This is a genomic window from Pseudarthrobacter sp. As-47, assembly GCF_058215595.1.
Map to the genome: position 1 here is coordinate 1,122,090 of NZ_CM177088.1, position 57,671 is coordinate 1,179,760.

46 protein-coding genes, 1 tRNA gene and 4 pseudogenes (2 of these 51 cut by a window edge) are annotated in these 57,671 nt (G+C 63.7%); 21 read left to right on the forward strand and 30 right to left on the reverse strand.

All coding sequences use genetic code 11. From position 1 onward, the window contains the following. From AC4BCK_RS05250 to AC4BCK_RS05260, 3 genes and pseudogenes are all read right to left on the reverse strand, one after another. A protein-coding gene (locus AC4BCK_RS05250) for an MBL fold metallo-hydrolase RNA specificity domain-containing protein (RefSeq protein WP_490566678.1) crosses the window boundary here: on the reverse strand, window positions 1-1,036 show its 5' portion. Its footprint begins 548 nt before the window's first position; 1,036 of the gene's 1,584 nt are visible here — the first part of the coding sequence; it begins with the start codon at window positions 1,034-1,036; its stop codon lies beyond the left edge, outside the window. A 13-nt stretch (window positions 1,037-1,049) separates the two neighbouring features. Then, window positions 1,050-1,289, reverse strand: a complete 240-nt coding sequence (locus AC4BCK_RS05255; protein ID WP_490566679.1) for a PEP-utilizing enzyme — start codon at window positions 1,287-1,289, stop codon at window positions 1,050-1,052. Window positions 1,290-1,620: 331 nt separating this feature from the next. Next, window positions 1,621-3,531: pseudogene (locus AC4BCK_RS05260) on the reverse strand (PEP/pyruvate-binding domain-containing protein); the annotation flags it as partial. Window positions 3,532-3,704: 173 nt separating this feature from the next. Between AC4BCK_RS05260 and AC4BCK_RS05265 the strand changes: the two are divergent. From AC4BCK_RS05265 to AC4BCK_RS05275, 3 genes are all read left to right on the forward strand, one after another. After that, window positions 3,705-4,928 carry a virginiamycin B lyase family protein gene (locus AC4BCK_RS05265; protein WP_490566680.1) on the forward strand — a complete coding sequence of 408 codons (1,224 nt, stop codon included), beginning with the start codon at window positions 3,705-3,707 and terminating at the stop codon, window positions 4,926-4,928. Between the two features lie 132 nt (window positions 4,929-5,060). Next, window positions 5,061-6,455 (forward strand): OFA family MFS transporter, encoded by a 1,395-nt coding sequence (locus AC4BCK_RS05270; protein WP_174175773.1) that lies wholly within the window; start codon window positions 5,061-5,063, stop codon window positions 6,453-6,455. A gap of 1 nt (window position 6,456) precedes the next feature. Further along, entirely contained in the window at window positions 6,457-6,600 is a 144-nt protein-coding gene (locus tag AC4BCK_RS05275) for an MFS transporter small subunit (protein WP_174175771.1), read from the forward strand. Between the two features lie 12 nt (window positions 6,601-6,612). Here AC4BCK_RS05275 and AC4BCK_RS05280 read toward each other — a convergent pair whose 3' ends face one another. The 5 genes from AC4BCK_RS05280 to AC4BCK_RS05300 all read right to left on the reverse strand — a co-directional run bounded on the left by AC4BCK_RS05280 (window position 6,613) and on the right by AC4BCK_RS05300 (window position 12,784). Beyond that, the gene (locus AC4BCK_RS05280; protein WP_490566681.1) at window positions 6,613-8,304 is read right to left on the reverse strand and encodes a SulP family inorganic anion transporter; all 1,692 of its coding nucleotides are present in this window, start codon (window positions 8,302-8,304) and stop codon (window positions 6,613-6,615) included. Continuing rightward, window positions 8,301-11,054: a PEP/pyruvate-binding domain-containing protein gene (locus AC4BCK_RS05285; RefSeq protein ID WP_490566682.1), complete on the reverse strand. Its 2,754-nt coding sequence runs from the start codon at window positions 11,052-11,054 to the stop codon at window positions 8,301-8,303. The genes AC4BCK_RS05280 and AC4BCK_RS05285 overlap by 4 nt, the downstream gene beginning before the upstream one ends. 8 nt (window positions 11,055-11,062) lie before the next feature. Next, a complete protein-coding gene (locus AC4BCK_RS05290) occupies window positions 11,063-11,380 on the reverse strand; it encodes a hypothetical protein (RefSeq protein WP_310112404.1) in 318 nt (105 codons plus the stop codon). 129 nt (window positions 11,381-11,509) lie between these two features. Continuing rightward, entirely contained in the window at window positions 11,510-12,079 is a 570-nt protein-coding gene (locus AC4BCK_RS05295; RefSeq protein WP_490566683.1) for a DM13 domain-containing protein, read from the reverse strand. 6 nt (window positions 12,080-12,085) lie between these two features. After that, window positions 12,086-12,784 carry a DUF998 domain-containing protein gene (locus tag AC4BCK_RS05300; RefSeq protein WP_490566684.1) on the reverse strand — a complete coding sequence of 233 codons (699 nt, stop codon included), beginning with the start codon at window positions 12,782-12,784 and terminating at the stop codon, window positions 12,086-12,088. A gap of 314 nt (window positions 12,785-13,098) precedes the next feature. Here AC4BCK_RS05300 and AC4BCK_RS05305 point away from each other — a divergent pair, with 314 nt between their 5' ends. Continuing rightward, window positions 13,099-13,419 (forward strand): GYD domain-containing protein, encoded by a 321-nt coding sequence (locus AC4BCK_RS05305; RefSeq protein ID WP_104186321.1) that lies wholly within the window; start codon window positions 13,099-13,101, stop codon window positions 13,417-13,419. A gap of 55 nt (window positions 13,420-13,474) precedes the next feature. On the opposite strand, the gene AC4BCK_RS05310 is transcribed toward AC4BCK_RS05305, so the two are convergent. Both AC4BCK_RS05310 and AC4BCK_RS05315 read right to left on the reverse strand, forming a co-directional pair. Beyond that, window positions 13,475-13,957: a hypothetical protein gene (locus tag AC4BCK_RS05310; RefSeq protein ID WP_400639329.1), complete on the reverse strand. Its 483-nt coding sequence runs from the start codon at window positions 13,955-13,957 to the stop codon at window positions 13,475-13,477. A 120-nt stretch (window positions 13,958-14,077) separates the two neighbouring features. Beyond that, window positions 14,078-15,007 carry an NADP-dependent oxidoreductase gene (locus AC4BCK_RS05315; RefSeq protein WP_364271962.1) on the reverse strand — a complete coding sequence of 310 codons (930 nt, stop codon included), beginning with the start codon at window positions 15,005-15,007 and terminating at the stop codon, window positions 14,078-14,080. Window positions 15,008-15,191: 184 nt separating this feature from the next. On the opposite strand from AC4BCK_RS05315, the gene AC4BCK_RS05320 reads away from it, so the two are divergent. From AC4BCK_RS05320 to AC4BCK_RS05330, 3 genes and pseudogenes are all read left to right on the forward strand, one after another. Continuing rightward, a complete protein-coding gene (locus AC4BCK_RS05320; RefSeq protein ID WP_490566685.1) occupies window positions 15,192-15,977 on the forward strand; it encodes a hypothetical protein in 786 nt (261 codons plus the stop codon). A gap of 64 nt (window positions 15,978-16,041) precedes the next feature. Beyond that, window positions 16,042-16,812: pseudogene (locus AC4BCK_RS05325) on the forward strand (type 1 glutamine amidotransferase domain-containing protein). 95 nt (window positions 16,813-16,907) lie between these two features. Further along, window positions 16,908-17,033, forward strand: a complete 126-nt coding sequence (locus AC4BCK_RS05330) for a hypothetical protein (protein WP_400575544.1) — start codon at window positions 16,908-16,910, stop codon at window positions 17,031-17,033. Window positions 17,034-17,119: 86 nt separating this feature from the next. On the opposite strand, the gene AC4BCK_RS05335 is transcribed toward AC4BCK_RS05330, so the two are convergent. Continuing rightward, window positions 17,120-17,338: a helix-hairpin-helix domain-containing protein gene (locus AC4BCK_RS05335; protein WP_490566686.1), complete on the reverse strand. Its 219-nt coding sequence runs from the start codon at window positions 17,336-17,338 to the stop codon at window positions 17,120-17,122. Between the two features lie 117 nt (window positions 17,339-17,455). Here AC4BCK_RS05335 and AC4BCK_RS05340 point away from each other — a divergent pair, with 117 nt between their 5' ends. Then, window positions 17,456-18,115, forward strand: coding sequence for a dihydrofolate reductase family protein (locus AC4BCK_RS05340; RefSeq protein WP_490566687.1), 660 nt, complete (start codon window positions 17,456-17,458; stop codon window positions 18,113-18,115). Between the two features lie 54 nt (window positions 18,116-18,169). Here the strand turns inward: AC4BCK_RS05340 and AC4BCK_RS05345 are convergent, their stop codons facing one another. From AC4BCK_RS05345 to AC4BCK_RS05355, 3 genes are all read right to left on the reverse strand, one after another. Further along, a complete protein-coding gene (locus AC4BCK_RS05345; protein ID WP_490566688.1) occupies window positions 18,170-18,883 on the reverse strand; it encodes a hypothetical protein in 714 nt (237 codons plus the stop codon). A gap of 77 nt (window positions 18,884-18,960) precedes the next feature. Beyond that, window positions 18,961-20,619 (reverse strand): thiamine pyrophosphate-binding protein, encoded by a 1,659-nt coding sequence (locus AC4BCK_RS05350; RefSeq protein ID WP_490566689.1) that lies wholly within the window; start codon window positions 20,617-20,619, stop codon window positions 18,961-18,963. A gap of 119 nt (window positions 20,620-20,738) precedes the next feature. Beyond that, a complete protein-coding gene (locus tag AC4BCK_RS05355; RefSeq protein ID WP_188813887.1) occupies window positions 20,739-21,242 on the reverse strand; it encodes an Lrp/AsnC family transcriptional regulator in 504 nt (167 codons plus the stop codon). Window positions 21,243-21,335: 93 nt separating this feature from the next. On the opposite strand from AC4BCK_RS05355, the gene hisC reads away from it, so the two are divergent. From hisC to AC4BCK_RS05370, 3 genes are all read left to right on the forward strand, one after another. Then, window positions 21,336-22,433: a histidinol-phosphate transaminase gene (gene hisC / locus AC4BCK_RS05360; RefSeq protein WP_490566690.1), complete on the forward strand. Its 1,098-nt coding sequence runs from the start codon at window positions 21,336-21,338 to the stop codon at window positions 22,431-22,433. Between the two features lie 42 nt (window positions 22,434-22,475). Beyond that, a complete protein-coding gene (locus AC4BCK_RS05365; RefSeq protein ID WP_490566691.1) occupies window positions 22,476-23,888 on the forward strand; it encodes an amino acid permease in 1,413 nt (470 codons plus the stop codon). A gap of 609 nt (window positions 23,889-24,497) precedes the next feature. Further along, on the forward strand, window positions 24,498-24,950 hold the full coding sequence (locus AC4BCK_RS05370) for an Ltp family lipoprotein (protein WP_049786040.1): 453 nt from the start codon (window positions 24,498-24,500) through the stop codon (window positions 24,948-24,950). 205 nt (window positions 24,951-25,155) lie between these two features. Here AC4BCK_RS05370 and AC4BCK_RS05375 read toward each other — a convergent pair whose 3' ends face one another. The 3 genes from AC4BCK_RS05375 to AC4BCK_RS05385 all read right to left on the reverse strand — a co-directional run bounded on the left by AC4BCK_RS05375 (window position 25,156) and on the right by AC4BCK_RS05385 (window position 27,674). Then, on the reverse strand, window positions 25,156-25,929 hold the full coding sequence (locus AC4BCK_RS05375; protein WP_081459819.1) for a DUF4839 domain-containing protein: 774 nt from the start codon (window positions 25,927-25,929) through the stop codon (window positions 25,156-25,158). Window positions 25,930-26,194: 265 nt separating this feature from the next. Next, on the reverse strand, window positions 26,195-26,740 hold the full coding sequence (locus tag AC4BCK_RS05380) for a hypothetical protein (RefSeq protein ID WP_148258077.1): 546 nt from the start codon (window positions 26,738-26,740) through the stop codon (window positions 26,195-26,197). A 169-nt stretch (window positions 26,741-26,909) separates the two neighbouring features. Beyond that, window positions 26,910-27,674 (reverse strand): FadR/GntR family transcriptional regulator, encoded by a 765-nt coding sequence (locus tag AC4BCK_RS05385; protein ID WP_013600129.1) that lies wholly within the window; start codon window positions 27,672-27,674, stop codon window positions 26,910-26,912. Between the two features lie 95 nt (window positions 27,675-27,769). Here AC4BCK_RS05385 and AC4BCK_RS05390 point away from each other — a divergent pair, with 95 nt between their 5' ends. From AC4BCK_RS05390 to AC4BCK_RS05410, 5 genes and pseudogenes are all read left to right on the forward strand, one after another. Then, entirely contained in the window at window positions 27,770-28,648 is an 879-nt protein-coding gene (locus AC4BCK_RS05390; RefSeq protein ID WP_490566692.1) for a carbon-nitrogen hydrolase family protein, read from the forward strand. 9 nt (window positions 28,649-28,657) lie between these two features. After that, window positions 28,658-29,140, forward strand: a pseudogene (locus AC4BCK_RS05395) (APC family permease); the annotation flags it as partial. A 49-nt stretch (window positions 29,141-29,189) separates the two neighbouring features. After that, window positions 29,190-30,008 (forward strand): APC family permease, encoded by an 819-nt coding sequence (locus tag AC4BCK_RS05400; protein WP_490566897.1) that lies wholly within the window; start codon window positions 29,190-29,192, stop codon window positions 30,006-30,008. A gap of 46 nt (window positions 30,009-30,054) precedes the next feature. Next, entirely contained in the window at window positions 30,055-30,834 is a 780-nt protein-coding gene (locus AC4BCK_RS05405) for a carbon-nitrogen hydrolase family protein (protein ID WP_490566693.1), read from the forward strand. Between the two features lie 188 nt (window positions 30,835-31,022). Continuing rightward, window positions 31,023-32,591, forward strand: coding sequence for an RNA-directed DNA polymerase (locus AC4BCK_RS05410; protein WP_490566694.1), 1,569 nt, complete (start codon window positions 31,023-31,025; stop codon window positions 32,589-32,591). A gap of 452 nt (window positions 32,592-33,043) precedes the next feature. On the opposite strand, the gene AC4BCK_RS05415 is transcribed toward AC4BCK_RS05410, so the two are convergent. From AC4BCK_RS05415 to AC4BCK_RS05425, 3 genes are all read right to left on the reverse strand, one after another. Continuing rightward, a complete protein-coding gene (locus AC4BCK_RS05415) occupies window positions 33,044-34,333 on the reverse strand; it encodes an ISL3 family transposase (protein WP_310258686.1) in 1,290 nt (429 codons plus the stop codon). Between the two features lie 438 nt (window positions 34,334-34,771). Beyond that, window positions 34,772-35,752 carry a hypothetical protein gene (locus tag AC4BCK_RS05420; RefSeq protein WP_490566695.1) on the reverse strand — a complete coding sequence of 327 codons (981 nt, stop codon included), beginning with the start codon at window positions 35,750-35,752 and terminating at the stop codon, window positions 34,772-34,774. 350 nt (window positions 35,753-36,102) lie between these two features. Beyond that, entirely contained in the window at window positions 36,103-38,049 is a 1,947-nt protein-coding gene (locus AC4BCK_RS05425; RefSeq protein ID WP_490566696.1) for an AAA family ATPase, read from the reverse strand. 196 nt (window positions 38,050-38,245) lie between these two features. Between AC4BCK_RS05425 and AC4BCK_RS05430 the strand changes: the two genes are divergently transcribed. Beyond that, on the forward strand, window positions 38,246-41,404 hold the full coding sequence (locus tag AC4BCK_RS05430; RefSeq protein ID WP_490566697.1) for a DEAD/DEAH box helicase: 3,159 nt from the start codon (window positions 38,246-38,248) through the stop codon (window positions 41,402-41,404). A gap of 715 nt (window positions 41,405-42,119) precedes the next feature. Next, window positions 42,120-42,374: a helix-turn-helix domain-containing protein gene (locus tag AC4BCK_RS05435; protein ID WP_490566698.1), complete on the forward strand. Its 255-nt coding sequence runs from the start codon at window positions 42,120-42,122 to the stop codon at window positions 42,372-42,374. Window positions 42,375-42,625: 251 nt separating this feature from the next. Here AC4BCK_RS05435 and AC4BCK_RS05440 read toward each other — a convergent pair. The 7 genes and pseudogenes from AC4BCK_RS05440 to AC4BCK_RS05470 all read right to left on the reverse strand — a co-directional run. After that, window positions 42,626-42,768, reverse strand: a pseudogene (locus AC4BCK_RS05440) (IS982 family transposase); the annotation flags it as partial. Window positions 42,769-42,899: 131 nt separating this feature from the next. Continuing rightward, window positions 42,900-42,987: transfer RNA gene (locus AC4BCK_RS05445), tRNA-Ser, on the reverse strand. A 96-nt stretch (window positions 42,988-43,083) separates the two neighbouring features. Next, window positions 43,084-44,373 carry an ISL3 family transposase gene (locus AC4BCK_RS05450; RefSeq protein WP_490566699.1) on the reverse strand — a complete coding sequence of 430 codons (1,290 nt, stop codon included), beginning with the start codon at window positions 44,371-44,373 and terminating at the stop codon, window positions 43,084-43,086. A 310-nt stretch (window positions 44,374-44,683) separates the two neighbouring features. Beyond that, window positions 44,684-47,722, reverse strand: coding sequence for a type I restriction endonuclease subunit R (locus tag AC4BCK_RS05455; RefSeq protein WP_490566700.1), 3,039 nt, complete (start codon window positions 47,720-47,722; stop codon window positions 44,684-44,686). Next, window positions 47,719-48,915 carry a restriction endonuclease subunit S gene (locus tag AC4BCK_RS05460; RefSeq protein WP_490566701.1) on the reverse strand — a complete coding sequence of 399 codons (1,197 nt, stop codon included), beginning with the start codon at window positions 48,913-48,915 and terminating at the stop codon, window positions 47,719-47,721. The genes AC4BCK_RS05455 and AC4BCK_RS05460 overlap by 4 nt, the downstream gene beginning before the upstream one ends. A gap of 4 nt (window positions 48,916-48,919) precedes the next feature. Beyond that, entirely contained in the window at window positions 48,920-49,723 is an 804-nt protein-coding gene (locus AC4BCK_RS05465; protein ID WP_490566702.1) for a hypothetical protein, read from the reverse strand. Further along, on the reverse strand, window positions 49,710-51,290 hold the full coding sequence (locus tag AC4BCK_RS05470; RefSeq protein WP_490566703.1) for a type I restriction-modification system subunit M: 1,581 nt from the start codon (window positions 51,288-51,290) through the stop codon (window positions 49,710-49,712). The genes AC4BCK_RS05465 and AC4BCK_RS05470 overlap by 14 nt, the downstream gene beginning before the upstream one ends. Before the next feature lie 401 nt (window positions 51,291-51,691). Between AC4BCK_RS05470 and AC4BCK_RS05475 the strand changes: the two genes are divergently transcribed. After that, window positions 51,692-52,294 carry a DUF4230 domain-containing protein gene (locus tag AC4BCK_RS05475; protein WP_490566704.1) on the forward strand — a complete coding sequence of 201 codons (603 nt, stop codon included), beginning with the start codon at window positions 51,692-51,694 and terminating at the stop codon, window positions 52,292-52,294. A gap of 224 nt (window positions 52,295-52,518) precedes the next feature. On the opposite strand, the gene AC4BCK_RS05480 is transcribed toward AC4BCK_RS05475, so the two are convergent. Further along, window positions 52,519-53,388 carry a ribokinase gene (locus AC4BCK_RS05480; RefSeq protein WP_490566705.1) on the reverse strand — a complete coding sequence of 290 codons (870 nt, stop codon included), beginning with the start codon at window positions 53,386-53,388 and terminating at the stop codon, window positions 52,519-52,521. A 141-nt stretch (window positions 53,389-53,529) separates the two neighbouring features. On the opposite strand from AC4BCK_RS05480, the gene AC4BCK_RS05485 reads away from it, so the two are divergent. After that, window positions 53,530-54,969, forward strand: a complete 1,440-nt coding sequence (locus AC4BCK_RS05485; protein ID WP_490566706.1) for an MFS transporter — start codon at window positions 53,530-53,532, stop codon at window positions 54,967-54,969. A 35-nt stretch (window positions 54,970-55,004) separates the two neighbouring features. Beyond that, entirely contained in the window at window positions 55,005-56,009 is a 1,005-nt protein-coding gene (locus AC4BCK_RS05490) for a nucleoside hydrolase (RefSeq protein ID WP_490566707.1), read from the forward strand. 67 nt (window positions 56,010-56,076) lie between these two features. Here AC4BCK_RS05490 and AC4BCK_RS05495 read toward each other — a convergent pair whose 3' ends face one another. Together AC4BCK_RS05495 and AC4BCK_RS05500 are read right to left on the reverse strand one after the other, a co-directional pair. Then, window positions 56,077-57,300 (reverse strand): MFS transporter, encoded by a 1,224-nt coding sequence (locus AC4BCK_RS05495; protein ID WP_490566708.1) that lies wholly within the window; start codon window positions 57,298-57,300, stop codon window positions 56,077-56,079. A 231-nt stretch (window positions 57,301-57,531) separates the two neighbouring features. After that, on the reverse strand, window positions 57,532-57,671 hold the 3' portion of the coding sequence (locus tag AC4BCK_RS05500; protein ID WP_490566898.1) for a GntR family transcriptional regulator. 643 nt of this gene lie beyond the right edge of the window; the window shows 140 of its 783 coding nt (coding positions 644-783); its start codon lies beyond the right edge, outside the window — the gene reads right to left on this strand; its stop codon occupies window positions 57,532-57,534.

The following is a 57,671-nucleotide window of genomic DNA, read 5'->3' on the forward strand; positions in this document are numbered from 1 at the left end:
GGTGGTGGAGGATCCTGCCGCCGGTGAGCATGCCGCTGGCGGAGATGATGATCATGGGCCCGCCGCGGAGGTTGAGCAGCTTGGAATCGTCAGGGCTGCGGACCGGGACGGCCACTTTGTACATGGCCTCGAATTCTTGGTCTTTGAGCCGGTGTTCCTCGCGGTGCCGCTGGTACATGCCGGACGCGTCGATGGCCATAGGGCTGTTCAGGTAGACGGGGACCGGCGGAATGGCGCCCTTGGCCAGGAGGCGTGAGAGGTGCAGCAGCACCGTCTCTGCCCGGCCCACCGCAAACGCTGCGATCATGATGACCCCCTGCCGCTTGGCCACCCGCGTGATGACCTCGCCCAGTTCGGCCTCCGGATTCCCCGCCGGGTGTTCGCGGTTGCCGTAGGTTGACTCGGCGACCAGCACGTTGACCGGTTCCAGCGCCCGGGGCGGGTACATCAGGGGGTCGTGGGCACGGCCCAGATCCCCGGTGAAGTGGACGGTACGGCCGCCCACTCTGAGGTGCACCTGTGCCGCGCCGAGGATGTGGCCGGCGGGCAGGAACGTTGCCTCGATGCCTCCGGGCAGCTGGACCGGCGCGTCAAAGTCGCGGGTGATGAAACTGTCGAGGGACCGGACGGCGTCGGCTGCCGTGTAGAGGGGCACGGGAGGGTGGTGCGACGTGGATCCGGTGTGGTCGGCGTAGCGGGCCTCCTCTTCCTGGAGGTATCCGCTGTCCGGAAGCAGCAGCTTGCACAGCTCGGTGGTGCCGGCCGTTGCGTACACGGGGCCGCGGAAACCGTCCCGGACCAGCGCGGGGATGTACCCGGTGTGGTCCAGGTGCGCATGCGTCAGGACAACGGCGTCGATGTTTGCGGGATTGACCGGGAAAGGCACGCGGTTGCGGTCGCGGAGGCGTTTGTATCCCTGGAAGAGCCCGCAGTCCACCAGGACGTGCCGGCCCTGGGACCGGACCAGGTACCGGGATCCGGTTACGGTGTCCGTTGCCCCCAGGAAACGCAGGGTCGGAGGATGCTGCTCCCTCATGCCGGCTCCTTACTCATGGGTGCTCGATAGTGACCGTGCCGGCGTCGCCATCAACTGTGACCTGCTGGCCGGTGGCAAGCCGCTGCGTGGCCGCGCCGGTGCCCAGGACGGCGGGGATGCCGTACTCGCGGGCCACGATGGAGCTGTGGCTCAGCGGGCCGCCCACGTCGGTGACGATGGCGGAGGCCATGGCGAACAGCGGGGTCCAGGCGGGCGTGGTGATCCGTGCAACGAGGACATCCCCGGGCTCCATCCGGCCGAAGTCCCGGGGCCCGCTCAGGACGCGGGCCGGAGCGGTGACCCGCCCCGAACTGGCACCGGACGGGGCGGTCCGCTCCGGTGATGGCGGCGTGCGCCCCGGGGGCGGCGAGGCCGAACTCGACGGCGGTCCGCACCTCCTGGAAGCGCAGCCAGAACACGTCGGCGGGCTCCGCGATGACGCCGGATGCCACCAGCCGGCGCCCGAGTTCCAGCAGCATCTGCCGCAGCAGCGGCCAGGCGAGCCCGACGTCGGCCAGCGCGTCCTCGCGGACCGGCGCGGTGTCCTGGGCCCACCGGAGCAGCCGGAGGAAGGCGGCCCGGCGGCGCGGCCCCAGCCGGGCGGCCACTTGTTCAGTCAGCTCCTCCCGGCGCCTGGTCAACAGCCGCTGCCGCTCGTGCGGGTCGGTGCCCTGCCCCCGCAGGTAGAACTTCACCGTCGCCAGGAGGGTGGACGGATCATCCGTGGCCACCGGGGTGGCGAAGTCCAGGTTGTAGACCGCGTGGCCGTAGAGGTCCAGGTGCTCCCGGAAGGCGAAACGCCACTCCTGCCACAGGGCGTCGTCCACCCCTGCGGGCGGCGATCCGGTGCGCTGGCACTCGGTGAGCTCCGCCGTCGGCCGTTCCAGCAGCACTGATGCCAGCCCGGGGTCACTGCGGGCCCAGGCGGCCAGGTCCCAGAGCGACTTCTCCGCCCGGATGGGTTCGCTGTCGTACCCCAGGAGGAACGTCTGGGCCGGCGGGTCCCCGGCGCGACGGACCAGCTTGTCGTAGAAGGTGCGGAAGGCGAGCTCGCTGCTGGTGGCCAGCGGGATGATGGACTGCACGGCCGTGTAGTAGACGGTACCGGCGTCCAGCAGCGCCTGCGCGCCCGCCAGCAGTTCCCCGCCGGTGAACTGGGCCGGCGGCTTTTCCTGCCAGTCCTTGATGGCCTGCTTGTAGCGCGGGTGGGAGAACTCACGCCAGCCGGCGATCCCCATGTGCGCCTTGCCGCGGGCCAGCGCACCCACCGCCGTCAGCAGTCTGCCCATCATCCGCCACATGCCCGAGCCGCGGTAATAGTAGTAGGCGTAGCCGTTGACGGTGGGCAGCCCGACGTCCCCTTCGCGGATAACGTTCTTGCCCAGGGCCTCCGTCATCAGGGCCTGCAGCGACCTTGCCACGGAGCCGTCCACCAGGTCGGCGAACAGCGGCGAAAGCGGGTCCGGAAGCTGTTCCACGATGCTCGCCCGGAAGTAGAGCCCGTTCGGGTACGGCACGGGCCAGGCCTCCGGGGTGTCCGCCGTCGGTTCGGGCAGCGCGGTGATGGGGCGGGACTGCAGGATGAAGAATTTGCCGCCGGCCCGCGCCCACTCGATGTCCTGCGGGGCGCCGAAGTGCGCGGCGGCCCGCCGGCCGTGGCCGGCAAGTTCCGCCGCCTCCCGGTCATCGAGCACGGGTTGGCGACGGCGGGCTGCCGCCACCGGCTGCTCCCGGGTGCCGTTCTCCGCATAGACGGTCATCACGTCCTTGTCCGCTGTCCGCCGCGACAGCACGGAACCGGTCCCGGCGTCCACCACCACGTCATCGGTGGTGACCGTCCCGCTGACCACCGACTCGCCCAGGCCCCACGCGGCACTGATGACCGTCTGGTCCCGCCGGCCGTTGGCGGGGTTGGCGGTGAACATGACCCCGGCGGCGTCGGCCTCCACCATCTGCTGGATGACGACGGCAAGGCGCACCTGGCCGGGTTCCACGCCTTCGCGCGCGCGGTAGGACATGGCGCGCGCCGTCCAGAGCGAGGCCCAGCAGCCGATCACGGCCGTGGACAGTTCCACCATGCCGCGGACGTTCAGGGAGGTTTCCTGCTGCCCCGCGAAACTGGCCGAGGCGAGGTCCTCGGCCGTGGCGGAGGAGCGGACTGCCACGGGTGTTCCGTTGCCGAGGCGCCCGTAGGCGGCACCGAGTTCCGCGGCGATCCCGGCGGGCATGGTGCCGGTGGTGAACAGGGCGCCGATCCGCCTGGAGGCATCCTCATACGCCTGCGGCTCCGCGTCCGGTGGCAGGGCGGCAAGTTCCTGGATGCCGGCAGCGAGGTTGTTGGCGTCCACGAACCCTGAGTACGCGGCGGTGGTAAGCACGAACCCGGGCGGGACCGGCAGCCCGGCCCGGAGGAGGCCGCCCAGGCCCACAGCCTTGCCGCCCGCCACGGCGACGTCGCCTGGCCCCACGTCGCTGAGGTCCCTGATATAGGTCATGGCCGTGCGTCCTTGCTGCCCGGCTGGGGCGCCTGGGGGTGAACCTGATGCTCACATACTGGCACTGCAGGCGGCGGCTGGCCATGGGTCCAAAGTCAGGTTCCGAACCCGGCGGCCGGCGGTAGGATCGGAGGGTTGCCGCGGGGGTCGGCAGCAGTTTTGGGGGAAACACCGTGCTTCACAAGCTGTTCCGCCGTGCCGCCGGCATGGTCTCTTCCGTCCGGACGGCGCTGCTGGCCGGCGCCGCAATCTTGCTCGCATCCGCCGTCGTAGCCGTTCCGGCGTCCGCCGCCGATGCCACGGTGATTGACGCCGTCGGGCAGCCGTTGGGCATTGCGTACGGTCCCGACGGGGCGCTGTACGTCAGCGACTACAACTGGGTGGGCGGCGTCAGCGTCCACCAGCCTGGCGAGGCCCAGGCCCCCCGTCACATCACGGTGGGCCACTTTTCAACGTCCCTGGCCGTCACTGCCGGCGGAACGGTCTACGTGCTCCAGCACACCGAGTCCCAGCAGACGGAGCTGGGAGTCGTGGCGCCCGGTGCCAGCGGGGTGTCCGCGACCATTCCGTTGACGCAGGGCAACCATTGGCTGGCGGCAGCACCGGACGGGTCGCTGTATGTGGCCAGTCCCTCCGAGGGGACCGTTTCGGTGGTGCCGCCGGGTGGAACCCGGGTGAAGCGCGTCCTGGACGCCGGCCCCTTCCCGGTGGAGGTGGCGGTGGCCAGGGACGGCACAGCCTACGCTGCCAACCAGCACGCCGGGACCGTCACCGTGATTCCCGCCGGTGCCGCAGGCCCCTCGCACACCATTGACGTGGGCAGGACGTCCAGCCCGCACGGCATCGCCGTCGCGCCGGATGGAACTGTCTACGTGGCGAACGTCCTCTCCGGCGACGTCGCCGTCATCGAGCCCGCCGGCACCACCGTGTCGCAACGGATCAGGGTGGGCCGCGGACCGCAGGAGGTGGCGGCCGGTCCGGACGGAACGGTGTACGTGACCAACAGTGTGGACAACACAGTCTCGGTGATCCCGCCCGGCGCTGATGCAGTGGCCCAAACGCTTCCCACGGGCAGGGACCCCGGCCGCCTGGCGATTGCGGCCGATGGTTCGGTGGCCGTGGTCAACAGGGGAAGCAAGACAGTCACCGTGTTCGACGGCGGACCGGACGGTTCCGCCGCTGCGGCCGCCGCGGGCACGGGAGACCCGGAGGCGGCCACCGCCACTAATTCAGCGCCTCCATCCGAGGGCGCTGTCGTCGCCAGGGGTTCCCTCGATATCGGGCTTCCTGCCGTCGCCGCCGGTGCTGGTGCGCTGGTGCTGGCTGGAGCCGCCTTCCTTGTCGCCGCGCTCCGGCGGCGCCGTTCGTCGCGGATTACCTACCGCCCACCGCATTAAAGATACGTTTGCTTACTATCTGCCCCATGATTGCCGGAGGCCGCAGCGGCGTAAGAGGGACTTTCTCCTCTGGAGGGGTATGCGCTGCGGCAGCTACAGGACACTGACGTCTTTGACGAGCAAGGGAGCACCATGGGCTGGCTGGACCGAGAACGAACCGTTGCCCCGCCGGGATTCAACCGCTGGCTGGTGCCGCCCGCGGCGCTCGCCGTCCACCTCTGCATCGGCCAGGCCTATGCCACGAGCGTGTACAAGACGGCACTGGTCAAGCACTTCGGCGCCAGCCTGACCGAGATCGGCGTGATCTTCTCCATCGCCATCGTGATGCTGGGCCTGTCCGCCGCCATCATGGGCACCTGGGTGGACCGGAACGGCCCGCGCAAGGCCATGTTCACGTCCGCCATGTTCTGGGCGGGCGGCTTCCTGATCGGTTCGCTCGGCATCTTCACGCAGCAGCTCTGGCTCGTATACCTCGGCTACGGCGTGGTGGGCGGCATCGGCCTGGGCATCGGATACATCTCGCCGGTGTCCACCCTGATCAAGTGGTTCCCGGACCGCCCGGGCCTGGCCACCGGCATGGCCATCATGGGCTTCGGCGGCGGCGCGCTGATCGCCAGCCCCGTCTCCACGGCGCTGCTCAAAATGTACGATCCCAACTCCGGCGCCAAGGACTGGGTGGCCAGCGGCGATGCCGTGGGCAGGCTCTTCCTGACGCTCGCCGTCGTCTACCTCGCCTACATGCTGTTCGGCGCCTTCACCATCAAAGTCCCCGCGGACGGCTGGAAACCGGCCGGGTTCGACCCCGCCAAGGTCAAGGCCGCCAAACTGGTCACCACCGAGAACGTCTCGGCCAAGAATGCCGTCAAGACCAGGCAGTTCTGGCTGGTGTGGATCGCGCTGTTCTGCAACGTGACCGCGGGCATCGGCATCCTGGAGCAGGCAGCGCCCATGATCCAGGACTTCTTCCGCCAGTCCGACGGCGTCTCCCTGGTGAGTGCCGCCGTCGCCGCGGGCTTCGTGGGGCTTCTCTCCATCGGCAACATGGCAGGACGCTTCGCCTGGTCCGCCACCTCCGACGTCACCGGCCGCAAGCGCATCTACATGGTGTACCTGGGCGTCGGCGCCGTGCTCTACACGGTGCTGGCGCTGGCCGGGTCCACCACCACGGTCCTCTACGTCGCGCTGGCGTTCGTCATCATCTCCTTCTACGGCGGCGGTTTCGCCACCGTGCCGGCCTACCTGCGGGACCTCTTCGGGACCTACCAGGTGGGGGCCATCCACGGCCGGCTGCTGACCGCCTGGTCCGCCGCCGGCGTGGCCGGGCCGCTGATCGTCAACGCGTTCCTGGACGCCCAGGGCAAGCCCGGCCAGCTGAACGCCGTGTCCTACCAGCCGGCTCTGCTGACCATGGTGGTGCTGCTGGTGATCGGCTTCCTGGCCAACCTGATGGTCAAACCGGTGGACGCACGATTCCACGAACCCCGCCCGGACCGCGGACGGACACACGAACCTGCCATGGAGGCCTGAGATGAGCACCGCACACAACCCCGGCGCGAAGGCGCCCGCCACAATGTCCACCGGTAAGCTCGCCGTGGCCTGGGCGCTGGTGGGTGTCCCGCTGGCGTACGGGATCTACCAGACCCTGACCCGGGTGGCGGCGCTGTTCGGGTAGGGGATCCTGCGGTCAGCGCCGCTGGAACGCCCGCACAGCCTCGCTCACTGTCGGGTAGAAGTGCTCGGGCGAGAAGCGGGCGCCCATGCCGTACTGCAGCAGCCTGTCCTTGACCGGACCCTTGAGTTCGGCAAACACCAGGTCCACGCCGTGCCGTTCCAGCCATTCGTCAAGCTGCACCAGCTCATCCAGTGCGGTGGTGTCGATTCCGGTCACGGGCTCTGCCGCCAGCACCACGCGTTCGGTGCCGGGCGGCGCCTGGTCCAGCTTGTTGCGCACGAAGGACCCCAGGAGTGCCCCGTTGCCGAAGAACAGCGGTGCGTCGAAGCGCAGGATCAGCATGCCGGGAATGCGTTCCCCGTCCGGATGGCGGCTCACGTCGTGGTATCCGGGCACCCCCGGCACGTCCACCAGTTCAGCGCGGTAGGGCTCCCAGGCCCGCCGCAGGAAGTCCAGGATTGCCAGCCCAACGGCCACGGCGATGCCCGTGAGGACGCCCAGGATGGTTACACCCAGGAACGCGGCGAGCATCACCAGCGACTCGCTGCGGCTCATGCCGATGAGCCGCCGCACGCCTGCAGGGTCGGCCAGTGCTGCGGCTGCGGCAATAACAATGGCGGCGAGGGTGGCGGACGGCAGGAACTCGGTGGTGCCGGGCGCCAGGAGCATGAAGCCGAGCACCAGGGCGGCACCCACCACCCCGGTGACCTGGGTTTTCGCCCCTGACTCGACGGCGACAGGGGTGCGGGACGTACTGGCCGAGATCGGGAAGCCGCCCAGCAGGCCGCTGGCGGCGTTGGCCGCGCCGAGGGCAGCCATCTCATGGTTGCCGGAGACCCTCTTGTCCTCCGCCGCGGCGAGGGACTGGGACAGGGTTCCGGTGTCAACAAAGACGATCAGGGCGATGGCCGCGGCCGCGGGCAGCAGCGCCAGGACGTCGGCCCAGCCGATGCCGCCGAGGGCCGGTGCGGGGAGTCCCTGGGGGAGGGCGCCCGTCACCTTGACGCGCCCCTGGAGCTCCAGCAGGGCCACTGCGATGCAGGACGCGACCACGGCAAGGAGCACGCCCGGTATTCTCCATTTCAGCCAGCGGGGGACCACGATGAGCGCCAGCGAGGCCAGGCCAATCAGCAGTGCCACCATGTTGGTCTCACCGGCGAGAACCTTGGGTACCGCGGCGATGAGTCGTTCCCAGGGCGTGCCGCCTTCCACGGAGATCCCCAGGAGGGTGGGAACCTGGGACACGGCCACCAGCAAGGCGATGCCGTTGAGGTAGCCCAGCCGGATGGGCTTGGACAGGAGTCCCGTGACGATTCCCAGCCGCAGCGCCGAACCGCACAGCAGAATGGCGCCGATCAGAATGGCCAGGAGGCCCGCAAGGGCCACGGATTTCTGATCGTTGGCCGCGGCCAGGGGAACAAGGGCCGCAACGATCATCGGGGCCAGCGACGAATCCGGCCCCAGCACCAGCACGCGTGACGGCCCGACAATTGCGTAGACAATAAGGGGCACCACCGTCGCGTACAGGCCGGTCACCGGTGGCAGGCCGGCGGCCTGGGCGTACGCCATGCCCGCGGGCACCAGGATCGCGAACAGCGCGGTGCCCGCCAGCAGGTCGTGGCGCAGCCACTCCCTCCTGTAACCGCGCAGGGCTGGCGGAACCCACCAGGAACGGGAACCGGAACGCCCGGTGAACGGCCTCACCAGGTCACGGTACCGGCGGCACCGTCCACCGTGATGCTCTGGCCGTCCTGCAGCCGCGTGGTGGCGTCGGCAACACCCACCACCGCGGGGATGCCGTACTCGCGGGCCACCACCGCACCGTGCGAGATGACGCCGCCCATCTCCATCACCAGCGCGCCTGCGGTCATGAACAGCGGCGTCCAGCCGGGATCGGTGGAGGGCGCCACCAGGATTTCCCCGGGTTCCAGGTGGGCGCCCACAGGATCCATCACCACCCTGACCTTCCCGGTGGCGGTGCCCGCGGAAGCCGGCGTCCCGGCCAGGCGGTCCGCGGAAGCCGGTCGGGGCTTGGCGGCCTCTGCCGCCATCATGGCAGCCTCCACGTCCGTGCCGTCCGAGAGCAGAAGGCGCGGGACGCGCCGCCGGCGGAGTTCGACGTCGTACAGCCGGCGGCGGGCGGCGACGATGCCTCTCAGGTCCGCGCCGCGGAGGCCCACGCGGAGTTCGTCGAAGTCCAGGAAGAACGCGTCGCCGGCGGCGCCGAGGGTGCCGTTCTTCACCAGTTCGGCGCCCACCTCCGCCAGCTGCCGGTGCATCTCCGCGAGCACCAGCACGATGCAGAATTTGGGCAGTTCCCGCAGGCCGGCGAGCTGCCGTGTGCGGCGCAGGCACAGCGCCACCAGCCGCCCCCGCAGCCGGCTCTTTGCCCCGGCACGCTCCACCAGCTCGCTGATCCGGGCCTCGGCGTGCTCGGCGGCCCTGGCGAACTGGCGGTCCGGGGCCAGTTCGGGGTCCTCCACACGGAGATAGTTGGAGACCATTCCGAGGATGTGGTCCGGTTCCTCGGACCACCTGGGCATGCCCAGGTCGATCTCCGCCACGGCCCTGTGGCCGTACGTGGACAGGAATGCCTGCAGCGCGGACTGGGCTGGGACGGGGAGTGTGCCCGCCCGGTAGCGGGCGGCAAGCTCTCCGGGCTTCAGCTCCATGAAGGCACGGCGGGCCTCCGGATCACGGCCCAAGGACTCCGCCAAATGCCACAGTTCCAGGTCCATCATGGTGGTCACGTTGTGGGGGAGCCCGCGCAGCACAGCCTCAAGTTCACGCGGCTTGGCAATCCCGCGCAGGAGCCTGCGGGCCGTGGCCAGCGTCAGGTAGCCCACGGACGGGGCCGGCAGCGTGGCCTGGATCAGCTTATTGATGGAGGTGGCCAGGATGTCCTCGGTGTGCTGGAGCCGCCTGGCCGCGGTGGCCGGCAGGGGGAGGACCAGCTGGTCCGCCAGGCGGTCCTGGTACCGCTGCGCGCGCCGCAGTTCCCGGTCCGGCCACAGCAGCGCCCGGACCATGGCGGGGATGAGCCCCAGGACCAGGCCCAGGCTCTGGGTGCCTTCGCTGCCTTTGGCCTGCTTCCGTGCCGGTGCGGCTTTGCCCCTGCGGCCCGATTTCCTGCGGGGAGGCCGGGTAACGCTGAACCGCGGATCCTCCAGGAGGGCAGGGAGGACGGCGGCTGACCGACCGTCCGCGAGGGGCAGCATTTTTTCCAGTGCCTGGCGGCCGGATTTGTTGCGGAAGATCGGCGTGAGCTCCACGTACATCCGCAATCCAGGGTTCGCGTATTTCCACGGACCTTTGTTGCTGCCCCGCATGAGGCCCAGGACGGAGAGGCCCATCGGGGTGATGGGGCGCGTGAGGCCCTGGAGCAGTGTCCCGCACAGGTAAACGCGGGTATCTGCGCCGTCCGTGGCGTCTGGGGCGGCCTGGCCGTTGAGCGGATCGTCGTCCGGCAGCGGGTACAGCGTGGTGATGGGCCGCGACTGGGTCAGCCAGGCTTTGCCGCCGCCGTCGATCACCCATTCCACGTCCTGGGGTGCGCCGAACAGCTGCTGGGCATCGTCACCGAGGGAGGTCAGTTCGCGAAGCTGCGCCCCGGTCAGGGTGGGCGGTTGGTCCTTTGGCTGCTGCAGGATCCGGCCCGAGGCCGTTTCCACCACGAAGTGGTCCGGGTTCACGGCGCCGGACACCACCGCCTGTCCGGGCCCCGCGCTGGCATTGATGACTGTCTGGGTCCGGGTGCCGGTCACGGGGTTGGCAGTGAACAGCACGCCGGCCGTGGTTGCGTCCACCATGCGTTGAACCACGACGGCGAGGCCCACCTCGCGGTGGCTGATCCCGTTCGTGGAGCGGTAGGCCACGGCGCGGTCCGTCCAGAGGGAGGCCCAGCAGCGCCGGACAGCCTGGACGACGGCGTCAGCCCCGTCCACGTCCATGAAGGAGTCCTGCTGCCCTGCGAAGCTGGCGAAGGGGAGGTCTTCGGCGGTGGCGGAGGAGCGCACCGCCACCTGGCCGCTGCCCAGCGCGGCGTAGGCGCCGCGGACGGCGGCCTCGACGCCGGGCGGTACAGACGCCGCCAGCACCGCCTCACGTGCTTGCAGCGCGAGATGGTTCCGGTCGTCGTCCGCAAGTCCGCGGCCGCCGTCGTACCTTCCCGTCTCCTCAGGACTCCGCGCCCCGTCAAAGCTTCCCGCTCCAGTCCCATCGAGCCCGGCGCCGTCCAGGCGGGCTGCGATGGCGTCCAGTTCCGGGGGCGCGGCGGCCCGGTAGCCGGCGGTGGTGAGGCAGAAACCCGGCGGGACCGGAAGATCCGCAGCGGCGAGCCGTCCAAGGTTGAGGGCCTTGCCGCCCGCCGTGGCCAGCGAGGCTGATGCCAGCCGGCTGAGATCAACAACCAGGCCCGGGCCGTCGCCGCCCTGCCCGGCACCTTCAGAGGCCATGGCCGGCCCTAGCCGTGGTCCGCGCCGTCGCCGGTGTCCTCCCACAGGACATCCAGGTTGTGGAAGATCACGGGTCCGTCGCAGAGTTTGGCCATCTTGGCCGCGAACTCGGACGTCTCGGGCCGGCCGGAGTTCTCCATGGCAGAGTCGAAGGAATCGAACTCGACGATGGTGAAGTAGGTCCCCGGATGGTCCCGGTCCGCGGTGGCAACAATGCTGCGGAACGTGGCCGGGGTGCTTCCGCCGGTTCGTGAAGGACGGCCCAGCTCCTCGATCTCCTCGATGCGGGAGGTCCTGAATTCGATGATCTGCACAAACCCGGGCATAACGGCTCCTCGACGGCGGTGGACGCTGATGCCGAACAGGCTAGCCCCCAACGCGGCCGGTGCACAGGGGAGAAGTGCCCTAATGCGGCAGCAGCCGGATGATGCTTTGCGGTCGGTGCGGCCGGCTGATCACGTCTTCAGCTCGGCAGCTGCGAAGGACACAGCGAAACGGGCACACCAGATGCTGACCGAGGTGTAGTCGCCCAGAACAGCTGCGGCCGGAATCTCGTAGTTTTGGTCGCCTTTGTTGGCTTTGAGCGCGCCCAGGTCCAGGTAGGCGCCGTCGTCGAAGACGTGCCAGCCTGCGAGGCCCTCGATGACGGGGGCGTCGCTCAGCCACACCTTCAGGTCCGGCCCGTCAGAGGTGTCAAGGCCCTCGAGCCGGAGGATCCGGCTCCCGTCGGCGAGCTCAAGAATCCTCACCGTTCCGGAGCTGGCATGTTCGTGGCTGATGAGCTGGCCGGTCGCCAGTTCCCGCGGGGCGGCGGGTGCGGCGGGTCCGGCCGGTGCGTCGGGCGTGGCGGATGCAGCAGGGGCGCTGGGCTCCGCTGTTGCTTCCTGTGACGGGGCAGCGGACGGGATGTCCTCGGTCACGGTGGAGCTCGTGAAGATCCGCCAGGGCTGGAACAGGTACAGTCCTACAGCCACCGCAATTGCAGCCACGAACAAACCCGCGAGGATGGCAGCGCGCTTTCCCATAACCCCTCAACGAGCGGACTGATCGCGCCGTTCCTCCACAGGGACGGGCAGCGGCCTCCTCCACAGCGCCACCGCGAGGACTGCCACCCACAGCAGGAACGCCCCGATGCTGATTCTCTCCCCGATGCCGAGCACGAGGTTCGGCCCCGGGGCTGCCATGAACGCCACCATGCCCATGAGCGCAGAGGCAAGGAGCGAGAGGATCGAGTACCACCGCATCCGCCCGTGGAACCCCGCCGCCACGAAGCACATCGCGCCGACCATCAGCGCGAGCTGGATGTTGGTGGCGAGGATGTGCATGGGAACGGACGTCTCGTCTCCCAGCGTCAGCGGGTACAACGCTCCCATGATGTTCCACAGCCCGTACGCGGTCAGCAGGCCGCCGGCGATGCGCAGGGCGCGGTTCCCGTGGACGGACATCCACACGCCTGCTCCGAAAGCGACGAACAGGGCTGTGTAGAGCCACGTGAACGGGACCAGGACTTCGCGGCCGGGGGATCCCACCGCGAACAGTTCGCTGACCATCTGTTCGGCGCGGAGGTACCCGTCCCATCGGGATGCCGCCAGCCCGTCCGTGGCAACCACATAGAGCAGCGAGGAGACCGGCCCGGCAGCCAGGAGGACCCTCCGGAGGGTGCCGCCCCGTACGCTCCTGGTGTGTGCGGCCCGCCCTTGGTGGGGGTGGCGCCCTTCTGCGATTGGCATTGTGGAACGTTCCTCAGAGCCCGCAGCTTGGTAAGCATTTGGTGCAGGGCCCGCGGGCGTGAGGCCCTGATGGCCTGTGTGTTTCAGTCTGTGCCGCGGTGCCGGATACGGGTAGGGCCAAGTGTCCCTGCCCTGCGGTCAGGCAGGGCAGTCCCGGAATCAGCAGGCAGTCAGGTGATGGTATTCCGCGGCATATTGACGGCCAAGGGCCAGAGGAATAGTTTCTGCGGTATCGGGGCCCAACACCCCGTTTCCATGGAATATAGGGCCGGATCTGGGCCGCTCCTGCACCGCGAACACAGGAGGAAAACATCATGCCGAAGTATCTGTTTGAAGCGACCTACGTGGGCCAGGGAATCAAGGGGCTCATGCAGGAGGGCGGCACCAAGCGGCGAGAGGCGCTGGTGGAGGCCCTCAAGTCCGTCGGCGGAACGCTGGAGAGCTTCTACTACGCCTTTGGCTACTACGACGTCCTGGGCGTTTTCGAGGCGCCGGACGACGCAAGTGCCGCGGCCCTGTCGCTGCTGATCAATTCGAGCGGGAACGTCAACGTCCGCCTGAAGCCGCTCCTAACGGTGGAGGACCTGGACGAAGCCGCCAAGAAGACGCCGACCTACCGGGCGCCGGGACAGTAGGGGAGCCTGGCAGACAGCCAGCGGGCCGCCGTCGTACATTGACGACGGCGGCTGCCTAGGGTCCGTAAGGTCGGGTGGCCCCGGTGTGCGGGGGCCTGTCCTTCAGCAGGACAGTCGCGGCGATGACGCCCCCGGCTGCCACGAGGGCCAGCGGGCTCTGCAGGATTGTGCCCAGGATGGCCAGCCCTGAATCGGACACGGGCCTGGACGCCGCGAAGAGGCAGGCAACGTCCATCGCGAAGGCGGCCGCGTAGCCGGCGCCGAAGCAGAGGAGCAGTGCAGGGGTCCTGTAGTCCTTGGTGAACGCCCTCACGGCAGCGTCGTAGGCAAGGTATTTGAGGCCGACGATCGTGGGGGCGAAAGTCAGAACGAAGAAGGCGTCCAGGTCCTCCGGGAATTTCCTGAGCGGAACGTTCGCGTCTCCCTGGTAGACACCGGCTGAATGAAACCACATGCTGCCCACCTGGGCCGCGATCAGCAGTACCGAGACCACGGCGTACCTCAGCGCTGTTCCACCCCGGGTCATCCCTAAAGCCATGGCTCAGTATGGCACTCGGACACCGGGGCGGCCCGGCACCCGGCCAGCGGGCCGCCGTCGTACATTGACGACGGCGGCCCGGGCCTTGGCCCCGGCCCCGGCGCCAACCTGTTGCTGGAGTCAGGAAACCTGGTCTACCGCAACCACAATCTTGCCGCGGGTGTGCCCCTCCATGTTTGAGCGGAAGGCATCCGCGGCCTTGTCCAGTGGGAAGACCCCGGCAACTTCCACACGGATATTCCTGCTGTCCACCAGATCGGCGAGTTCCTGAAGGTCGGTTCCCACGGGATTGACCCACATCCAGTCGCCCCCGTGCTGTTCCACGTCACTGTCCGCGATCGAGGCGTGCCGGCCTCCCTCGGCCAGCACCGCCAGGGTTGCGTCGAGATTCCCGCCCACAAAGTCGGCAACAACGTCCACGCCGTCCGGGCGCAGTGCCCGTACGCGGTCCGCGAGGCCTTCCCCGTAGGCAACGGGCTCGGCTCCGAGGGAGCGGAGGAATTCGTGGTTCTTCTCCGAGGCCGTGGCAATAACACTCGCGCCGAGGGCCACTGCGATCTGGATGCCCAGGGAGCCCACGCCTCCGGAACCGCCGTGGATCAGGACGGTTTCGCCTGCTTTCAGACCCAGCCGGTTGAGGACCTGGTAGGCGGTCAGTCCGGCCAGCGGCAGCCCTGCCGATTCGTTCCACCCGAGCGAGGCCGGCTTCCGGGCCAGGAGCCGCTCCGGCAGCGCGATGTACTCGGCAAAGCTTCCGCCGTGGACGTAGTCCTTGCGGCCGTAGGCGATGACCTCGTCGCCGGGCTGGAACTGCCGGGCGTCGATGCCCACCGACTCCACTACCCCTGCCACATCCCAGCCGGGGATGGCGGGGAACTCCAGGTCCATGACGGCGTCGAGTCCTCCGGCCATGATCTTCCAGTCCACCGGGTTGACAGCGGCTGCCTTGACTTTGACCAGGACCATGCCGGGCCCCACTTTTGGCATGGGCTGATCGCCAAATTCGAGGACGTCCGGGTTTCCGTATGCGTTGTAAGTAATTGCCTTCATGACTGCCACAACGGCATGGCGGCGCTTCGGTATTCCGGTTCCCCGGGCAAAGTGGTGAACCGCACGGGGACAGCGACCGGCAGCGGAGCGAGCATGGAGTCCGTGCCTGGGCATGAGCGGCAGGACCCGTAGACTCGGGGTCATGTCTCTTGGGGGGATGCCGGTCCGGCGAATAAGAATGTCCATGGTTGCGGCCGTTCTGGCCATGTCGCTGGCGGGGTGTGAGTACAGTGGCCCGGACGAGCCGCCGGCACCTTCATCCCCGCCGGCCGCAACGCCGTCGGCCGCGTCCTTCAAGGACAACGTCAACGAAGTCACGCGTTTGCTCGGCGCGTCCCCTACGGACCCCGGCATGCCGTCGGAGGCTGAACCTGCCGGGAAGCTGTCCCTTGAGCTGGCGCCCGGAGACTACCTGGTCACCGGCGCCTGCGCAGGGGTCTACGGGGCCAAGCTCACCCTTGTGAAGGCGGACGGCGTCCCGGAAGTGACCAGTTTCGAGTGCACTTCCACGCTGGACCGCTTTGTCAGGCACGACGGCGGGCCCCTCACCATCAGCGCGGTGCCGCCCACGGGCAGTCCCGCCGCAACGGGCGTCAAGGTGCAGGTCAACCCTGACCGCAGGGCATCGGAGCTCGAAGACCTTTCAGACTGGGCAGCACAGCAGCTGCAACCAGGTTTGCCCGGCGAACTGCGGGGCACCGGCAGCGGGAACACCACCACCACCGCCAGCCTGTCGGCCCCGCCCGGCCAGTATGAACTGCACCTGGTCTGTGCCGGACTGCCGGTAGCCGAGCTGTCCGTTTCCACCTGGAAGGGAGCGGAAGTCCTCGCCCCCGTGCAGGTCCCTTGCGGCGGGAGCGTGTTCAAGGCACCGGTGGTGCTGGCCACTGAAGGGGCGGACCTCACGATGGGCCCCGGGGGACTGGACAGCCGGTTCGCGTACCGGCTCGTCCCCACAGGCCAGCCCTGATCTAAGCCCGAAGGCCGCGGAACGGGCTGGGCGTAGGGTGGGAGGCGGACGAAAGGAGCATTTCATGAAGAAAATCCTCATGGTTTTGACCAGCGTTTCCGAGATCGGCGATACGGGAGAGAAGACCGGCTACAACGTGGCCGAGGCTGCCCATCCCTGGAAGGTGTTCAAGGATTCCGGGCATTTCGTCGACTTTGCGTCCATCCAGGGCGGGCAGCCGCCGCGCGATGAGGTGGACACGAAAGACCCCATCCAGGTCGCCTTCACGGAGGATGAGACCACCCGCGCCGGCCTCTACAACACTGCCCGCGTGGACGTTGTTGATCCGGAGCAGTACGACGCCGTCTATCTCGTGGGCGGCCACGGCACCATGTGGGACTTCCCGGACAGCGAGGGCCTGCAGAACCTGGTGGCCAGCGTCTACAACAACGGCGGACTGGTGGGCGCGGTCTGCCATGGACCGGCGGGCCTGCTGAACGTGGAGCTGGAGAACGGGCTGCGCCTCGTGGAGGGCCGCAAGGTGGCCGCCTTCACCAATGACGAGGAAGTTGCTGCAGGCAAGGACAAGGTCATTCCGTTCTTCCTGGCAGACCGGCTTGAGGAGCAGGGCGCCACCCACGTCTCCGCGGGTGTCTTCGAGGAAAAGGTTGTTGTTGACGAGCGCCTGGTGACCGGGCAGAACCCGGCGTCGGCTGCGGGTGTGGCCAAGGAGATGGAGAAGCTCTTCGCAGTGGTCATCCACCAGGAGAAGGCCTAGGAACAGCACGACGCTGAGGCTCTGCGCGCCGAGAAGGACGCCGTCAAGGCGGCCGCCGCCGCGGAAGCTGAGCAGTAACACCAGCACTGGACTGACGGCCACCCGGATGATTGGGTGGCCGTCAGTCTTGCGTCCGGGAGGCGGCAGCCGGGATGCAGCCCTAGGCTTGGCCTATGTCTACTGATGAAGAGAAGGACCCGCCCGTCCCCGCAGACGTGGAGGGCAAGACCCCGAAAAAGGTCCACGACAAGCCAGTCATGAATGATGGTAAGGCAGCGGCCGACGAACCCAAGGACTGATAAGCACGACGGCGGCGTCCGGGTTGGGTGCCGTCGGTACAGCGGTCCGGGGGCTCAGCCGGGGGGCTGTCACGTCCGTTTGTCCGCTAGGAAGGGTCGGTGAACTCGAGTCCGCGCTCTTGCAGCGCGGCTTCGAGGAGTCGAATTGCCCTGGGCCCCACGCCATGCAGGGCGAGCAGCTCACCAGGACCGTGCGACGCCACCTGCGCCAGCGTCGTGATGCCTGCCTGCAGCAGGGCGCTGTTGGCCGGTCGGCCCAGGGAAGGCAGGTCCCCGATCTGTGCAGGGGTGTCTCGGGTGCTCATGGGAAACAGGGTACCGGCGCCGGGATCAGCAGCACCAAAGACTCCTGCATTAGCCCTTGAACGGTGGGCGCCGCCCGCCCTACAGTGACAGCCAACGACCACTTCAGGAGAGGCGCCATGTCCCTTGTCCGCGTACATAACTTCTCGGTCTCCCTCGATGGCTTCGGCACCGGCGAGGGCCAGCAGCTGGACGCCCCCTTCGGCCACGCGGGCACGCGGCTGCTTAAGTGGGCCTTCGAGACGCGGACCTTCCGCGCGATGGGACTCCACGGGGAGTCGGAGGGATCTTTCGGCGTCGACGAGGCTTTCGCCAGCCAGTGGGGACCCGGGGTCGGCGTCGAAATCATGGGGCGCAACAAGTTCGGTCCCCAGCGCGGTCCCTGGGAAAACGAGGACTGGAAGGGGTGGTGGGGCGATAACCCTGTGTTCCACACTCCTGTGGTTGTCCTGACACACCACCCCCGGCCGGTCCTCGAAATGGAAGGCGGGACAACCTTCCATTTCGTTGACGCGGACCCTGCCTCCGCCCTCGAACAGGCCCGTGCCCTTGCACCCGGCATGGACGTCAGGATTGGCGGCGGTGCCAGTACGGTGCGGCAGTTCCTCGAGGCCGGCCTCATAGACCACATGCATTGTGTCCTCGTGCCGATCCTGCTGGGCCGGGGTGAACGGCTCTGGGACGGACTCGAGGGCCTCGAAGAACGCTTCGACATTGAAGCGACTCCGTCCCCGAGCGGGGTGGTGCATCTGGTCTTCACCCGCCGCACGGCGGTGTAGGCGGGGCTCCCGCAACCTTTCACTTCCCTGAGACGGCTGGCCTGAACTGCTGTGTCAGAGATCGTGGGGACAAATTTCAGCGCCCGCCAGTCCAGGCGTTCCCTGTCCGTATGAGCGCTGGTCCTCGCTTCCGGCCCAGATGACACCGCCTCCGGGACAGGGCATCACATCGAACGCCCGGCCATCAAGGTGCGCCCGCAGGTGGCGCCCGTCGTCCTCCACCACGTCCCAGCCGGCCGCGGGCAGCGCTGTCCGATAGTGCTGCAACACATCGACGCCTCCCGGGAGCACAAACCAGCGGGTACAGCCGGCCACACCACTCATGCCGCCACCCTTGAATTGGCCGACGTGGTCGATGGAATCGAACACCTCCTGGGCCTCACGGTCTGCGGTGGCCATGGGCTCGCCGGTGCCCTGGGACACGCATTGCGGAGCGGAAACAAACTGGTTCGCCATCTTCTGCCCCAGCGCCAAGGGGGTGACAACGAACATCCAGAGCAGCATGAGGACAGGGATGGCCACGGCCGTCAGCCGCATCCACAGTTTTGTCGAGAGCATGAGGCCGATCAGGGCAACCACCAGGACCACGCCGAACGCCAATCCGGAGGGTCCGGCTGCCAACCCCCACGTGAGCCCCTCGAACGCGGATCCGGTGACATCGCCGTACATTGCCATGAAACCGTAGTGGACCAGCACGGCCAGCAGCGCCAGTCCTGCCCCTATGACGAGCAGCACCGCGGCGGAGACAGTCCGGCCGGTCGCGGGCATGGCTTATTGTATTCCCGGTCCCGTCCGCGAGGCAGGGGGACGAAGCCCAAGGCCTGCTCCGCCGGCGGCACCAGGGTTTACCCCGCCACCGCAGCCTTCGCCTCCTGCTTGGCCTGCATCCATTCGCTCAGCCACGGGGCGCGGACGCCGGAGGTGATCCGGCAGTCGGCCACGAAGGTTCCCTTGGCGCCGGCATCGATCCAGTCCTGCAGCGCGGACAAGTCCGCAAGCGAGCGGATGACCGCCGACTCGGCACCCAGCGCCCGGGCAACACCGCTGAAGTCCACCTCTGGGATCAGCATGGGCTTTTCCGTCAGGCCCTGCGAACCGTACTGGTGGATCTCGGCTCCGTAGGCGGCGTCGTTGTAGATCACCACTATCGCGCTACGGGCCGCGCCGATGAGCGATTCGAGGTCCGCCAGGCCCATCAGGAAACCGCCGTCGCCTGAGGCCAGCACCAGGGTGCGGCCGTCCTCCAGCGCACGGGCTGCCCCGACGGCGCTGGCAAGTCCCAGCCCGATGGACTGGAACGCGGTCCCCACCATCACCAGGTCCTGCGGCCGCGGAATGTTCCAGTACATGGGTGCCCAGCCGATGAAGTGCCCGCCGTCCTGGACCACCGTGCGGCGCTCCGGCAGCACGGCATCCAGCGCGGCGGCAAGGGCGCGCGGGTCCAGCCGCCCGTCCGGGGTCTCGTCCGAGCCCGGCTGGTGGCCGGGTCCTTCAGTCAGACGCGTGGAGGCTTCCGCCCGCCAGCCTTCCGCCGCAGCCTCGCCATCCAGCAGCTGGAGCAGACGCGAAGCAGCCGTCTTCGCGTCCGCGCTGACGAACAGGTCCACCCGCGGGTGCGTCTGCTGCAGGCCGGCGTCGATCTGGATCACCGTGCTGTCCGGGCCGAGCAGGTGCCCGAACCGCATGGTGAAGGGGCTCAGGCTCGCCCCGGCCACCAGGACCACGTCCGCCTCGCCCATGAGCCCGGCCGCGGTGTCGGTGCCGAAACCGCCGGCCACGCCCAGGTACCCCTCGCCATTGAGGAGGTTGAGCGCCAGGGCGGTTCCGGCGGTCAGGGCGCCGAGCCGGTCGGCGAGCTCCCGGAGCTCCGGGCCGGCACCGGCGAGGTGCGCACCGCGGCCGGCCAGGATCAGCGGGCGCCTGGCACCGGCGAGCAGGCGGGCTGCCTGCCCAAGGCCGCCGTCGACGTCGTCCGTCACCTTCGCTGCGTGCGTCTCGGGAAGGTCCTCGTCCGCGGCCTCGAGAGCCGCGAGGTCGTAGGGGATGGCAAGCACGACGGCGGTGCGCCGGGTGAGTGCGTACTCCACCGCCTGCCGGGTGATGGCGCCTGCGGTGTCGCGGGTGACGGTGAAGGTCGCCGCGCCAAGGCCCGCGGCGATGGCCGCCTGGTCCACGTCCTGCGGCCGGGCACCGCTGGTGGGGGCGTCCCCGGTGACCAGCACCACGGGGATCTGCGCCTGGACGGCCTCCGCGAGGGCGGTGAGCGCGTTGGTGTAGCCGGGGCCGTAGGTGGTGGTGCCCGCGGCGAGCCGTCCCGACGCCCGGTAGTAGGCGTCGGCCGCGGCGATCGCGGCGCCTTCATGCCGGACGGTGGTGAAGCGGAGGCCCTGCTTCTCCGCGGCGTCCAGGAAGTAGACGTTGCCGTTGCCCATGACGCCGAAGACGTCGCTGACATAGCTGCTGAGAACCTGTGCCACGCGGCCGGAGACGGTGAGAGTAGTCATGCAGGAAGCGTGTGGCCTGCATCTCAGATTTGCAATACCGGTAAATTCTGTTGGTACTTTTGGCAGCCGCAGGCGGGAGAAGTGAAAAAATGCCCAAACGTGGTGCACGTCACCCGCGCTTACTCCGACGTGCGTGATTCCTGCTCGGACAGCCGGCTGATGAGGCCGTCGTAACGGGGTGGCATGAGTTCCATAACGGAGATGGCGGTGCTGGTCCGCTGGATCCCGTCGATCTCCAGGATCTGGTTGGTGATGCGGTAGAGGTCGGCGGTGCCGCGGGCCACTACCTTGGCCATGAGGTCGGCGTCCCCGGTGGTGGCGTGGACCTCAATGACCTCCGGGATGGCGGCGAGCCCGCTTTCCACCGAGCCGAACCGCGTCTGGCTGATTTCCAGCGAGAGGAAGGCCATCAGCTCGTAGCCCAGTGCGGCGGGGTCAAGCCTCCGGCTGAAGGAGCGGAGCGCGCCGCTGCGCTCCAGCCGCGCCAGCCGGGCGTGGACCGTGTTGCGTGCGACGCCGAGTGTCCGGGAGAGTGCCAGGGCGCTGGCTTCGGGATCCTTGTCCAAGGCAAGGATGATGCGGCCGTCGAGCGAATCAAGGGTGCGAGAGTTCGCGATGGTCATATTTTCACCACAGTTACTAGAAGTTGAGCAGAAGTCCCAATGGCTAGAGCGTATCTTGCAATGTGGGCCGGGTCACTTCCATAGTCAGTCCTCATGACCGCTGAACAACTCTTGGCCGCTCCCGCCGCCGCGCTGCCCACCCTTCGTGGCGCCGTCACCGGCCTTCCGTCCTACGTCCCCGGCCGGCGCAGCGCCGGCGCGGACATCGCAGCCCTCGCCAGCAACGAAAGCCACTATGACCCGCTGCCCGCAGCCATCACTGCGGTGGCCGAAGCAGCGGGCAAGATGAACCGCTACCCGGACATGGCCGCCGTCGAACTCCGCGAACGGATTGCCCGGCACCTGGGCGTCACCGCCGGAGAGGTGGCGGTGGGACCCGGCAGCGTGGGCGTCCTCCAGCAAATCATCACCGGACTGTGCGACGCCGGAGATGAAGTGATCTTCGCGTGGCGCTCCTTCGAGGCCTACCCCATCCTGGTGGAGCTGGCAGGCGCCCGCCCGGTCCGCATCCCGCTGGACCACCTTGAGGGCCACGACCTCGAAGCGATGGCCGCGGCCGTCACTGACCGCACCAGGGTCATCCTGCTCTGCACTCCCAACAATCCCACCGGAGTGCCGATCAGCCACGACCGCATCGAGGCCTTCCTGGGCGCTGTCCGCTCGGACATCCTCGTGGTGATCGACGAGGCCTACGTGGAATACGCCGACGCTGGCAGCGGCCCCGATTCCCTGGCGCTCTACCGCCGGTACCCGAACGTCTGCATCCTGCGCACCTTCTCCAAGGCCTACGGACTCGCCGGCCTGCGCGTGGGATACGCCGTGGCCGCACCCGCCATCGCCGAGGGGCTGCGCCGGACCGCCCTGCCCTTCGCCGTGAGCGCGCTGGCCCAGAAGGCGGCCATCGCGTCGCTGGACGCGGGGGAGGAGATGGCAGCGCGGGTGGCCGCCGTCAAGCAGGAGCGGATCCGGATGGCCGCGGAGCTGGAAGCCCAGGGCTGGACGCTGCAGCCAAGCCAGGGCAACTTCCTGTGGATCCGTGCCGATGAAACCCTCCTGGCAACGCTGGTGGAGGCGTTCAATGGCGCGGGCATCATGGTCCGGGCGTACCAGCGCGACGGCGTGCGGATCACCGTTGCCGATGCCGCCTCCAACGACCGCGTGCTCCGGATCCTGGCAGCCCACGCGGCCTGAACTTTTCTCCCCAACAGTTACCAACAACTAAGAGGAATCCCCATGGAACAACAGACAAAGACGTCTGCCCGCGCCCTCGGCGCGGCCCTCAAACCCCGCCAGCTCACCATGATGGGGCTCGGCAGCGCCATCGGCGCAGGCCTCTTCATCGGCTCCGGCGCCGGCATCCAGGCCGCCGGCCCGGCCGTACTGATCTCCTACCTCGTGGCCGGTACGCTCATCATCCTGGTGATGTGGGCCCTCGGCGAGATGGCCGCCGCCAACCCGGACAGCGGTGCCTTCTCCGTCTACACCGCCAAGGCCTACGGTCCGGTGGCCGGCGCCACGGTCGGCTGGCTCTGGTGGATCCAGCTCGTGGTGGTCATCGCCGCCGAAGCCCTCGGTGCGGCAGGCCTGCTGGCCACCATCTTCCCCGCGCTGCCGGTATGGCTGATGGCCTTTGTGTTTATCGTGGTGCTCACTGCCGTGAACCTGACGAGCGTGAAGAATTTCGGCGAGTTCGAGTTCTGGTTCGCGCTGCTGAAGGTGGCGGCCATCGTCGCGTTCCTGCTGATGGGCTTCGCACTGCTCTTCGGCTTGGTACCGGGCGTGCAGTCGCCGGGCCTGTCCAACTTCATGGGCGAGGGCTTCGCGCCGAGCGGGTTCGCCGGTATAGCCACGGCACTGTTCGTGGTGGCGTTCGCGTTTGGCGGCACCGAGATTGTGTCCGTGGCCGCAGCTGAGACAGCCGAGCCGGCCCGCAGTGTAAAGAAAGCAGTCCGCACCGTGCTGTGGCGCATCCTGGTGTTCTACATCGGTGCCATCTTCATCATCGCGGCCGTGGTTCCGGTTGGTTCCGAGGGGCTGAAGAGCCCGTTTGCCGTCGTGCTGGACGCCGCCGGCATGCCCGGCGCGGCCACCGCCATCACCCTGGTGGCCGTCGCCGCACTGCTCTCAGCGCTCAACGCCAACCTCTACGGCGCCTCCCGGATGGCGTACTCGCTGGCCGAGCGGGGCGAAGCACCGCGTTGGCTCGCTTCCGTGTCGAAGGCCCGGGTTCCGGTGGTCGCGGTCCTGGCCAGCGTTGCCTTCGGCGTTGTCACAGTGGTGCTGGAGCTGATGTTCCCCGAGATGGTCCTTGGCGTCCTGCTGAACATCGTTGGTTCCACGTGCCTGCTGGTGTGGACGTCAGCGCTGCTCGCCCAGCTCGCGCTGCGCCTCCGCGCCGACCGCGACGGGACGGAACTTCCCCTGCGGATGCCGGGCTTCCCGTGGCTCACCGGCCTTGGTCTGCTGATCCTCGCCGCGATCTTCACAGTGGGCTTCATCGGCGAGGACTCGCGTCCCCAGCTCCTGAGCACCTTCGGGCTCGTGGCGCTGCTGGCGGTGGCGTGCTGGGTGAACCACCGGAAGCGGGACGCTCGGCCGAGTGTCGAATCTTCGGAAGATGACACGGAGCCGGTGCTCATCGACTGAAGCAAACGCCTGCACCCCGCCTTGGTTCAGTTGACACACGGAGGGCGCGTCCGGCTTTGGCCGGGCGCGCCCATCGCGTTCAATGCCAGGCAGGGGCTCCGGTGCGACGATGCTGGTCGCTGCTGGCACCTTCGCTGGGAACGATGAGTGGGATTGTCGGTGCGTACGAAGCGTCCGCAAAGGGGTTGCCCTTCATTCACAAGAACCCCTCCAAATAGTGACACTTCCGATCTAAACTCAACTATCGAGGCGAAATCGCTGAGAGTGACAACGTAGTCACAATTCGTGTGAAAGGGGAGCACGATGAGCACCGGTAGTACACCTCAACCCGCACCCGGTAACCCAGCCGCAAGCGAAAGACAGAAAAGGCCGCTCTGGAAGAAGAAGCGATTCATCATTCCGGCGGCAATCGTTGGGTTTTTCCTTATTGTTGGATCCTGCACTGGCGGCAACCGGCAACAATCAGGTTCCTCCATTGATCCTGCACCTACGTCCACGGCGGCACCAACTCCTGCGCCCGCTAGTGAACCGGCTGCAGCGCCGCCCGCACCAGCTCCGCCCGCCCCAGCTCCGCCAGCACCAACCGGGCCGAGCGGGACTGCCGCGCAATTGCAGGCTCTGGCAGCGGCCAAAGGCTATCTGGCCACAGGGATAGGCTTCTCGCAGGCTTCGCTGATCGCGCAGCTGACATCGAGCTATGGTAACCAATTCTCGCAGGAGGACGCCCAGTGGGCCGTCGATAACTCCGGAGCCGACTGGAATGAGCAGGCTCTGAAAGCGGCGAAGGGCTATCTGACTACAGGCTTAGGCTTCTCGCAGGCTTCGCTCACTGCGCAGCTCACAGCCAGCTCCGGCAACCAATTCACGCAGGAGCAGGCCGACTACGCTGTTGCCAACTCCGGTGCGGACTGGAACGAGCAGGCCGTTAAGGCAGCGAAGGGGTATATGGACTCAGGGATGGGCTTCTCCCGGCAGGGCTTGATTGACCAGCTAACGAGCCCCTACGGTAACCAGTTCACGCAGGAGCAGGCGCAGTACGCCGCCGACCAGGTGGGGCTCTAGTAACCGCTGCCAACCTACATGCGGACACGAAGGACCTCTAATTTTAGTGGGCAGCTCCTTGGCGAGGACTAGTCGAAGGACTCCAAAGGGAGTACGGTACGGTGAGTTTAAGAAGGGATATCCGGCGATCACCGTGGGCGAGGAAGTCTGTATCCTCACCCGCGGTAGCTGAATTCCGTCCGTGCAAAATAGGAATAGCCCGTGCTCAGCGTACTGAAGTTGAAATGGGATCAAGGAGGAAGAGTTCCTGAAAACTTTCGAATTCCCCCACACGAGCCACGACGTGAAGATTGTCTCGCTTTCCGATATAATCCGGAATGGGTGACCCGGTAAGATTTAGATCGCTTATTCCAACATCGCGAAATTGAAAGTTCGGGCCTTGCGCCTTTGTCTCGCTATAATCACCAGCAGAGATTAGGATGTCGTATCGTGTCTTGTAATTGGCGTGATTGTTCATGGCGCCAATACTTCCATCGAATTCAATGATCCTACCCTTGTACTTTGCAGCAAAGTTTTCTACAATTTCTCCGCCTGTGGCCGTCCCAGATAAAAGCGCTGCCAAGTCTGCACTGTTTTCCACAGTCAACCGCTCGCCAGGTTCGGAGTGAATTGGCGAAGGGGGGGAATCTTCAGATGCCGCGCTAGGCTCCACTGATGGCGCATCGGTCGGCTCTTCGCTTGTGACTATCGCGGGCTCGGAGGGGGACGTGGCGCGTTCGGCGGAGCCTCCTCCCTCCGAGATGACGCCGACTGCGATGACGCCGATTACTGCCACGGCAGCGGCTCCAACTCCCCAAGAACGCCAAGGCTGCTGCCTGGGCTTCAGCCGTCGGAAATTCATTTTCGTCCGCAGTAGCTGTTCTTGGCTTTGTGAAACGAACTCCCAGCCTTCCCTCTTCAGTCTTGCTATCGTCCTAGCTTCTGTGCCACGCAGTGTCTGCATGGACCTGAACTCATACTCTGCGTCGTCTTCAGTCATAATGTTATCGCCCCATTCTTAGTTGAACCGCCGTTTACCTGATTGCGTCTCTTAATTGAGCCGCTGTTTACCTGAGCGCGTCGAGAATAATGTGCATTACCGTCATCTATAGGATGCATTTATCGACCATGTCGATCTTGCATGCGGCGTTACTCGCGGCTCATCAACGTTGCCTAGAACCGAATCCAGAAACTGGCTACAGCGATGCCAGTTCTTGGGAATTCATCAACGGGTAAGTCAGCACGCTAGCTGACCCATGTGGAAGTTATACCGTCCAGGAAAACACTTTTCCTTCGGAAGTTATGTAGCGGGCTTCAGTGATAGGAGTTCCATCGACGATGGGCATAATTATCCATCCGCGAGCGCATTCCCCCCAGTTAAGGGCGCCGCCCTCCGGATACATTGGAGTAACGGGGTTGCCGGTATATCCGCTTGGCCGATCATGCATGCCGTTGTTCGCGTCGCGAAGACTCCACCTTTGAGAAGAGACGGAAGGCACGGATTTGCCGTCCTTTGGGTCAGCACCAAGACAGACCTCTACCTCAAGCGCGCCAAGGTCTTTGTTGTATTCATCGCTAATCTGCTTGTACTGGAAGAAAGTAGCAGTTGCCCCGGTGTCTTTCACTTGAACAGGTGTGCCGGGGCTTGATGGTGCGGCAGGCGGGGAAACTGGAGCTGGTGACGCCGTGACGGTCTGGGTGACTGTAACAGTTGCTGTCGGCGTGGCAGTGGAGGTGGCAGCGGAACACCCCACGACTGACAGGAGTGCGACAGTGACAACGAAGTAGCCAACACGCTTTTTCAAATTCATTCCCCCAGCTGCTCTAAATCGCGGACTGCCATGCGAGCCCACGCGATCATACATGCTTATGCATGTTCCACACACCATCACGTGACTCTCTGGGTAGCAGATGACCAAAATCCATCTGTTGTGAAGGCTTCACGGCGGCAACCGTCAACCTCACGCAGTGGTTGTTCGCTCAGTCATGGCGGCTTAAACCTTCGCCCCGCGCAAGCCCCATGAACATCGTCCTGTGCAGGATGTCCACGTGCTTCCGGGCAACCTCCACGGCTTCCTCAACTTGACCGGCGCGGAGGGCTGCCACAAGAGCAACGTGGTCCTGGTTGGACTTGTGCAGCTTCTCGATGGGGTAGGGGATGAAGTAGTCGTAGAGCTCGGCGAGGGTCTCGTGATAAAGCTCGACGGCGGAATCCAGGCATGATGCCGTGCCGACCAGTTGATGGAACTGCTCGTCCATCCGGTGGTAGTAGGACCAGTCGCTCGCCCCGGCCATCTCACGAGTCAGCCGCTCCAGCTCATCCAGCTGCTCAGCCGTAGCATTCACGGCCGCGTAGTGCGTCACGGCGCATTCGAACAGCAGCCGCCGGTCCACCAGCCGGTTCACAGCCTGGGACTCCGCCGGTGACGCCGAAAGCTCGGCCAAAACATCAGTAGGCGGCGAATCCGCAACAAACGTTCCGCCCGCACGGCCGCGCCGGCGGACCACCACACCCTGCTCCGCCAGGCTGGCCAACGCGCGCCGCGCCGTGATCGGGCTGACCGAGAGACCCAAGGCCACGTCCTCCTGGTCCGGCAGCCGCTCGCCCGGCTTCAAAAGCCCCAGCGAAATCGCCATGCCGATCCGCATCCGCACAGCGTCCATGGCGCTGCGCCGCTCCAAACCGGTGATCCTGCCGGCGCCGAGACGCGGGGGCTCGACGGTGTCCTCCAGCTGATGGGTCATAACCGCTACTTTACGGTCCAAAAGCGCCCCCTTTCCTTTATTGGATCATTCTGATCTAATATAACCCGGATCACACCCAATCGCGGAGATTACCCATGCAACGAATCCTTCCCCTCGTCGCCGCCCAGGCCCGGCCGCGGCTCATCGGCGAACCCGTCTCGATGTTCGCGGACGAGGTCAAAGCAGCCCTCCAGGCCCAGCCGCACAGCAAGCTGGTGGTCTTCCCCGAGCTCCACCTCTTCGGCGACGAAGATCCGGACCTGCAGCGCACAGAAATGCTCCAGGCAAGTGCCGAGCCGCTGGACGGGCCACGGGTCAAAGAGCTGAAGCAGCTCGCCAAAGACCTCAACATCTGGCTGGTCCCCGGCAGCGTCTGCGAACGCGGCCCGGAAGGCCAGCTGTTCAACACCCAGCTGGTCCTGTCCCCGGAAGGGGAGCTCGCCGGGTACTACCGGAAGATCTTCCCCTGGCGTCCGTTCGAGCCCTACGACCCCGGCGACCGGTTCACCACCGTGGACCTGCCCGGCATCGGCCGGGTGGGCCTGAACATCTGCTACGACGCCTGGTACCCCGAGGTGTCCCGCCAGCTCGCCTGGATGGGCGCCGAGGTGATCCTCAATGTCGTCAAAACCACCACCCCGGACCGCAAACAGGAACTGATCCTCGCCAAGGCCAACGCCATCGTCAACCAGGTCTTTATGGTCAGCGTCAACTGCGCCGGCCCCACCGGCCAGGGCAAGAGCATCATCGTGGACCCGGAAGGCAACACCCTCGCCGAGGCCCCGGACGATGAGCCGGTACTGCTCACCGCGGAACTGGACCTGGCCGCCGTCGAGCATATCCGCACGCACGGCACGGAGAACCTCAACCGCCCCTGGTCGCAGTTCCGCGAGGGGGAACCCGCCGTCGAACTTTCCGTCTACCAAGGCCGGATCAATCCGGCCACCTGGACACCGCCGTCCTACAAGCCGTAAGGAAACACCGTGACAACCACCCTCACCCGCACGCTGAAGCTGCCCTCGCTGGTCCTGTTCGGGCTGGCGTACCTGACCCCGATCATCGTCCTGGGAATCTTCGGCATCATCGCTGAGACCACCGGCGGTGCCGCGCCCGCCGCGTACCTCGTGGCGCTGGTGGCCATGCTGTTCACCGCGCACAGCTACGGCCGGATGGCCATCGCCTACCCCGTGGCCGGGTCCGCCTACACGTACGTCCGCCGGTCCATCGATCCCCGCGTCGGGTTCCTGGTGGGCTGGGCCGTGCTGCTGGACTACCTCTTCCTGCCCATGGTCATCTGGCTCATCGGCGGCTCCTACCTGAGCGCCCAGTTCCCCGGCATCCCCATCGGCGTCTGGATCGTGGGCTTCATCGTGATCACCACGCTGCTGAACATCCTGGGCATCAAGGTGGCGGACAAGGCCAACTACCTGCTGATGGCCTTCCAGCTGCTGGTCCTCGTGTTCTTCGTGGCGCTGGCCATCGGCAACGTGGTGTCCAGCAACGGCGCCGGGGGGACTGGCCAGCGGGCAGCCGTTCTTCAACGACACGTCCAGCTTCGCCACCATCTCCGCCGGCGCCGCGATCGCCGCGTACTCGTTCCTGGGGTTCGACGCCGTCACCACCCTCACCGAGGAGACCATCAACCCGCGCCGGACCGTGCCGCGCGCCATCATGCTCATCGCCCTGATCGGCGGCGGCATCTTCGTGGCGGTGTCCTACGTGACGCAGCTGGTCCATCCCGGCGGCGTGTTCGAGGATTCGGCCTCCGCGGCCAGCTCCATCGCCCTGCAGATCGGCGGGCAGCTGTTCGGCGCCGTGTTCCTGGCCGGGCTGGTGGTGGCGCAGTTCGCCTCCGGCCTCGCCGCGCAGGCCAGCGCCTCCCGCCTGCTGTACGCGATGGGCCGCGACTCCGTCCTGCCCAAGGCCGTCTTCGGCCGGCTCAGCGAGAAGTTCCACACCCCGGTGGCGAACCTGATGATCACCGGCGTCGTGGGCCTGATCGCGATCTTCCTGGACGTGGCCACCTCGACGTCGTTCATCAACTTCGGTGCCTTCACCGCCTTCACGCTGGTGAACGCCTCGGTGGTGTTCCACTTTGTGCGCCAGCGCCGGGCCGGGCAGCAGCTGAACCCGGTGTCCTACGTGGTGGTCCCGGTGATCGGCGCCCTCATCTGCGCCTACCTGATCTCCCAGCTGGACAGCAACGCCATTACGCTGGGACTGTCCTGGCTGGTGCTGGGCGTGATTGTCCGGGCCCTGATCACCCGCGGCTTCAAGGCCGCGCCGCCGGAAATGGCGGCCACGGAGAAGGCGACGGTCGAGGCAGCCGCCTGAGCCTGTCGTTCGTTGTGTGGCCTGTGGGCCGAGGGGAGGAACTCTTGTGCGGATAGCGCTGGGGCAGCTGGAGTCGGGCGCCGACATCCAGGCGAACCTGGCCGCCATCGACCGGTTCGCCGCCGAGGCAGCGCGCGACGGCGCCGCGCTGGTCGCCTTCCCGGAGTACGCCACCTACGAGAGGAAGAAGGTGGACGCGACCTTCCCCGCGGCGGCCGAGCCGCTGGACGGCCCCGTCTGCCAGGAGCTCGCCGGCATTGCCCGCCGGCACCGGATTGCGCTGGTGGCTGGCGTGGTGGAAACCTCGGAGGAGCCGGGCAGGGCGTACAACACGCTGGTGGCTTTCGGGCCCGACGGCGGGCGGCTGGCTTTCTACCGGAAGATCCACCTTTTTGACGCGCAGGGCTTCGGGGAGTCGACGTTCATCAAGCCGGGTCCGTCCACTGCGCCGGTGGTGTTTGAGCACGGGGGAGTGCGGTTCGGGCTGATGACCTGCTACGACCTGCGGTTCCCGGAGCTGGCCAGGTCGCTGGCCGACGCCGGCGCGCAGGTCCTGCTGGTTTGCTCGTCCTGGGTGCCGGGCGAACACAAGACGGAGCAGTGGCTCGCGCTGAACGCGGCGCGGGCGATTGAGAACAGTGTGTACGTGGCGGGGGTGTGCCAAGTGCCGCCGGTCTCGGTGGGGCGGAGCGTGCTGGTCGATCCGATGGGCTTCGTGGAGGCTGACCTTGGGCTCGAGCCCGGGGTGCGGGCGGTGGAGGTTTCACTGGAGACGGTGGACCGGGTGCGGGAGTCGTTCCCGATGTTTCGGCAAAGAAGGCTGTAGGCCGAGCGCGATAACTCAGGTTGCGGATCTTCGTCGGAAAGAGGCACAGCGATACCGCTTTCTTGCGCTGCGCGGTCTGGGGGCTGGGTACTTTTGTCATGGCGTGCCGTGTCTCTGGCCGTTGCAATCCTGCCATTACTTCTGACTGCGGTAATCTCAGTGGGACGTCATGTTCGGTAGAAGGAATTATGAAACTTACTGCTCAAAAGTTTGAGGCCGGGCTGCTTGCCCACAATTTTTTTCCAAGAATTGCGAAGCGGGGGGATGAGCTTCCGCCATGTTTTGTCTCGAGTGAATTCTCTCCAGCTATTGCCAGCAAGTTGAATTCCCTGACCGTTAAGAGGCCCGATGGTTTCGGATCGATCAATGTTCGGACCACTCGGTACAACCTGGCTCCGCGAAACCTGGAAGTCATTCACCCCCGCGCATTCGCTGCCATTGCCCGTCAGTTGAAGTCTTCCTGGAAACAGTGGGACTCGATAGTTTCGAATGAGTCTAGCGGCATTCGCATTGCGCCCCATGTTGACGGTCGTGTTTTTTCGATGATTTCCCATGCTGATGCCGAATCACTGGTAACCCCCGGCGGACGCTTTCGCGCCAAGGTTGACATCACGAATTTTTACAGTTCAATATATACGCATTCGTTCCCCTGGGCGGTACATGGCGTACAGGCTGCAAAATTGAAGCAGGACGACAAAAATGACTGGGTGAATCAATTGGACTTTAAGCTCCGACAGGCCCGTCGCAGGGAGACCACGGGAATTGCTATAGGTCCGGGGACCTCGGGAGTCGTTGGAGAAATATTACTAGGTTGTGTAGACGAACGCCTACGCCAACATAGTGACAATTTTAGCTTTTTGCGGTTCATTGACGACTATTACTTTGTCGCCTCAAGTCGTGATGCGGCTGAACGATTCGTCAATGCTGTCCGTAACGAGCTGGCAGAGCTCAAACTGTCGATCCACCCTGGTAAAACTTCGATCACAGAACTCCCTACGGCAGTATCACCACGTTGGATGCGCAATCTGCGAAGGGCGCTCCAGGGCAGTGTAACTAAGAGTAGGTTGCTCGACGCCATCGATCAGGCCATCGAGTCTGCTGACATCACGGCAGAAGATGACATCCTCAAATACGTCCTTGTAAGCGTGGAGGAAGCCCTAAGTAAACCCCAAACCCCCGAGAGTGTTCGGCTGGCCGTCATCGACCGACTGCTGAATGTTGGCTATTTGCGACCTGCGGCAATCGGCAGTGCTTGCAGACTCTTGGTCGAACTTGACGGGACCTCCGTAAGTGAACGTGCGGACTCGTTAAACAAAATTCTCAAGGAGCATGCACAGTCGTTGCGCACCGACTCTGTGTCCTGGATCCTCTACACTCTTCTTGCGCACGATTTGACACCTTCCGGGGAGGCAGCCGAAGCTATTGTGGATTCTAGGGATTGCCTGGCCATGGCGCTCCTTGCCGCGGATGCCAACGGAGATGCTTTAGTTCGTAAGTTTATGGATGAACTCGAATCCGAATTACCCCCGGATTATCGACGTGATGAATACTGGTTACTTTACTATCAGTACGCACTGGGCGGTGCCCCTATAGCTTCCGTTCCTGAGGATTACTATGACGAATTACGTCCCCTCCTGGATGCGAAAGTGTCATTCATTGATTTTGAGGCAAAAAGCCCTTACAGGCCATACCATAGTGACGAACAACGGCAGCTGCCGATTCGGAATTGGAGTGCGGGAAGAAGCCCTTATGCCTAAAAGGCAAGAAGATACTGCCCTATAAGCTGATGGTGCTGTTGAACTGTGCGAATTGATTGCTGAATCCCAAATAAGGATTTTGGATCCAAAGGCCGGTTCAAAGCAGCCGTATCACTCCATTCGTCGGTTTACTCGCCCGAACTTTCGTTGGTCGTTCCTCTGGCCTGACTTGGCTCATTTGGATAGCCTCGATTTTCATGGCGGCCGGTGTCGGGCGCCGGCGCTGATGTGTGGCGCGAGGTTGGTCTGGCGTCGTTTTCTGTTTCGGGCGTGGTAAACCTCGTTGGATCGCCTAATTTGGCGCCGGTTCCACTTCCGGTGATGGGACTTGTCACTGGGTGGGATGAGCGCAGGTTCAGCCTGGAGCCACCAGACCATGACCTGTTTGGGGCGGCCGGTGTACTTCAGGGGCTCTTCGCGGTTCGTGGGGAAATGGATCCCTGGAATGAGCGTCATGCCGCCGTCCTGACGGCACTTCTCAAGAGAATAACCGATTTGTAGTTGGCGGCGTTGCGGTACCCGCGGGCGGTTCGTTTGATGTTCTTGATTGCGGTGTTGTTCGCCTCGACCTTGCCTGTCGTGGCGCCGGTAATGATCAGCACCTCGATCTCCTTCCACCACCGGCAGACTGTACGGTACAGCCTGTTCGTCTCCGGCCGTGCGGCTTCCTTGACCAGCTCCTCGAGTACCTGCTTGGCCGCCGCGGCGTCCTCCAGGGAGCCGGTGCGCAACAGGGCGCGGAGTTGTTCCTTGACCTTCCAGACGGCCTGGAGGGTGCCGGTTGGATCGTCCAGGGCGAACACTTCCTCGAGTCGGAGGGCGGCCCTACACGTGAGGGTGTCACCGCCGCGCAGCAGGAGCATGCGGTGGGCCCAGGCCTTGTCGATGGCCCTGCCGCGGCGGCCCTTGACCTGTTGGGAGAGGTTCTGCCTGGTCTCAGTCATTGCCTGGTTGGCCAGCGAGATCAGGTGGAAGTGATCGACGGCGACAGCAGTGCGGGGAAGCCACATCCGTAAGGCTTTGCGGAACGCCGCGGAGGGGTCGATTGCGACGACCTGCACGGCCAGCCGCCACTGCAGGGGCCGGGCGAACAGCCAGTCCCCGACGCCCTTGTGGTCTCGGCCGTCGACCACGCCGAGGACTTGGCCGGTGTCCAGATCCACGATGGTTGTCATCCACGGCTCGAACCGTGTCCACGCCTTCGTGGTCGGGTCCTGGAAGTAGCGCACGGACCGGAACCGGTGTTCATCAATGCCCAGCATCCGCGGACTGAGCTTGTCCACGTCGGGCAGCCGCAGCAGGCAGGCCTCGGTCACCGCAGCCCGGACCATCCACCAGGACACGGCGAAGCCGGCAGCTGTCTCCGAGAAAGCCCTGCCGGAGCGAATGACCGCGTCCACGAGCTGGTCCCGCAGCCGGCTCGTCGACCGGGCACGGCGCGGCACTTGCGGCGTGGATTCGAAGAACGAGAGCCGGTCGCACGCTGACTCTTCGCAGTACCAGCGGTACTTGGACCAGAGCACGTCCACCGGCCCGGCGACGGGAATATCGCGGAGCCGTTGAAGGCGGCGTTCCTTCCGCCGGGAGGCAATGACCCCACAGCTCGGGCAGCCCGGTAGCGCGTCAGTTTCGACGATGACCTGACGGCGGCCAGCGGACATGGTCGTGGAGATGACACGGTAGTCGGGCAGGTTGAAGAGGATGGTGGCAGCATCGGCTGCGACCCCGGTAGGCTCGTTCAAGGCTCGTGGTCCTGTTCCAGGTTGAATGCTTAGACACACTCATCCCAACAGGGCCACGGGCCCCTTTGTCTTCAACGACACGAACTCAATTCCCCATCAACCGCGAAGAGCCACTTCAGGAGTATCAGCAGGTCTTTCTCGGGCGCTGATTCAGGCGCAGGACTCGAAGAAGGAAAGCCGGTCGCAGGCCGGTTCCTCTCAGTACCAGCGGTACTTGGGCCAGGGCACGTCCACCGGTCCGGTCACAGGAATATCGCGGCGCTGTTGGAAGCGGCGCTCCTTCCGCCGGGAGGCAATAACACCGCAGCTCGGGCAGCCCGGCGGCTCGTCAATTTCGACGATGACCTGCCGCCGGCCGGTAGTGATGGTGGTGGAAATGAGACGAATTCAAGGATTTGCTAAACCCTATGACATCTGGACGAAGGCTAATTGGACGCATCACATCAATCGGCGGATCATCCAATTACTCGTACCGTAAGTTACTAGCGCTTCCCGTGATGACTCTGGCCATTTCTTCACATTGTTACCAGCATCGATTGGAAAGGGCATCTGAAGATTTTCTGAAACCTCCCTGGCAAACCAAGCAGGTCGGGTTAGTTTTGCCGACAGAACGTTTACCGGCTGCGCGCCGTGTCGCTCGCGCCAGCGATTGAGGAACTCATCACGCCCAATGGTGCTCGTAAGTATGCGTGCATCGATTGTGAATACTAATCGATGAAGAACGTTAATGACATCTCGAACGAGTTTTAGGTCTATTTGAATGGGGTCACCAACGGTGAGGACAGCAACCGATTCGGACCGGAGAGGCTGTTTTAGCTGCAATGCGGATAGGGCTTGCTTCGCCGTGGATGACGCATCTGCCAACTGCTGGTTGGCCTTACCGTCTGAGTGGACTAAAGAGTTCCTGATCTCCTTGTAGTAGCGGTAGATACGAAGAGCAAGTTGAGCGTTTGCATCGGAAGGAATCCAGAAGCGATCGGCGCGTATGGTGTCCCCATAGATATCCTCCATCAGTTGGCTGTGCTGAAGGACGGAAAAAACCTCCACATAACCGGGTGTGCCGCTGTTAGCCGGATCAGGGAACTGACAACCGCGCTTGCTGTTCGAGATGTTGTACTCCACTGCAAGGCTTTCGGCCCAGGACTCGTAGCGAGCGAAGACTGTCATCAGCCACATCTCAGCGAGGTCCCGGTCCTTCTCTTCCTGTGATCTGAGCGCATGCGCCCGAAGATTCTGCCCTGTAGCGCCATCTGGCATGGCGTAGAGTGCTTCAATTACCCGATCATGGGCACCTGCGTCCACGACGCGCTTCACTTGCTCTGCCAGCAGGTCGAGCCCAGCGCGTGTGGTGTTGATCAGGTGGTAGGACTCAGTGATCGCCCGCATGAAGGTTCGTGATTGTTCAAGGAATGTGTCCACCGGAGGAATCCTATAGCCCATAGATACGTTCCGACTGCGCGAATGCGTTCTTTTCGGTGAAGGTTGTCCCTTCCGGTGGCCGTGTAGGCGTTGGAGCGCCTAGGTCGACGTTGGCCGTTTCCGCCTTTGTAAGCACGTCTCCAATGTGTCTTTAGAAGTCGCCGAGACCTACCAGCCGCAACTAATTCTTTTGTCCCTCATCGCCCCTTGCCGGGATCCATCGGTAGATAATGATTTGGTGTTCGGTATTCGGGAGAGCAGGTTTGTTGTGACATGCCAGCGTTTGAAAGTATATTTGTGCCTACATTATCCAAAAGAAGCTGGACCAACTCTTCTCACAGCTATGCGCTTTATGAATACGGCGATGTGCTATGAAGAAGCTCAGCAATTCGTGTGCGTAAATCTTCCAAAGCTTTTGGCCGCAGGCCTTTGTCGTCGCGAGCGCGCGCTATAAGCGCTGACATCATCGCCGTCGGTGACTTGAATATTCCCATGCGCTGAACGAGCGTCGCCATGACCGGCTTAGGGTTCACAAGAGTCTGCCAATTATCTGCCCACTGACTCTCCAGGGCTTCTGTTTCGCTCAATACAATCTCTGCAACCGAATCTGCCCGTTTCCTATTGACTTCTGCGTACTCTCTATATTGCAGCTCCATTTTCTTATAGCGGTCGCCCTCAGTACCTGCTCTAGGAGCGGGGTGAACTTTCGAGAGCCGGCGTTCCACCAACTGTCCCAGCACTTCATCTTTGAGTGGCTCAGCCGACTGGACAAGCCAAGAATTCACCTCCCCGGGCTGGGGCTGAGCACCGAGGGAAATTATTACAGCCTCGATTAGAGCAGGATCGAGGAACAAGCTTTCTATGGCACGGCGTGGCCAAACATGAAGATGAGAATACTTAGTTTGAAGTCCCTCGAGTTCTTCCACCGTCAGTAGGTCTCGGTCGCGTAAACATAGCCAGGGAAGGCCTGCAGGCGTTTTTGACAAGGTCTCGTGCACGTTCATAACCTGCTTTGCGCTTCCTGCAACCACGATGTGTGCACGGCCAAGCTCGATGGGAAATAGTGCCCGTAACCACTGGGCATCGGTGTCGCCTTCCACGACTAAGAGTAAATCACTCTGGAATAGATCGGCTGCACTGATTCCGAGCGAACCCATGAGTTCCAACCGCCCTGGCAGGTCCGTCAATCTTTGTACTTGGTTCGTGTTGCTATCGCAGGGGGAACTAACCTGCACTAGACCCGCTAAGGGGGCTGCAGCAATGAGGTTTACAGAATGGCTCACGACAAATACTTGTGCCCTGTCTGCAAGGTCCTGCATCGCATCGAAAACAGAGGCTTGAAGAGTGGGGTGGAGGTGTTGCTCTGGCTCGTCGATACACAAAATGCCGCCCGAAGCCGATAGTCGCCGGACAAAGTACATCATGGCCAACATCTCCTGCTCGCCGCTACTTAGTTCAGGAAGCTGATGACGATGGCCCGTCTGCAGTTCAATCTCTATGTTGCTTCCTTTGACGGGGTCGTAGGCGGGTTCGAGAAGAGTCTTTCCCGTTGAGGCAACGAAGGCGTCTGCTAATCGTTGATATTCGTTTGTGGCTTCCATCCCTTGACGGCTTGCAAGGAGGGCTTGGTAGTCCAACGTAACTAAGAAATTGGATACGCTGGGAAGGGACACTGGGGAGCGCTGATTGATGAACTGATCCAACATTTGGTAGCGCTCCTGTTCCACGCGGTCTCGAGTAAGCATGGCTAGATCTACGCTTGCCGTTGGCACGCTCGGTACTAGTCTGTTTGCCGGCAGAAAATCGATTACTCCAAATCGGTGCTCTTTTTGAAACTGAGCATCACGAAGTATTCGAACGGCATTGGTCTCCACCGGAGCAGGGGCGGCTGTAAGATCTGCTCGTAGCTCGAAAGTAAGCGCATCCTCTTGAAGCGGCGAGTTGTATAGACGTTGGTGCCATAAGCTCATCTCGTCCCACTCGTTCGGCGTTAGGTGAACGCCAATTGCGATCAGCAACTCGTTGGCCCAGGGTCCTACACGTTGTCGCATATCATAGCGGCCTGCCCAAGCGCCCACTAGGGCCTCAAGAAGTAGCGATTTTCCCGTACCGTTTCGTCCACTGATCGTGATAACCGGCTCCGCGGCTAGGCTATCCATTTCCGCAAGGGCTATGCCCTTATAGTTCCTTATCGTGAAGGATGAGATTCGCACAACGGTGGCCCTTCCTAAACGGTCCTCGAGGTCCGACTGCTGACGAACCTGTTCCCTTCCCTCTCCCGACATGTAGCCCTGCATGGCACCACCAGCCCAAGGGAGTGACAGAGAATGTACTCCTTGCTCCAAAAACTCGCTACGTGTGCCGCTAAACGCCATTTTGGATGACGAGTAGACCAGGGCTTCTAGTCGAAACACACAGCTGACTTGTCAAGGGCATTGCCTTCGATTTGTTTGAAATACACCGTTTCATTGCAGGAAAACATATGCTGGCGCAGTGACCGACTTTGTTGGGGGTGAAGAAGTGGTTCGACTTCCGGAAGGCTTGTACGAACTGCTGAGGACAAACGCGCTTGAGCAGTTGCTCGAGAATGAGTCGGAACTTCAGCCGGTTTTCGTCGGAATCCAAGACGGAGATGCTCCAGACGTACTCTCTCGGCATGTTGCCGCGGCCGTACGTACGGCCTTGGACGCCGCCAAACCTGAAGACCATGTCGCTCTCGCTAACCAACTTCTCAAGGTTCTGGGCTCAGAGGACTGCATCGCTGCCGGCCCCAGCCAGCTCCAGTCGCTCCACCACCCCGATACGCTCAAGCGTCGCCAACTCCGGCGGCCGACTACCAATTTGAGCGACTCAGCCCTTCTTACCAACAGCAAGGATGATCCAAACCTCGCCGCTGAGCTCCGGGCCGAAATGGAGTCGGCCAATACCGTTGATCTTCTTTGCGCCTTTGTCCGCTGGACCGGCCTCAGGCTCCTGCAGCCCGCGCTCGAAGGGCTCAAGGAGCGCGGCGCCAAACTCCGCGTCATCACCACCACCTACATGGGCGCCACGGAACGCCGCGCCATTGACGAGCTTGTGAACAGGTACGGAGCCGAGGTGAAGATCAGCTATGAAACCCAGGCAACAAGGCTGCACGCCAAGGCCTGGCTGTTCCGCCGCAACTCCGGTTTCGACACCGGATACGTTGGCAGCTCCAATCTGAGCCAGGCTGCACTTCTGGACGGTTTGGAATGGAATGTCCGGCTCAGTTCCGTAGCAACGCCCGCTCTCCTGCAGAAGTTCGAGGTCACCTTCGACAGCTACTGGGAGCAGCGGGCCTTCCAGGGCTACGACCCGGAGTGTGACGGCGAAAAGCTGGACGCTGCGCTGGAACGCAACGGGGGCCGGCGCACCGCGGCCCCGGACGCCGCCACCGGACTTGAGGTTCAGCCGTTCCTCCACCAGGAGGAGATGCTCGAGGAACTGGAAGCGGAGCGGCTCAAGGGTTTCAACCACAACCTTCTGGTCGCCGCCACGGGCACCGGCAAGACAGTCATCGCCGCTTTGGACTACAAACGGCTATCCAAAGCTGCCGGCAGAAGCCTAAAGCTGCTCTTCATCGCCCACCGGCAGGAAATCCTGAAGCAGGCGATGCGCACCTACCGCGACGTCATGCAGAACGGCGCCTTCGGCGAACTTTACGTGGGGGAGCACAAGCCGCGGGAGTGGAGGCACATCTTCGCGTCCGTCCAGTCGCTGTCTTCCCTCGGCATCGAGCAGCTGGAGCCTGACTCCTTCGACGTTGTCGTTATCGATGAGTTCCACCACGCCATGGCGCCCACCTACCGCCGCCTGCTCGACCATCTCCAGCCGCAGCAACTCCTCGGGCTCACCGCTACACCGGAGCGCGGCGACGGCGTGGACGTCGCCAAGCAGTTCTTCGATGGCCGCACAGCCAGCGAACTAAGGCTTTGGGACGCCCTGGACGCTGACCTGCTGGTGCCCTTCCACTACTTCGGCGTCTCGGACGACGTCGATCTCAGCCAGTTGGAATGGAAACGCGGCAACTACGACACCACCCAGCTGAGCGCCCTGTACACCGGAAACGACGCCCGCGCCGCCAAGGTAATCCGCGAACTCAGGGACAAGGTCACCAGCACCGGCCAGATGCGGGCCATTGGCTTCTGCGTCTCCGTGCAGCACGCCCACTACATGGCCGAGGTATTCAACCGGGCCGGCATCGCCTCAGTCGCCGTCGACGGTACTACTGACAACGCCGACCGCGAGGAAGCCTTGCGGCGCCTGGGTACAAGGGAGATCAACTGCATTTTCGCCGTCGACCTTTTCAACGAAGGCCTGGACCTGCCGCAGGTGGACACCATTCTGCTGCTCCGACCCACGCAGAGTGCCACGGTCTTCCTCCAGCAGCTGGGCCGCGGGCTGCGCCGAGCGGAGGGCAAAGCCGTGCTGACGGTCCTGGACTTCATCGGCCAGCAGCGCCGTGAGTTCCGCTTTGATCTGCGCTACCGGGCGCTGACCGGCTACGGCCGAAAGGAGCTGGAGAAGGCGGTCGAGGAAGAGTTCCCGTACCTGCCGTCCGGCTCGCAGATCGTGCTGGACCGGGTGACGCAGAAGGTGGTCCTGGACAACATCAAGGCACAGCTGCGGTTCAACCGGGCACAGCTGGTCCGGGACATCGCCTCGTACGCCGAGACCGAGCTGGAGTCCTATCTGGAGCGGTCCGGGAACGACGTGAAGACGATCTACCGCTCCACCAGGGACTCGTGGACCGGCTACCTCCGGCAGACAGGACTGATCGAGGGGCTTTCACCCCTGGAGACCGTGCTGCGGGGGAAGCTCGAGGAGCTGTCGGACGCGGAGGAGAAGAAGTTGCTGGGCCGGATGGCGGCGCTGATCCATGTGGACGATCCGGAACGTGCGGCCACCTATTCCAGGCTAGTTGCCCCCGACGCGCCCCGCTACGCGGAGCTCGGCATCCGCGAGCAGGCCTTTGCACGCATGCTCTTTTACACGCTGTGGGATGACGGCGGAGGATTCAAGACGTACGACGACGGCCTGGACCACCTGCGCGGCTACCAGTTTGTGTGCCGCGAGATCCGCCAGGTGGTGAAGCTGGGAGTGGCTGCATCGAAACATGCAGCGAAGAGCCTAGGCGCAGGGCTGCAGCACATCCCGCTGCTCTCGCATGCCACCTACCGGCGCGAGGAGGTTCTGGCGGCGTTGCAGTACGGCTCGCTGGCACAAGGCAAGAACGTCCAGCACCGTGAGGGCGTTGCATGGTGTCCTGCAACTTCCACAGATGCCTTCTTTGTCACCCTGAACAAGGACGACAAGAAGCACTCGGCGACCACGATGTACAAGGACTACGCCATTAGCCCCGAGCTGTTCCACTGGGAGTCGCAGAACGCCACGTCACCTACCAGCCGGACGGGACGCCGCTACCTGGACAGTGTCTCTCACGGATCGAAGATTCTGATCTTCACCAGGGACACGGCGGACGACGAAACCGGACTGACAGTTCCGTACACGTGCCTGGGGCAGGTGGACTACGTTCAGCATTCGGGCGAGAAGCCGATCGCGATCACATGGAAGCTGAAGCGGCCAATGCCGGCGGATGTGTATGCCTCAGCTGCTGCCGCGGTGGCGCAATAGGCAAAGAATCGAAACGTAGGCCGCCTCCTCACTATTTGTGGTGAATGTTTTGCCGGTGAGGATGAGCATGCCGCTGTTTTAGCAGCACTGCGCAACACGTCGGGCTACGCGGCTCTCATGGCTGACTCCTGGAGCTTGTCTTTTCGGCGCCCGCGTCAGCGAGAGTCCCGGTGGCCAGCAGAGCATGGAGTTGTCCGTGACAAGCCACTCTGCCTGTAGCTTCCCGGTGGCATCGTCAGTGGCGAACACGGGCCGAGCCTTTCCCGTGCCCGGTCCGATAAGTGTCCTCGGAGAGCAGAAGCAGCCGTCGGCAGGTCCAGACCGGGTAGATCGAGCGCCCCGAAGGCGGTGGACCTGCTGGGGGTGCCCTTGCCGGAAATCGTAAGCGAGTCGTTGCAAAGCTTGACCGGAGGGGAACTGTCGACCGCGACCTCGATGCGCGGCTGCCCCCACAAGGCCTTGCGGGGGCAGTCCCGAATCTAAATTCACAAACTGGTCGAAGATCTATGCCGGGTCGTTGCACGAGCTACATTCACTTCAAGTCGGAGGGGCTTCATTACCCCATGAATAGGTGGCGCCAAAAATGCTGCGTCACCTGACCGTCGTCGTGGCGTTTTCAGTGGCACTGCCGGAGTGGCCGAATCATCAGAGCACACTATCGCCGACAGGGGTACTAATCACTAGCAGCACCGCGAGCCGCGAATAGGATGAACGGGTGAATGACGAACTTACCAAGCCCCGCTTCCTGACCATAGCGCAGGTCGCCGAGGAGTTGAACGTGAAGCAAAGCCTCGTTCAAGGCCTCATCAGGACAGGGGAGCTGCGCGGCTTTCAGGTTGGCGGCCGTGGGATGTGGCGGATCGGCCGCCAGGACGTCGAAGACTACATCGCCGAGGCCTACCGGCGCACCGCTGAACGGATGGCCGCCGGTGACCTCGAAGACGCCGGCGAGACTGGAGATCAGGAGTAGCTAGTCCGGTGCATGGTGAGGGCTCATGACCAGGGTGACGAGCTGACGTTCCCCTGGGTCAGGGCTCGTGGCAGTGACGAAGTGGTCGTACTCACCGTCCGTCCGGGTGAGATGCAGAGCGTGTCGATGCCGCTGACATTCGCTCGCCCGCTTGTAGGCACGGTTGGCAGTCATTGTGAACCCCCAAGTTCCAACTTCCTGGCCCCGTCCTCGTGATCGGTGAACATTTTCCCGGTCTCCCAACGACGATGAAGGCTGGGCACCACCACCAGGCAGAGCAGCTCGGCATCGGGCAGCCCCGGCTTGCCCCCGGGCTGCCGGTCCGCAACAAGCCAAGATCAGGCTGGGCACGGTCAGTGAGAAGGACATAAAGCGTGGTCAGGACAGTGTTAATCGATTAGGAACTACTCATCTAGGAACTACCGGCCCAGAGAAACCGGACAAAGAGAAACACCCCGATCCTAAGACCGGGGTGTAACCGGTGACTCGACTCATCCCTGAAGGATGTACCGACTCACCACACAGCGGAGACGGGGGGATTTGAACCCCCGGTGGAGTTGTGCCCCACACTTCATTAGCAGTGAAGCCCATTCGGCCGCTCTGGCACGTCTCCAGCATTTCTACTAGCTTCCAAAGGATACGCAGAAGATGGCGTCAGCGCAAAACGGCTCTTCGCGGTTCGTGGGGAAATGGATCCCTGGAATGAGCGTCATGCCGCCGTCCTGACGGCACTTCTCAAGAGAATAACCGATTTGTAGTTGGCGGCGTTGCGGTACCCGCGGGCGGTTCGTTTGATGTTCTTGATTGCGGTGTTGTTCGCCTCGACCTTGCCTGTCGTGGCGCCGGTAATGATCAGCACCTCGATCTCCTTCCACCACCGGCAGACTGTACGGTACAGCCTGTTCGTCTCCGGCCGTGCGGCTTCCTTGACCAGCTCCTCGAGTACCTGCTTGGCCGCCGCGGCGTCCTCCAGGGAGCCGGTGCGCAACAGGGCGCGGAGTTGTTCCTTGACCTTCCAGACGGCCTGGAGGGTGCCGGTTGGATCGTCCAGGGCGAACACTTCCTCGAGTCGGAGGGCGGCCCTACACGTGAGGGTGTCACCGCCGCGCAGCAGGAGCATGCGGTGGGCCCAGGCCTTGTCGATGGCCCTGCCGCGGCGGCCCTTGACCTGTTGGGAGAGGTTCTGCCTGGTCTCAGTCATTGCCTGGTTGGCCAGCGAGATCAGGTGGAAGTGATCGACGGCGACAGCAGTGCGGGGAAGCCACATCCGTAAGGCTTTGCGGAACGCCGCGGAGGGGTCGATTGCGACGACCTGCACGGCCAGCCGCCACTGCAGGGGCCGGGCGAACAGCCAGTCCCCGACGCCCTTGTGGTCTCGGCCGTCGACCACGCCGAGGACTTGGCCGGTGTCCAGATCCACGATGGTTGTCATCCACGGCTCGAACCGTGTCCACGCCTTCGTGGTCGGGTCCTGGAAGTAGCGCACGGACCGGAACCGGTGTTCATCAATGCCCAGCATCCGCGGACTGAGCTTGTCCACGTCGGGCAGCCGCAGCAGGCAGGCCTCGGTCACCGCAGCCCGGACCATCCACCAGGACACGGCGAAGCCGGCAGCTGTCTCCGAGAAAGCCCTGCCGGAGCGAATGACCGCGTCCACGAGCTGGTCCCGCAGCCGGCTCGTCGACCGGGCACGGCGCGGCACTTGCGGCGTGGATTCGAAGAACGAGAGCCGGTCGCAACCTGACTCTTCGCAGTACCAGCGGTACTTGGACCAGAGCACGTCCACCGGCCCGGCGACGGGAATATCGCGGAGCCGTTGAAGGCGGCGTTCCTTCCGCCGGGAGGCAATGACCCCACAGCTCGGGCAGCCCGGTAGCGCGTCAGTTTCGACGATGACCTGACGGCGGCCAGCGGACATGGTCGTGGAGATGACACGGTAGTCGGGCAGGTTGAAGAGGATGGTGGCAGCATCGGCTGCGACCCCGGTAGGCTCGTTCAAGGCTCGTGGTCCTGTTCCAGGTTGAATGCTTAGACACACTCATCCCAACAGGGCCACGGGCCCCTTTGTCTTCAACGACACGAACTCAATTCCCCATCAACCGCGAAGAGCCCGCAAAACGGCATTGCTGGCCCGCCCCTGCGAACGGCCCCGATCGCTGCGTTATCTGGAGAAGGTACCCTCGTCGCCGTAATCAGATCTGGACGGTCGGAACTTCCGAGCGGGAAAGGCGCTGCTAGCACACAGTTCCCGGGCTCCTTGCTCAATGTTGCGCGCAGGGCACGATCTTTGTAGCTCTGGCTGGTGGTAACTAGCTTCTTGTGGAGCTCAGGCCGAAGAATCGCTCGAAGAACGCGCTGAGTTTAGCGATGACACTCTGTTTCCTCTCGCCGTGGCCACCTGCTACGGAAAACCGCGAAACTGGCGGTAGAACCTTAGTGATCGCTGTTCCCGTCGTGAGTATCTGACCGTCGCGGAATGCAGTTTCCACGAAGTTGCGCGTTTCGTCCGGGCGGAGGTTTTCATCTTCAATGATGGCCTCGAGTTCAGCCTCACGTTTCGCGAAGATGAACGCCCGCCATTGCTGATCAATCTCGCCGTCGGCCGAAAGAGAATTGACGAAGTCCTCGATAAGGTCCTTCTTGTTGCGCAGAGTTGGGCTGGCATCCACCGCGTGTGTGATCTCTGCGCGGATTTCTTTGTCATCACCGTCGCCGCGTTCGTTGCGGTACTTTTGAACGAGCATGAGGATGTAGTCGACATTGATTTCGACTTGCTTGATCAGTTCGATCTCGAAGACAATGTCGTCATTGATCTGTTCTTTGTCGGCGTTCTTGTCCTTGCGAAAATCCGCGTACAAGTCCAGGTACATGCTGCGGTAGTCCTGGCCCTGCCGGTCGTTGAGAATCTCGTGGCTGGTGAACTCGTCGAACGCGGTAAGGATGTTCTGCAGACGCAGGATCACCCCGAACAGGCCAATGAACTCCTTCTGTGCTGACTCCCCGACGATCGGGGTTCCCAACGGGAACATTGTGAGTAGCTCGGTGACTTTCTCGGCATAGTCGCTGTAGTACTCGTCGTAGGGCTTGAGCAGCACCACCCCGCGGGCATCCTTGTTGCCGAACAGCGCGATCGCGTCGTTAGTCTGCTCCTCAAGGTCGCGGAAGGAGACGATATTGCCATAGGTTTTGACGGAGTTCAGGATGCGGTTGGTGCGGGAATAGGCCTGGATCAATCCGTGGGCTCGGAGGTTCTTGTCCACGAACAAGGTGTTCAAGGTGGTCGCGTCAAAACCGGTGAGGAACATGTTAACCACGATCACCATGTCGATTTCGCGCTGCTTAAGTTTCAGCGACAGGTCCTTGTAGTAGTTCTGGAACCGGTCGGCGCTGGTGTCGAATGAGGTGCCAAAGACGGCATTGTAGTCCTGAATTGCGGTTTCCAGGAACGATCGGGCATCGGCGTCCAACGCGCTGGTGTCAAAGCCTTCTTCCTCAAGCGCACCGTCCTCGACGGGATCGTTCGCCCCGTAGGAGTAGATCAGGCCTATCTTCAGTCGCTTGTCGGGTACCAGCGCTTTCTGCTGTTCTCGAAAGTGCTGATAATACATGCGGGCGGCCGGGATCGAGGCGGTGGCGAAGATGGCGTTGAACCCGCGCACCCGTTTCTCGCCGAGAGTGTAGCCCTCGCTGCGTTTGGTCTTTTGGTCGAAGTGCTCCCGCGTGTACTCCACGATCTTGCGGATCCGCTCGTGAGCCAGCAACGCTTTTTCGGTGTCGATCGCGGAGACCTGCTTGTCGATCACATTGCCGACCTTGACCGTGTTCACGTAGTCAATCCGGAACGGCAACACATTCTTGTCCGTAATGGCGTCGACAATCGTGTAGGTGTGTAGCTTCTCGCCGAACGCCTGATCGGTGGTCTTCAACTGGGGCTTCCCGCCGCTGCCGGAATTGGCAGCGAAAATCGGGGTACCGGTGAAACCGAACAAGTTGTATCGCTTGAACGCCTTGGTGATCGCCGTGTGCATGTCACCAAACTGCGATCGGTGACACTCGTCAAAAATGATCACGACGTGGCCGCCGTAGATCGCATGCACGTTGTTGCCGGCGATGAACGTCGCAAGCTTCTGGATAGTAGTAATGATGATCCGTGCCGCCGGATCCTCGAGCTGCTTCTTCAGCACCGCGGTGGAGGTGTTCGAGTTCGCGGCGCCCTTCTCGAACCGGTCGTACTCTCGCATGGTCTGGTAATCGAGGTCCTTGCGGTCCACCACGAACAACACTTTATCGACCGACGGGAGTTTAGAGGCGAGCTGCGCCGCCTTGAACGAGGTCAGCGTCTTGCCCGACCCTGTCGTGTGCCACACGTACCCGCCGGCGCCGATCGTCCCGAGCTGCTTGTAGTTTGTGGAAATCTCGATCTTCTGCAGGATCCTCTCTGTCCCGACAATCTGGTACGGACGCATGACCAGCAGCATCTTGTCGGCGGTAAAGACGCAGTATCTGGTGAGGATGTTCAGCAGCGTGTGCTTGGCGAAGAACGTCTTCGCAAATGCGGAGAGATCAGTAATTGGCTTGTTCTGTGCATCGGCCCACCAGGAAGTGAACTCAAAGGAGTTGGAGGTCTTACGAACGAGCCTCGTCCCTGCCGACTTGCTCAGATGCTGGCGGCGCGTGGTGTTGGAGTAGTACTTCGTCAACGTGCCGTTGGAGATAACGAACAACTGCACGTACTCGAAGAGGCCGGATCCTGCCCAGAAGCTGTCGCGCTGGTACCGGTCGATCTGATTGAACGCCTCACGGATATCCACGCCGCGGCGCTTGAGCTCGATGTGGACCATCGGCAGACCGTTGACGAGCACCGTCACGTCATACCGGTTCGCGTGCGTCCCGCCTCCCTCGCCTCGGGGAGTCTGGTATTGGTTGATGACCTGCAGGCGGTTGTTGTGGATGTTCTGTTTGTCAATCAGCGCGATGTTCTTGATGGAACCATCGTCCCGCTTCAGCAGCTGGACATTGTCCTCCTGGATACGAACCGTCTTTTCGACGATGCCCTCATTCACACCCGAGATGCGCTCGGAGAAGAACTGCTTCCATTCGCCTTCGGAGAACGTGATGCCGTTCAGTGCCTCCAATTGGATGCGGAGGTTGGCGACCAGCTGCGCCTCAGACGTGATGTGCAGATACTTGTACGCTTGGGACCTTAGTAGACGGATCAGCTCGCGCTCGAGTTCCGCCTCGGACTGGTACGCCTTCTCCGATTCGGCTTCCCGCACGTACTCGGCAACAACCGTGCTCTCGTTTGAGACCGCAATCGGGTCATACTTTCGGACACCCGCCTCGCTCACGCCACCGCCTCCTCGAACGCCAACAGGCGATCGCGGTAATACTTATACTGCTTCCGGCGGGCCGCAAGCTCGGCAGGAATACCAATGCACGAATCGTTTACGAGAGCATCAAATCGATCGAGTAGCCCAACGATCCGTTCCTGTTCCTCAAGGGGGGGCACAGCTATGCGCGCCTTTCTGACGTTCTCGTTATAGAGTCGCCGGATGGTACCACCATCAGTGGCCCACTCGATGATTCTGTACCAGTGTCGAAGATACGAGTTCAGAACGGTTGATTCATCGTTGTCAATCCACACGATGTTTGAGTCCTGAAAATATGCCGGTTCTCCGTCATACTGAACTGTCCTCCCGATGGTCCCAGCGGCCGAGATGAGAACATCGCCGCGTTTGGGGAAGGGATATCGGGACCTGTAGCGGTCATAAACGTCTCGAGAGATATAGGCGTCAGGTTTTCCGCCGAATGTCCCAATTTTAAAGAATGGTATGTCTCCTTTGGGCGAAGTTTCGTGCTTGAAAACACGTTTGCACATCGAGACTTTTCCGATCTCGCCCAGTGTCATCCACCGAGCCTCCTCTCCTACGAAGGAGAGTAGAGATTGTTGGTAATATTCGTATTGGCGACGTCGGGCCTCCAACTCCGCTTCAAGCACCACTTCTAGCTGCGTGAACTGGTCCAAGATCCGTACGATCTCCCGCTGCACCTCGAGAGGCGGCACGGGGATTCGGTAAGCGCGCACGCGGCTGTCGGGGATCGACGGGTAGTTGCCCGCCACTTGGTTGGCTTCGATGTAGCGGCGGAAGGTGTCAGTTCCGAGCGCGTGTGCTAGGAAATTTGTAAGCACCGCCGAGGTGTCTGGTCGCATGACGCAGTATCCAGTACTCGCGATCTGGCCGTCATACTCAGGCGGTATGATGGCCCAGCGCATCTGAGTGGGGCGAGTCGTTGCGAAAACTACATCACCAGCTCGGACTATCTGCTGCGCGCGGCTTGGAGCGTTATCCGCTGTAATCGTCGCGGTTTGCCCAATCATGTGCGTTGTACGATCTATGGACGAAAGGTCGATGTAACGAAATTCGGTGTCACCGGCGTTCGCCCACTTGATATTCGCATCCTTGGTGGTGACATCTCCCAAAGACTTGAATTCCACACCGTTCGGGCAGAGTTTAGCTATTAGCTCGTCAATACGGCTCATGCAGTCACCTCGATTTTAGAGCGGTCGCTGAACCATCAGCGCCCCATCCAAGAGAATTTATAGCTAGCATTATCTCGCCGCTATTCTTAACGTTATCAATTATCCCTAAAATCAATCGTCGGCAAGGCTGGTACTTTTTAAGAGCATCGGCTTCACTAGAATCGCCGTGAATAACTTCACTGAGCTCGCTGAACAGTTGGTAACGGTTATTGGAAAATTCTGCAGGGATAATGCGATGTTGATGGTCTACCTCCTCGAGCAAATCCTTGAACGGCCTTCTCCTGCCCCGGCCTGTAGTTATCGGGATTTCAACCGCTTGCGCGACTTGCACCGTGATCGCTTCGAAGATCTGCCGCAAGTAGACCATTGAGCCGGCTCCCAAATGATGATCGTAGGCTAGCTGTGCACTGTCCAGAGGGCCTTCAAAACCACTATCTCCCGTTTTGACGCGGGTCGCGGAGTTTCGCATCTGCTCTGTGTGGCGTTCCAAGAAGACATAAGGCGCAGGAGTGAAAAACCCCTCGGTTGAGCCAACCAGGAACCAAGTTTCTACCGAGGACATGCACATGGGGCATCTGAGAGAAGCGTCGACACTAATTACCGTTTCACTCGAGATCAAACATGACAACTCATCGCCGGACATAAATGTGCGATTATCGCCGCATTTCAAGCAGAAATAGTTAAGCGCAACTTTTCCCACTGAGATTTTCTTATTCTTACCCCAGCCAATCGTGCGGTATCCTAGAAAACCCTCGACCTGATATTCTGTCTTGTCGGGCGCTTTGGAAAGTACGTCAGACAACCGCACCGCTGTAGTCCTCTAGATCAGCGACAATCTCGTCGATGGAAGCGCGCAGTTCTTGTTGCTTTGTAACGATGCGGGCAATCTCGGAGTTGAGATCACGAATGTTAACTATCTCGCGGGTGTCTTCGGCATCGATGTAGGAGGTCACAGCGATGTTGTAAGAGTTTTCCGAGATGTCCTTGTTCGCCACGAGTTTGGCGAAGTGATCGGCGTCTTCTCGAATCGTGAATGCGTCGAGGATGGCCCGCAGGTGGGTTTTTGCGAGCTTGTTCTTGTTGCCGACGCGAGTGAACTGGGCCGAGGCATCAATAAAAAGCACGGCGTTGTCGTTCTTAGACTTCTTGAGCACGATGATGCAAGTCGCGATCGTGGTCCCGAAGAACAGGTCCGGCGGGAGTTGAATGACGGCGTCCACGTAGTTGTTGTCGATCAGGTATTTGCGGATCTTCGCTTCCGCGCCTCCGCGGTAGAGCACACCCGGGAACTCTACGATCGCCGCAGTGCCGTTGACGGCCAGCCAAGACAGGATGTGCATCGTGAAGGCAAGATCTGCCTTGGACTTCGGCGCGAGTACACCTGCTGGCGCGAACCGCGGGTCGTTGATGAGCAGCGGATTGGCGTCTCCGTCCCATTTGATCGAGTAGGGCGGGTTAGACACAATCGCCTCGAATGGTTCGTCATCCCAATGAGCGGGGTCGATGAGGGTGTCACCATGGGCGAGGTTGAACTTCTCGTAGTTCACATTGTGAAGGAACATGTTGATGCGGGCGAGGTTGTAGGTGTTCAGATTGATTTCCTGCCCGTAAAAACCCTGGCGAACGTTGCCCTTGCCAAGTATTTTGTCGAATTTCAGCAGCAGGGAGCCCGACCCAACCGCGGGGTCGTAAACCTTATTCACCTCCGTCTTGCCAACCACGGTGATGCGTGCCAGGAGTTCGGAGACTTCCTGGGGCGTGTAGTACTCGCCTCCGGACTTGCCTGCGCTGGAGGCATACATTTGCATGAGGTATTCGTAAGCGTCGCCGAACAGGTCAATCGAGTTATCTTCGAAGCTACCCAGTGGAAGGTCACCGATCGCGTCGAGAAGTTTCACGAGTTTCTCGTTGCGCTTGGCAACCGTGCTGCCGAGCTTGGAGCTGTTGACGTCGAGGTCGTCGAACAGGCCCTTGAGGTCGTCTTCGCTGGCAGTCCCGATAGCGGAGCCCTCAATATTGTTGAAAACTCGTGCGAGCGTTTCGTTCAGGTTCGCATCGTGCGAGGCGCCTTTGCGGACGTTCTGGAAGAGTTCGGACGGGAGAACGTAGAAGCCTTTTTCAGCAACAGTCTCAGTGCGACCGACCTCAGCTTGCGAGTCGGGAATGGTGGCGTAATTAAAGGTGGGGTCGCCAGCGTCGTGTTCGCCTGTGTTGATGTACGCGGTGAGGTTCTCGGAGATGAACCGGTAGAAAAGCATGCCCAGCACATAGCTCTTAAAGTCCCACCCGTCGACTGACCCTCGAAGATCGTTTGCAATGCGCCAGATGGTCTTGTGCAGCTCGGCGCGCTGTCCTTCTTTGCTAGTGGGGGCCATGTCTCGTCTCCTGCGCGTCCGCGCGCCATTGTGTTGTGTTCTGGTTTGACGTCTAGGTTATCGGCGAACTCTCACCCTGGAGCGCTCCCTCGCCAGTGACGGTTCGGCTCCAAGCAGGTTTCGCTCAACAAGTTGTGCTTTAAGTCCATACCATATGGGCACTGGGACCCGCCGGAGGTCCGTGCACAGGTTGAGGGCGTCTGGTCGGAGCTGCAGGGATTAACTGGAGGTTAGGCAGGTGACTATACTCGCACTGCCCTCTCTGTCACCCCAAGTGAGTCCTCCGGACTTGTCGGTGAGGCCGGCTACACTAGCCCTGAGACTTCGATGCGGGACATGTCTCGATGCACATCTCATAGTCGACACGCAACTGAGGCGTATCGCGTAACGGGGGAAGTTCGGTGTTGAAGGCATTGAAAGGCTTCGCTGTGTTGGCGGGCTCAACGCTGGGGTTAGTGGGCGGGGCCAGCCTCCTTGGGTTCAATGAGAATCCTTGGAGCGACAAAACCAAGGACCGAGCAGCTCTCCTGCAGTCCATCAAGGATGTTTCACAGTTGCAGAGTGCCATCGAGACTTTCCAGATGGTCCTCGATACGGGAGATGACAACTCAGCAATGCCGGATGTCATCTCCGGGCGGCGAACTATTTTCCTAGCTGTAGGTACAGTCGACGCCCATGTCGATCTCTCAGGTATCACCGAGGGCGACTTGGCGGTATCGGCTGATGGCAAATCCGCGACTTTGCGTCTACCAGAAGCCCAGCTGGAGAAACCCAACCTCGATCACGAGGCGTTCAAGGAGTACAGCAGTAACCGCGGCGTACTTGATCGGATAGCAGACGCTTTGGGGTCTCCGGAGCAGTCTGCACTCTTTCTTCGTGCCGAAACTGAGATAGCTGCCGCTACAGAAAAATCCGATCTGCGCCAGCGAGCGTCCCCAAACGCACGCTCCACCCTGTCGGGGCTTTTCAGCTGCCTCGGGGTGCGGGTTACTTTCCTCGACTAGGCCGCTGTACGGCTGGCCGGCGAACGTCAGTGTCACCGCCGCCACCACCTTCCCGGCGGCTTCTGCCACCCACACCTGGGCATGCTCGGCGCGGTGCTCCACGTCCTCCAGAACGCTCATGTACGGGTGGCCGGCGGCGAAGTGCCCGGCCCGAAGGTAGGCGTCGCGGGTGATGCGCCGGACCTCGGCAAAGTCGGCGGGTGCCGCCCGACGGAACACCACAGTCAGGAGGAAGCGCCCGAAGCGGCGGCGGTGCGCTCCACATAGTGGCCCAGCTGTGCCAAATCCGGCTGCGACGACGGGTCACCCACGGCATCAGCACCCACGGCGTTCGCCACCGCCAGAGCCGGCGTGTAATCCAGCCCGCTCCGAAGTGCCAGGACCAGGGCGGCGCAGAACGCGTCGCCGGCGCCAACGGTGTTCGCCACCGTCACCGCAAAGGACGGTGCCTCCGCCACCTTCCGGCCGTGCTCGAACATCGCCGAGCCGTCCTTGCCGTACGTCACCGCCACCAGCTTCGCCTCGGCGAGGGCCGGAATCAGGGCGTACTCGCTCTCGTTGACGATCACCAGGTCGCACCGCTCCAGCAGCTCCGCCGGCAGGTCCATGGCCGGCGCCGCGTTTAGCACGAAGAAACCCTCCGCCTTCCGGGCGGCCTCGAGCACCACGTCCAAGCCGACCTCCAGCTGGCACAGCACTGTCTCCTCCGGGCTGAAGTCCACCCCGTCCAGCGACAGGTGCGCGTTGGCGCCCGGGCACACCACAATCTGGTTCTCGCCCTCGCGGTCCACCACGATCAGCGCCGTCCCGGTCGGCTGGGGGAGGGCGGCCACGTCGGACGTGTCAACGCCGGCAGCAGCCAACGCATCCAGCATCCGCTGCCCGGAGGCGTCCCTGCCGACGGCGCCGACCATCCGGGCACTGCCGCCGAGCCGCGCCGCCGCCGCGGCCTGGTTGGCGCCCTTGCCGCCGGGCTGCTCGGACAGGACGGCGCCGCCGATGGTTTCGCCCGTCGTCGGAAGTCGCTCGGCGGTGGCGATCAGGTCCAGGTTGATGCTGCCGACCACGGTGACGGCAGGAAGTCGAGTGCTCATGGAAAGTCCTAACGGGGAGGGGCCGGAAGCGGCCGGATTGAGAAATAGTGTAGACCATAGTTGTACTTGTCCGTCATACATGGTTGTATAACAACTCACATCCCAAGCGCAGGACCCGCCTGCAGAACAAAGGAGTTTGATGTGAACACCCCAACCCCGGCGGCCGCCGCGCCTTCCGCGGAAGCCGCCTCCGCCGTCGTCCTTCCCGACGAAACGACATTCGCCGGCCGCCGCGCCGCCCTGCTGATCTCCACCCTGCTGCTGGGCGTGCTGTCCTTCCAGCTCAACGCCAGCATGGTCACCCCTGCACTGCCGCAGATCGCCGCCGAATTCGGCCAGGGTGCCGACAGCGCAGCCCCCGTCCAGTCCATGTTCTTCCTGGCCGGCGCCATCGCCGGACCCGTGATCGGCCGGTGGAGTGACTTCATCGGCCGCCGCGCCGCCCTGCTCCTGGTCCTCGGCATCATGGGCGCCGGTACCATCCTGTGCATCACCGCCCCCACGCTGCCGCTGCTGGTCACCGGCCGGTTCCTGCAGGGCGTCTCCAGCGCCGTCTTCGCCCTCGCCTACATCGTGCTCAGCGAAAACCTGCACGCCAAGGTCTTCGGCACCTCCGTGGGCATCATCGCCGCCATCAACGGGGGAGTGGGCGGCGTGGACGGCTACGTGGGCGGACTCATGGCCGAGACCCTCGGCTTCCGGTCCATCTTTGTGGTGGTCCTGGTCCTCACCGCCATTGCCGCCGCCTGCATCATCAAAATCGTCCCGGCCGGACGGCCGCAGGGCATTCGCGGCGCCATGGACTGGTGGGGCGCCGGATCCCTGTCCGTATTCCTGGTCTTCATCACCTACTTCGTCACCGGCGGCTCGGCCGCCGGCTGGACCGCACCGAGCACCTTGGCCCTGCTGGCCGGCACCATCGCGTCCTTCGCCGCCTTCTGGATCATCGAAAAACGCCGCAGCCACCCGCTGATCGCCGTCCACCACCTGCGCTCCCGCCAGGTGTGGCCGGTCATCGCCACCACCGTCCTCACCCTGGCCGGCATCTTCGCCATCATCAACTTCACCGTGGTGCTGCTCAGCCAGGACGCCGGCGCCGGCTTCGGCCTGACCGCGTCCGTGTCCGCGCTCCTGTTCCTCACCCCGGCCGCGCTCATCGGCGTCTTCGCCGCACCCCTTGCCGGCTGGCTGGCCGACCGCCGCGGCTGGATCAAAACCCTCCGGATCGGCACCGGCCTGAGCCTGGCCTGCGCCATTGTTGCGGCCACTTTCTCCGAGAACCAGGTGGCGGTGCTGATTGCCGTCGCGGCCCTGGGCATCTTCTACAACGGCTTTTTCCTCACCGCCATCAACGGGCTCTCGGTGCTGCTGTCACCCAAGGAAGCCCCAGCTGCCCTGCCCGGCATCAACGGTGCCTCCTTCGGCATCGGGGCGAGCCTCGGCGTCGTGCTCGTGGCGCCGTTCGCAGCGCAGGCCACCGCCGCCGGGTATGCCGCCGCCCTCTGGATTTCGGTGGCCATCACGGCCGCCGCGTTCATCATCAGCCTCTTCGTCGCCGCCCCCAAGGGCGAGACCCTCTGACCAACCCCACCCTCAAAGGAAAGATAAACACCGCCATGACCACCACCAGTCACCCGTTCTACCTGGACTGCGACACCGGAATCGACGACGCCCTTGCCCTGGCCTACCTTCTCGCCGCGCCCACGGCCGACGTTGTGGGGATCGGGACCGTCAGCGGCAACGTCAGTGCCGCCGTCGGCGCCCGCAACACCCTGGACCTGCTCCAGCTCGCCGGCCACACGCACATTCCCGTGGCGCTCGGCGCGCACCATCCGCTGGCCGGGCAGTTCGGGGGAGGGGCGCCGTGGGTGCACGGGGACAACGGCATCGGCGGGGTGCAGCTGACGACGGCGTCTGCCGGGCTTGCATCCGAGTCAGCGGCGGAGATGCTGGTCCGGCTCGCCCATGCGTATCCGGGAACGCTGCGGGTGCTGGCCATCGGCCCGCTGACCAACATCGCCGAAGCCCTCCGGCTGGAACCGGACCTGCCCGCGCTGGTGGACTCGGTCACCATCATGGGCGGCGCGGCCCTGGCCCCCGGAAACATCTCGCCGGTGGCCGAGGCCAACATCCACAACGACCCCGAGGCCGCCGCCCTGGTGCTGGCGGCCGGCTGGGATGTCACGCTGGTTCCGCTGGACGTGACCATGGCCTCGGTGCTGGAGGAGCCGCACCGGCAGGCGCTGCTGGCGTCCTCCGCGCCGGTGCCGCAGGCGCTGGGGGAGATGCTGGGCTACTACTTCCGGTTCTACGAGGGGATTTACGGCCGGCCTTGTTCCGCCATGCACGATCCCCTGGCTGCGGCGCTCGCTGTTGGCGCGGTGCAGGCGGCTGTTGCACCCCTGGTGCGGGCCGCCGTCGACACTTCCGACGGGCCGGGCCGCGGGCAGACCGTTTGCGACCTGCGCGGGCTGTACGCGGGCTACCCGCCGGTGAAGGGCGCGCGGTGCCGTGTGGTCCTCGCGCTGGAAGAGGACTTCGCCCCACACCTGGTGGAGACGCTGCTTGGCTTCTTTGAGGGCACGACGGCGGGACTCGCCTCAGCGGGCTCCGCCGCCTGACGCCCTCCTGCGGTGGGGAGAGCGCGTTGCCCGGCACGTCCGCAGGGACGAGCCGGGCAACGGTCGTTCAGCTCACGTGCTCCGGGACCGGCCGGGTGGTGTTCGCAACGGCGTGCGGGACCGCCACCAGGGCCAGCACCGCGAGCGCGCCGGCTGCTGCAAAGACGTAGAAACCCCAGGGATAGGCGATGCCGGCAGCGACCAGCCCGCCCGTCACCGCAGGTCCGGCGATGGCGCCGACGCGGCCCACACCGGCGGCGAACCCGAGGGCCGTGGCGCGCAGGCGGGCCGGGAACAGCTGGCTCACCCAGGCGTAAACGAGCACCTGGGAACTGAAGACAAACACCCCGGTGACGAAGACGAGGGCGTTGAGCAGGACGGCGTTCTCAACCTTGATGCTCAGCAGGGCAAGGCAGGCCGCGGAGAGGCCGAACCAGAGCAGCACGATGGGTTTGGTGCCGTGCTTGTCCGCCAGGATGCCGGCGATGATCAGGCCGGCTACGGCGCCCAGGTTCAGCACCAGAAGCAGGGAAAGGCCGGCGCTGACAGGGTAGCCAGCGGATGCCATGAGCTGCGGAAGCCAGGTGTTCAGGCCATAGACGAGCAGCAGCCCCATGAATGAGGCGGCGGCGATGGCCGCGGCAACCAGGGGGTAGGGCTTCTTCACCAGGTCCCGGAACCCGGTCTGTTCCTGCTTCTCGGCCGTCTGTGCGGCCGGCAGGGTCTCGGGCAGCTTGAACCACAGGAACGGCAGCAGGACAAGGCCGGCGACGCCTCCGACGACGAACATCGTGCGCCAGTCCGGGATGACCATCAGCGCCAAGAAAGCAGTTGCCACAGCCCCGACGTGGTAGCCGGTCATGGTGCGGGTGGTGGATTTTCCTGCGGATCCCGCCGGTGCGTAGTCGTTCATGTAGGCGAGGGCCACCGGAAGGCAGGCGCCCAGTCCGACTCCGGCCAGGAAGCGGAAGACGCCGAACATCGCCACGTTGGGCGCCCACGCCACCGCGAGGGTGAAGATCGAGAACCAGAGCACGCAGGCAACCATCAGTTTGCGGCGCCCGAAGCGGTCTGACAGCGGGGCGATGAAGAGCGCGCCGAGGCCGACGCCGACGAGGGAGATGGTGGCAACCAGGGTGGCGCCGACCGCGTCGAAACCCAGTTCGCCGGTCTTGATAAGTGTGGGAATGACGGTGCCAAGCACCACCAGGTCAAAGCCGTCCAGGACCATGGCCAGCCAGCAAAGCCACACGGGCCACTGGGACCTGCGGATGGAGGGTGAAGTACTCATGTAATCCTCATTGATCAGGGAAAGGGATAGGTGCACGCCGCCGCTAACAGCCTCATCAGCAGATGTGATGCGCGGCATACAAGCCGTCGACGAGAATACCCAAAGTTCATTCAACGCACAACTGTTCGCATGTCGAACGACAGGGAGCATGGAAATCTTGTTTAGGTACGAAACATTCAGGGTTGTTGAATTCCGGTTAGCTGCCCGGGAACTCCGCGGCGGCGGATGGGTTTAGGACGGGAACTGCTGCATCACCGAGAGGTGGCCAGCCCGTGCGGACACCAGGCACTTGGCCAGGTAGAAGGGCCTGTTGCCGTTCCGCACGTACTGCGTCAGGACCAGCACCGGGTCCGACGGGCGCAGGTCCAGCA

Bases quoted from the DNA above. Each gene is read 5' to 3' on its own strand.
- AC4BCK_RS05255 (WP_490566679.1), bottom strand. From the start codon at position 1,289: ATGGAGCCCGGGGATGTCCTCGTTGCACGGATCACCACGCCCGCCTGG.
- AC4BCK_RS05270 (WP_174175773.1), top strand. From the start codon at position 5,061: ATGGGCTGGCTGGACCGAGAACGAACCGTTGCCCCGCCGGGATTCAAC.
- AC4BCK_RS05275 (WP_174175771.1), top strand. From the start codon at position 6,457: ATGAGCACCGCACACAACCCCGGCGCGAAGGCGCCCGCCACAATGTCC.
- AC4BCK_RS05285 (WP_490566682.1), bottom strand. From the start codon at position 11,054: ATGGCCTCTGAAGGTGCCGGGCAGGGCGGCGACGGCCCGGGCCTGGTT.
- AC4BCK_RS05290 (WP_310112404.1), bottom strand. From the start codon at position 11,380: ATGCCCGGGTTTGTGCAGATCATCGAATTCAGGACCTCCCGCATCGAG.
- AC4BCK_RS05295 (WP_490566683.1), bottom strand. From the start codon at position 12,079: ATGGGAAAGCGCGCTGCCATCCTCGCGGGTTTGTTCGTGGCTGCAATT.
- AC4BCK_RS05300 (WP_490566684.1), bottom strand. From the start codon at position 12,784: ATGCCAATCGCAGAAGGGCGCCACCCCCACCAAGGGCGGGCCGCACAC.
- AC4BCK_RS05305 (WP_104186321.1), top strand. From the start codon at position 13,099: ATGCCGAAGTATCTGTTTGAAGCGACCTACGTGGGCCAGGGAATCAAG.
- AC4BCK_RS05310 (WP_400639329.1), bottom strand. From the start codon at position 13,957: ATGGCTTTAGGGATGACCCGGGGTGGAACAGCGCTGAGGTACGCCGTG.
- AC4BCK_RS05315 (WP_364271962.1), bottom strand. From the start codon at position 15,007: ATGAAGGCAATTACTTACAACGCATACGGAAACCCGGACGTCCTCGAA.
- AC4BCK_RS05320 (WP_490566685.1), top strand. From the start codon at position 15,192: ATGGTTGCGGCCGTTCTGGCCATGTCGCTGGCGGGGTGTGAGTACAGT.
- AC4BCK_RS05330 (WP_400575544.1), top strand. From the start codon at position 16,908: ATGTCTACTGATGAAGAGAAGGACCCGCCCGTCCCCGCAGACGTGGAG.
- AC4BCK_RS05335 (WP_490566686.1), bottom strand. From the start codon at position 17,338: ATGAGCACCCGAGACACCCCTGCACAGATCGGGGACCTGCCTTCCCTG.
- AC4BCK_RS05340 (WP_490566687.1), top strand. From the start codon at position 17,456: ATGTCCCTTGTCCGCGTACATAACTTCTCGGTCTCCCTCGATGGCTTC.
- AC4BCK_RS05345 (WP_490566688.1), bottom strand. From the start codon at position 18,883: ATGCCCGCGACCGGCCGGACTGTCTCCGCCGCGGTGCTGCTCGTCATA.
- AC4BCK_RS05350 (WP_490566689.1), bottom strand. From the start codon at position 20,619: ATGACTACTCTCACCGTCTCCGGCCGCGTGGCACAGGTTCTCAGCAGC.
- AC4BCK_RS05355 (WP_188813887.1), bottom strand. From the start codon at position 21,242: ATGACCATCGCGAACTCTCGCACCCTTGATTCGCTCGACGGCCGCATC.
- hisC (WP_490566690.1), top strand. From the start codon at position 21,336: ATGACCGCTGAACAACTCTTGGCCGCTCCCGCCGCCGCGCTGCCCACC.
- AC4BCK_RS05365 (WP_490566691.1), top strand. From the start codon at position 22,476: ATGGAACAACAGACAAAGACGTCTGCCCGCGCCCTCGGCGCGGCCCTC.
- AC4BCK_RS05375 (WP_081459819.1), bottom strand. From the start codon at position 25,929: ATGACTGAAGACGACGCAGAGTATGAGTTCAGGTCCATGCAGACACTG.
- AC4BCK_RS05380 (WP_148258077.1), bottom strand. From the start codon at position 26,740: ATGAATTTGAAAAAGCGTGTTGGCTACTTCGTTGTCACTGTCGCACTC.
- AC4BCK_RS05385 (WP_013600129.1), bottom strand. From the start codon at position 27,674: ATGACCCATCAGCTGGAGGACACCGTCGAGCCCCCGCGTCTCGGCGCC.
- AC4BCK_RS05390 (WP_490566692.1), top strand. From the start codon at position 27,770: ATGCAACGAATCCTTCCCCTCGTCGCCGCCCAGGCCCGGCCGCGGCTC.
- AC4BCK_RS05410 (WP_490566694.1), top strand. From the start codon at position 31,023: ATGAAACTTACTGCTCAAAAGTTTGAGGCCGGGCTGCTTGCCCACAAT.
- AC4BCK_RS05425 (WP_490566696.1), bottom strand. From the start codon at position 38,049: ATGCAGGGCTACATGTCGGGAGAGGGAAGGGAACAGGTTCGTCAGCAG.
- AC4BCK_RS05460 (WP_490566701.1), bottom strand. From the start codon at position 48,915: ATGAGCCGTATTGACGAGCTAATAGCTAAACTCTGCCCGAACGGTGTG.
- AC4BCK_RS05470 (WP_490566703.1), bottom strand. From the start codon at position 51,290: ATGGCCCCCACTAGCAAAGAAGGACAGCGCGCCGAGCTGCACAAGACC.
- AC4BCK_RS05480 (WP_490566705.1), bottom strand. From the start codon at position 53,388: ATGAGCACTCGACTTCCTGCCGTCACCGTGGTCGGCAGCATCAACCTG.
- AC4BCK_RS05490 (WP_490566707.1), top strand. From the start codon at position 55,005: ATGACCACCACCAGTCACCCGTTCTACCTGGACTGCGACACCGGAATC.
- AC4BCK_RS05495 (WP_490566708.1), bottom strand. From the start codon at position 57,300: ATGAGTACTTCACCCTCCATCCGCAGGTCCCAGTGGCCCGTGTGGCTT.